This window comes from Sediminibacterium sp. FW305-C-269 (assembly GCF_058231045.1).
Genome location: NZ_JBIQXQ010000005.1, coordinates 57,672 through 115,342, shown reverse-complemented (window position 1 = coordinate 115,342; position 57,671 = coordinate 57,672). Strand labels below are relative to the sequence as shown.

Annotated in this window: 55 protein-coding genes (2 of these 55 cut by a window edge); 25 read left to right on the top strand and 30 right to left on the bottom strand. The window is 47.7% G+C overall.

Annotation, left to right across the window (positions count from 1 at the left end):
* Nucleotides 1-1,881 carry the 3' portion of a heavy metal translocating P-type ATPase gene (locus ACH3Y6_RS15195; RefSeq protein WP_490836479.1) on the top strand. It extends 282 nt beyond the left edge of the window, so the window shows 1,881 of its 2,163 coding nt (coding positions 283-2,163); its start codon lies off the left edge, out of view; the stop codon is at nucleotides 1,879-1,881.
* Nucleotides 1,882-2,017: 136 nt separating this feature from the next.
* A complete protein-coding gene (locus ACH3Y6_RS15190) occupies nucleotides 2,018-3,922 on the top strand; it encodes a RecQ family ATP-dependent DNA helicase (RefSeq protein ID WP_490836478.1) in 1,905 nt (634 codons plus the stop codon).
* A 3-nt stretch (nucleotides 3,923-3,925) separates the two neighbouring features.
* Here ACH3Y6_RS15190 and ACH3Y6_RS15185 read toward each other — a convergent pair whose 3' ends face one another.
* Entirely contained in the window at nucleotides 3,926-5,461 is a 1,536-nt protein-coding gene (locus tag ACH3Y6_RS15185; protein WP_490836477.1) for a helicase HerA-like domain-containing protein, read from the bottom strand.
* A gap of 40 nt (nucleotides 5,462-5,501) precedes the next feature.
* Complete coding sequence (locus tag ACH3Y6_RS15180) at nucleotides 5,502-5,873, bottom strand: co-chaperone GroES (RefSeq protein ID WP_490836476.1); 372 nt, start codon at nucleotides 5,871-5,873, stop codon at nucleotides 5,502-5,504.
* Between the two features lie 63 nt (nucleotides 5,874-5,936).
* On the opposite strand from ACH3Y6_RS15180, the gene ACH3Y6_RS15175 reads away from it, so the two are divergent.
* The 3 genes from ACH3Y6_RS15175 (at nucleotide 5,937) to ACH3Y6_RS15165 (ending at nucleotide 7,204) form a co-directional block, all read left to right on the top strand.
* Nucleotides 5,937-6,182 carry a cytochrome c peroxidase gene (locus ACH3Y6_RS15175; RefSeq protein ID WP_490836475.1) on the top strand — a complete coding sequence of 82 codons (246 nt, stop codon included), beginning with the start codon at nucleotides 5,937-5,939 and terminating at the stop codon, nucleotides 6,180-6,182.
* 4 nt (nucleotides 6,183-6,186) lie between these two features.
* Nucleotides 6,187-6,369: a hypothetical protein gene (locus ACH3Y6_RS15170; protein ID WP_490836474.1), complete on the top strand. Its 183-nt coding sequence runs from the start codon at nucleotides 6,187-6,189 to the stop codon at nucleotides 6,367-6,369.
* Nucleotides 6,370-6,508: 139 nt separating this feature from the next.
* Entirely contained in the window at nucleotides 6,509-7,204 is a 696-nt protein-coding gene (locus tag ACH3Y6_RS15165; protein WP_490836473.1) for a response regulator transcription factor, read from the top strand.
* Nucleotides 7,205-7,255: 51 nt separating this feature from the next.
* Here the strand turns inward: ACH3Y6_RS15165 and ruvB are convergent, their stop codons facing one another.
* Nucleotides 7,256-8,287: a Holliday junction branch migration DNA helicase RuvB gene (ruvB, locus tag ACH3Y6_RS15160; RefSeq protein WP_490836472.1), complete on the bottom strand. Its 1,032-nt coding sequence runs from the start codon at nucleotides 8,285-8,287 to the stop codon at nucleotides 7,256-7,258.
* 116 nt (nucleotides 8,288-8,403) lie between these two features.
* On the opposite strand from ruvB, the gene ACH3Y6_RS15155 reads away from it, so the two are divergent.
* The gene (locus ACH3Y6_RS15155) at nucleotides 8,404-8,694 is read left to right on the top strand and encodes a hypothetical protein (RefSeq protein ID WP_490836471.1); all 291 of its coding nucleotides are present in this window, start codon (nucleotides 8,404-8,406) and stop codon (nucleotides 8,692-8,694) included.
* A 20-nt stretch (nucleotides 8,695-8,714) separates the two neighbouring features.
* Here the strand turns inward: ACH3Y6_RS15155 and ACH3Y6_RS15150 are convergent, their stop codons facing one another.
* From ACH3Y6_RS15150 to leuS, 3 genes are all read right to left on the bottom strand, one after another.
* A complete protein-coding gene (locus ACH3Y6_RS15150; protein WP_490836470.1) occupies nucleotides 8,715-9,416 on the bottom strand; it encodes a peptidoglycan DD-metalloendopeptidase family protein in 702 nt (233 codons plus the stop codon).
* A 94-nt stretch (nucleotides 9,417-9,510) separates the two neighbouring features.
* A complete protein-coding gene (locus ACH3Y6_RS15145) occupies nucleotides 9,511-9,792 on the bottom strand; it encodes a hypothetical protein (protein ID WP_490836469.1) in 282 nt (93 codons plus the stop codon).
* Nucleotides 9,793-9,847: 55 nt separating this feature from the next.
* Nucleotides 9,848-12,652, bottom strand: a complete 2,805-nt coding sequence (leuS, locus tag ACH3Y6_RS15140) for a leucine--tRNA ligase (RefSeq protein WP_490836468.1) — start codon at nucleotides 12,650-12,652, stop codon at nucleotides 9,848-9,850.
* A gap of 285 nt (nucleotides 12,653-12,937) precedes the next feature.
* Here leuS and ACH3Y6_RS15135 point away from each other — a divergent pair, with 285 nt between their 5' ends.
* The 6 genes from ACH3Y6_RS15135 (at nucleotide 12,938) to ACH3Y6_RS15110 (ending at nucleotide 17,814) form a co-directional block, all read left to right on the top strand.
* Nucleotides 12,938-13,813 carry a cell division protein FtsX gene (locus ACH3Y6_RS15135; RefSeq protein WP_490836467.1) on the top strand — a complete coding sequence of 292 codons (876 nt, stop codon included), beginning with the start codon at nucleotides 12,938-12,940 and terminating at the stop codon, nucleotides 13,811-13,813.
* A gap of 74 nt (nucleotides 13,814-13,887) precedes the next feature.
* Nucleotides 13,888-14,136, top strand: coding sequence for a DUF3098 domain-containing protein (locus ACH3Y6_RS15130; protein WP_490836466.1), 249 nt, complete (start codon nucleotides 13,888-13,890; stop codon nucleotides 14,134-14,136).
* Nucleotides 14,137-14,229: 93 nt separating this feature from the next.
* Nucleotides 14,230-15,027 (top strand): undecaprenyl-diphosphate phosphatase, encoded by a 798-nt coding sequence (locus tag ACH3Y6_RS15125; protein WP_490836465.1) that lies wholly within the window; start codon nucleotides 14,230-14,232, stop codon nucleotides 15,025-15,027.
* Nucleotides 15,028-15,158: 131 nt separating this feature from the next.
* Nucleotides 15,159-16,475, top strand: a complete 1,317-nt coding sequence (locus tag ACH3Y6_RS15120) for an MFS transporter (protein ID WP_490836464.1) — start codon at nucleotides 15,159-15,161, stop codon at nucleotides 16,473-16,475.
* A gap of 1 nt (nucleotide 16,476) precedes the next feature.
* A complete protein-coding gene (locus ACH3Y6_RS15115; RefSeq protein ID WP_490836463.1) occupies nucleotides 16,477-17,346 on the top strand; it encodes an MBL fold metallo-hydrolase in 870 nt (289 codons plus the stop codon).
* A 135-nt stretch (nucleotides 17,347-17,481) separates the two neighbouring features.
* A complete protein-coding gene (locus ACH3Y6_RS15110; protein ID WP_490836462.1) occupies nucleotides 17,482-17,814 on the top strand; it encodes a hypothetical protein in 333 nt (110 codons plus the stop codon).
* Between the two features lie 15 nt (nucleotides 17,815-17,829).
* Here the strand turns inward: ACH3Y6_RS15110 and ACH3Y6_RS15105 are convergent, their stop codons facing one another.
* Both ACH3Y6_RS15105 and ACH3Y6_RS15100 read right to left on the bottom strand, forming a co-directional pair.
* Nucleotides 17,830-18,642, bottom strand: a complete 813-nt coding sequence (locus tag ACH3Y6_RS15105; protein WP_490836461.1) for a DUF3108 domain-containing protein — start codon at nucleotides 18,640-18,642, stop codon at nucleotides 17,830-17,832.
* 7 nt (nucleotides 18,643-18,649) lie between these two features.
* A complete protein-coding gene (locus ACH3Y6_RS15100; RefSeq protein ID WP_490836460.1) occupies nucleotides 18,650-19,603 on the bottom strand; it encodes a lysylphosphatidylglycerol synthase domain-containing protein in 954 nt (317 codons plus the stop codon).
* A 239-nt stretch (nucleotides 19,604-19,842) separates the two neighbouring features.
* Here ACH3Y6_RS15100 and ruvC point away from each other — a divergent pair, with 239 nt between their 5' ends.
* Nucleotides 19,843-20,403 (top strand): crossover junction endodeoxyribonuclease RuvC, encoded by a 561-nt coding sequence (gene ruvC / locus ACH3Y6_RS15095; RefSeq protein WP_490836459.1) that lies wholly within the window; start codon nucleotides 19,843-19,845, stop codon nucleotides 20,401-20,403.
* 67 nt (nucleotides 20,404-20,470) lie between these two features.
* Here the strand turns inward: ruvC and ACH3Y6_RS15090 are convergent, their stop codons facing one another.
* The 4 genes from ACH3Y6_RS15090 to rsmA form a co-directional block, all read right to left on the bottom strand.
* Nucleotides 20,471-20,860 (bottom strand): HIT family protein, encoded by a 390-nt coding sequence (locus ACH3Y6_RS15090; RefSeq protein WP_490836458.1) that lies wholly within the window; start codon nucleotides 20,858-20,860, stop codon nucleotides 20,471-20,473.
* Between the two features lie 117 nt (nucleotides 20,861-20,977).
* Nucleotides 20,978-21,454 carry a transcription elongation factor GreA gene (gene greA, locus ACH3Y6_RS15085; RefSeq protein WP_490836457.1) on the bottom strand — a complete coding sequence of 159 codons (477 nt, stop codon included), beginning with the start codon at nucleotides 21,452-21,454 and terminating at the stop codon, nucleotides 20,978-20,980.
* A 186-nt stretch (nucleotides 21,455-21,640) separates the two neighbouring features.
* Entirely contained in the window at nucleotides 21,641-22,567 is a 927-nt protein-coding gene (locus ACH3Y6_RS15080; RefSeq protein ID WP_490836456.1) for an NAD(P)-dependent oxidoreductase, read from the bottom strand.
* A gap of 26 nt (nucleotides 22,568-22,593) precedes the next feature.
* Nucleotides 22,594-23,349 carry a 16S rRNA (adenine(1518)-N(6)/adenine(1519)-N(6))-dimethyltransferase RsmA gene (gene rsmA / locus ACH3Y6_RS15075; RefSeq protein ID WP_490836455.1) on the bottom strand — a complete coding sequence of 252 codons (756 nt, stop codon included), beginning with the start codon at nucleotides 23,347-23,349 and terminating at the stop codon, nucleotides 22,594-22,596.
* A gap of 179 nt (nucleotides 23,350-23,528) precedes the next feature.
* Between rsmA and pdxA the strand changes: the two genes are divergently transcribed.
* Nucleotides 23,529-24,623: a 4-hydroxythreonine-4-phosphate dehydrogenase PdxA gene (pdxA, locus tag ACH3Y6_RS15070; protein WP_490836454.1), complete on the top strand. Its 1,095-nt coding sequence runs from the start codon at nucleotides 23,529-23,531 to the stop codon at nucleotides 24,621-24,623.
* Between the two features lie 12 nt (nucleotides 24,624-24,635).
* Nucleotides 24,636-25,505, top strand: a complete 870-nt coding sequence (locus ACH3Y6_RS15065) for an aldose 1-epimerase family protein (RefSeq protein ID WP_490836453.1) — start codon at nucleotides 24,636-24,638, stop codon at nucleotides 25,503-25,505.
* 60 nt (nucleotides 25,506-25,565) lie between these two features.
* Here ACH3Y6_RS15065 and ACH3Y6_RS15060 read toward each other — a convergent pair whose 3' ends face one another.
* The 10 genes from ACH3Y6_RS15060 to ACH3Y6_RS15015 form a co-directional block, all read right to left on the bottom strand.
* Nucleotides 25,566-26,195: a LolA family protein gene (locus ACH3Y6_RS15060; RefSeq protein ID WP_490836452.1), complete on the bottom strand. Its 630-nt coding sequence runs from the start codon at nucleotides 26,193-26,195 to the stop codon at nucleotides 25,566-25,568.
* A 111-nt stretch (nucleotides 26,196-26,306) separates the two neighbouring features.
* Nucleotides 26,307-27,182, bottom strand: coding sequence for an ABC transporter permease (locus ACH3Y6_RS15055; protein ID WP_490836451.1), 876 nt, complete (start codon nucleotides 27,180-27,182; stop codon nucleotides 26,307-26,309).
* Nucleotides 27,160-28,095, bottom strand: coding sequence for an ABC transporter ATP-binding protein (locus ACH3Y6_RS15050; protein ID WP_490836450.1), 936 nt, complete (start codon nucleotides 28,093-28,095; stop codon nucleotides 27,160-27,162). Before ACH3Y6_RS15050 ends, ACH3Y6_RS15055 begins: the two co-directional genes overlap by 23 nt.
* A gap of 259 nt (nucleotides 28,096-28,354) precedes the next feature.
* Nucleotides 28,355-29,932: a F0F1 ATP synthase subunit alpha gene (atpA, locus tag ACH3Y6_RS15045; protein WP_490836449.1), complete on the bottom strand. Its 1,578-nt coding sequence runs from the start codon at nucleotides 29,930-29,932 to the stop codon at nucleotides 28,355-28,357.
* A 44-nt stretch (nucleotides 29,933-29,976) separates the two neighbouring features.
* Nucleotides 29,977-30,540 (bottom strand): ATP synthase F1 subunit delta, encoded by a 564-nt coding sequence (atpH, locus tag ACH3Y6_RS15040; protein ID WP_490836448.1) that lies wholly within the window; start codon nucleotides 30,538-30,540, stop codon nucleotides 29,977-29,979.
* Nucleotides 30,541-30,657: 117 nt separating this feature from the next.
* A complete protein-coding gene (gene atpF, locus ACH3Y6_RS15035) occupies nucleotides 30,658-31,152 on the bottom strand; it encodes a F0F1 ATP synthase subunit B (protein WP_490836447.1) in 495 nt (164 codons plus the stop codon).
* Nucleotides 31,153-31,237: 85 nt separating this feature from the next.
* Nucleotides 31,238-31,486, bottom strand: a complete 249-nt coding sequence (atpE, locus tag ACH3Y6_RS15030; RefSeq protein WP_295188602.1) for an ATP synthase F0 subunit C — start codon at nucleotides 31,484-31,486, stop codon at nucleotides 31,238-31,240.
* A 26-nt stretch (nucleotides 31,487-31,512) separates the two neighbouring features.
* The gene (gene atpB / locus ACH3Y6_RS15025) at nucleotides 31,513-32,607 is read right to left on the bottom strand and encodes a F0F1 ATP synthase subunit A (RefSeq protein WP_490836446.1); all 1,095 of its coding nucleotides are present in this window, start codon (nucleotides 32,605-32,607) and stop codon (nucleotides 31,513-31,515) included.
* A gap of 80 nt (nucleotides 32,608-32,687) precedes the next feature.
* Nucleotides 32,688-33,182 (bottom strand): nucleotidyltransferase, encoded by a 495-nt coding sequence (locus ACH3Y6_RS15020; protein WP_490836445.1) that lies wholly within the window; start codon nucleotides 33,180-33,182, stop codon nucleotides 32,688-32,690.
* A gap of 209 nt (nucleotides 33,183-33,391) precedes the next feature.
* Nucleotides 33,392-35,209: an ABC transporter ATP-binding protein gene (locus tag ACH3Y6_RS15015; RefSeq protein WP_490836444.1), complete on the bottom strand. Its 1,818-nt coding sequence runs from the start codon at nucleotides 35,207-35,209 to the stop codon at nucleotides 33,392-33,394.
* A gap of 268 nt (nucleotides 35,210-35,477) precedes the next feature.
* Here ACH3Y6_RS15015 and ACH3Y6_RS15010 point away from each other — a divergent pair, with 268 nt between their 5' ends.
* The 4 genes from ACH3Y6_RS15010 to ACH3Y6_RS14995 all read left to right on the top strand — a co-directional run bounded on the left by ACH3Y6_RS15010 (nucleotide 35,478) and on the right by ACH3Y6_RS14995 (nucleotide 40,948).
* Nucleotides 35,478-37,739 carry a RelA/SpoT family protein gene (locus tag ACH3Y6_RS15010; protein ID WP_490836443.1) on the top strand — a complete coding sequence of 754 codons (2,262 nt, stop codon included), beginning with the start codon at nucleotides 35,478-35,480 and terminating at the stop codon, nucleotides 37,737-37,739.
* Nucleotides 37,740-37,843: 104 nt separating this feature from the next.
* Nucleotides 37,844-39,106 carry an adenylosuccinate synthase gene (locus tag ACH3Y6_RS15005; RefSeq protein WP_490836442.1) on the top strand — a complete coding sequence of 421 codons (1,263 nt, stop codon included), beginning with the start codon at nucleotides 37,844-37,846 and terminating at the stop codon, nucleotides 39,104-39,106.
* A gap of 90 nt (nucleotides 39,107-39,196) precedes the next feature.
* Nucleotides 39,197-39,631: a hypothetical protein gene (locus ACH3Y6_RS15000; protein WP_490836441.1), complete on the top strand. Its 435-nt coding sequence runs from the start codon at nucleotides 39,197-39,199 to the stop codon at nucleotides 39,629-39,631.
* A gap of 75 nt (nucleotides 39,632-39,706) precedes the next feature.
* A complete protein-coding gene (locus tag ACH3Y6_RS14995; RefSeq protein ID WP_490836440.1) occupies nucleotides 39,707-40,948 on the top strand; it encodes an anthranilate synthase component I family protein in 1,242 nt (413 codons plus the stop codon).
* Between the two features lie 22 nt (nucleotides 40,949-40,970).
* On the opposite strand, the gene ACH3Y6_RS14990 is transcribed toward ACH3Y6_RS14995, so the two are convergent.
* From ACH3Y6_RS14990 to pheT, 8 genes are all read right to left on the bottom strand, one after another.
* Complete coding sequence (locus ACH3Y6_RS14990; RefSeq protein ID WP_490836439.1) at nucleotides 40,971-42,035, bottom strand: lytic transglycosylase domain-containing protein; 1,065 nt, start codon at nucleotides 42,033-42,035, stop codon at nucleotides 40,971-40,973.
* A gap of 59 nt (nucleotides 42,036-42,094) precedes the next feature.
* Complete coding sequence (gene gatA, locus ACH3Y6_RS14985; RefSeq protein ID WP_490836438.1) at nucleotides 42,095-43,531, bottom strand: Asp-tRNA(Asn)/Glu-tRNA(Gln) amidotransferase subunit GatA; 1,437 nt, start codon at nucleotides 43,529-43,531, stop codon at nucleotides 42,095-42,097.
* A 27-nt stretch (nucleotides 43,532-43,558) separates the two neighbouring features.
* The gene (locus tag ACH3Y6_RS14980; RefSeq protein WP_490836437.1) at nucleotides 43,559-43,756 is read right to left on the bottom strand and encodes a Sec-independent protein translocase subunit TatA/TatB; all 198 of its coding nucleotides are present in this window, start codon (nucleotides 43,754-43,756) and stop codon (nucleotides 43,559-43,561) included.
* Nucleotides 43,757-43,897: 141 nt separating this feature from the next.
* Complete coding sequence (gene rplS / locus ACH3Y6_RS14975) at nucleotides 43,898-44,248, bottom strand: 50S ribosomal protein L19 (protein ID WP_490836436.1); 351 nt, start codon at nucleotides 44,246-44,248, stop codon at nucleotides 43,898-43,900.
* A gap of 73 nt (nucleotides 44,249-44,321) precedes the next feature.
* Nucleotides 44,322-45,887 carry a ribonuclease Y gene (gene rny, locus ACH3Y6_RS14970; protein ID WP_490836435.1) on the bottom strand — a complete coding sequence of 522 codons (1,566 nt, stop codon included), beginning with the start codon at nucleotides 45,885-45,887 and terminating at the stop codon, nucleotides 44,322-44,324.
* Nucleotides 45,888-46,087: 200 nt separating this feature from the next.
* On the bottom strand, nucleotides 46,088-46,387 hold the full coding sequence (locus tag ACH3Y6_RS14965; protein ID WP_490836434.1) for a cell division protein ZapA: 300 nt from the start codon (nucleotides 46,385-46,387) through the stop codon (nucleotides 46,088-46,090).
* Nucleotides 46,388-46,395: 8 nt separating this feature from the next.
* On the bottom strand, nucleotides 46,396-46,683 hold the full coding sequence (locus tag ACH3Y6_RS14960; RefSeq protein WP_490836433.1) for a hypothetical protein: 288 nt from the start codon (nucleotides 46,681-46,683) through the stop codon (nucleotides 46,396-46,398).
* Nucleotides 46,684-46,784: 101 nt separating this feature from the next.
* Nucleotides 46,785-49,202, bottom strand: a complete 2,418-nt coding sequence (pheT, locus tag ACH3Y6_RS14955) for a phenylalanine--tRNA ligase subunit beta (protein WP_490836432.1) — start codon at nucleotides 49,200-49,202, stop codon at nucleotides 46,785-46,787.
* Nucleotides 49,203-49,722: 520 nt separating this feature from the next.
* Between pheT and dnaB the strand changes: the two genes are divergently transcribed.
* The 6 genes from dnaB to ACH3Y6_RS14925 all read left to right on the top strand — a co-directional run.
* Complete coding sequence (gene dnaB / locus ACH3Y6_RS14950; RefSeq protein WP_490836431.1) at nucleotides 49,723-51,294, top strand: replicative DNA helicase; 1,572 nt, start codon at nucleotides 49,723-49,725, stop codon at nucleotides 51,292-51,294.
* A gap of 83 nt (nucleotides 51,295-51,377) precedes the next feature.
* A complete protein-coding gene (locus tag ACH3Y6_RS14945; protein WP_490836430.1) occupies nucleotides 51,378-52,082 on the top strand; it encodes an RsmE family RNA methyltransferase in 705 nt (234 codons plus the stop codon).
* A gap of 57 nt (nucleotides 52,083-52,139) precedes the next feature.
* Complete coding sequence (locus ACH3Y6_RS14940) at nucleotides 52,140-53,738, top strand: L,D-transpeptidase family protein (RefSeq protein WP_490836429.1); 1,599 nt, start codon at nucleotides 52,140-52,142, stop codon at nucleotides 53,736-53,738.
* An 82-nt stretch (nucleotides 53,739-53,820) separates the two neighbouring features.
* The gene (locus ACH3Y6_RS14935) at nucleotides 53,821-54,990 is read left to right on the top strand and encodes a hypothetical protein (RefSeq protein ID WP_490836428.1); all 1,170 of its coding nucleotides are present in this window, start codon (nucleotides 53,821-53,823) and stop codon (nucleotides 54,988-54,990) included.
* A 102-nt stretch (nucleotides 54,991-55,092) separates the two neighbouring features.
* The gene (locus tag ACH3Y6_RS14930) at nucleotides 55,093-56,916 is read left to right on the top strand and encodes a DNA polymerase III subunit gamma/tau (protein ID WP_490836427.1); all 1,824 of its coding nucleotides are present in this window, start codon (nucleotides 55,093-55,095) and stop codon (nucleotides 56,914-56,916) included.
* 490 nt (nucleotides 56,917-57,406) lie between these two features.
* Nucleotides 57,407-57,671 carry the 5' portion of a (4Fe-4S)-binding protein gene (locus tag ACH3Y6_RS14925; RefSeq protein ID WP_490836426.1) on the top strand. Its footprint extends 182 nt past the window's final position, so the window shows 265 of its 447 coding nt (coding positions 1-265); the start codon lies at nucleotides 57,407-57,409; its stop codon lies beyond the right edge, outside the window.

The following is a 57,671-nucleotide window of genomic DNA, read 5'->3' as shown; positions in this document are numbered from 1 at the left end:
GCTCCCCTGATGCTGCACATGATACCCGGTGTACACATTCATGTGCTGATGAATCCTTATGTACAGATCGCACTTACCCTACCCGTGTTCATAGTAGGTATGGATTTTTTTGGCCGCAGCGCCATCAAAAGTGTTCTGAAAGGCATCCCCAACATGAACGTACTGATCGCTCTTGGGGCCGTAGCGGCTTTCGGGTACAGCTTATATGGCACCATCATTGGAGAACCGGAACAATATATGTTCTATGAGACCACTGCCACCATACTTACCCTGGTTTTCCTGGGCAACTGGATGGAAGATAAATCAGTGGAATCTACCCAGGCCGCTTTAAAAAAATTAGCCGTCAGCCAGAAAGTGATGGCCAATATGATCGCTTACGACGACCAGCATAACGAACACGTCTTTCCTGTTGAGAGCAGCCATTTGAAAGTGGGTGATATCCTGCTGATCAAAAATGGCGAAACCGTGCCCATGGATTGTAAGGTACTATGGGGTGAAGCAAGTGTGAACGAGGCCATCATCAGTGGAGAAAGTACACCGGTGGAGAAAAAGATGAACGATAAACTGATCGGCGGTAGCCTGTTGGACAATGGCACCGTAAAAGCCTATGTAACAGCTGTGGGAGAAGATACCATACTGGCCAATATCCTGAAAATGGTAAAAGAGGCGCAAACAGAAAAACCGCCCATACAGCAACTGGCCGATAAAATCAGCACCATATTTGTTCCTACAGTTGTGAGTATTGCGGTGGTCACATTTCTTGTGAACTATTTTTTTGCCGATCAACTTTTCAGCACCAGCTTATTAAGGGCCATCGCCGTATTGGTGATCTCCTGTCCCTGTGCCATGGGGCTGGCCACACCTGCTGCCATAGCCGTTGGACTTGGCCGTGCGGCAAGGAATGGTGTCTTGTTCAAAAATGCAAAAAGCCTGGAGATCTTTAAAAGTATCCAACAGGTGGTCTTCGATAAAACGGGTACACTTACCACAGGCCAGTTCAGCATTGCAGGTTTTGCCGTAAGCAGCGATCAGGCAGCCATACAGGAATTGACAGCTTCCGATCCGTCCCTTTCTGCTCAGGATGCTTTTAAACGCATCGCCTATTCGCTGGAAAAATATGCCAGCCATCCCATTGCCAAAGCCATTGCCAAAGAGTGGAAAATCAAAGATGATATCCGCTGGGCTAAGATCGAAGAGATCAAAGGGATCGGCATGCAGGCTGTGGATAAGGAAGGTAACCGGTTCCAGGCAGGTTCCTACAAAATAGCAGAAACCATCACCAGCGACCGGAACCATAACATCTACATACTGAAGAACGGACAGTTACTAGGCACCATTGACACCATCGATGAGATCAGACCTGAAGCACAGCAAGTGATAACACTGCTGAAAGCAAGGAACATCAAACCCATCTTATTAAGTGGTGACCAGCAGGAGAAATGTCAGCAGGTGGCAGCAGTATTAGGCATCAACGAAGTGTATGCCGAACAAACGCCACAGCAAAAACTGGAGAAGATAGCAGAACTGAACCAGCTTGCTCCTACTGCCATGGTCGGAGATGGTATCAATGATGCACCTGCCCTGGCCAAAGCAACCGTTGGCATATCGTTAAGCGATGCTTCGCAAATAGCCATGCAGAGCGCGCAGGTTGTACTGATGAACCACGGATTGAAACATTTACCCCTTTCGCTCGGACTGGGTAAACATACTTATCTCACCATCAAACAAAACCTGTTCTGGGCATTTGCCTACAATATCGTGGCCATACCCGTTGCTGCATTGGGTTTTCTCAGTCCAACATTCGGAGCATTGATGATGGGATTGAGCGATGTGGTCCTGGCAATCAATTCTGTCAGGTTGAACTTTAAAAAAGTGATCTGAGGTCTCAGGTATTTTTACCTGTTTGTTTTTCAGGATTACCTCTTAATTTCACGCGAGGGCGTAGAGATGCGGTTTCAATTTACGCCTCCGCGACTCTGCGAGAAAATTTCCAGTACGCACAACTGAAGACACCTCAATGACCACCCCTCTTTCCATATTACAGCAGTACTGGAAACACCCGCATTTCCGCCCCATGCAGGAAGAGATTATCCAGTCCCTGCTGGAAGGGAATGATACGCTGGCCTTATTGCCAACGGGAGGTGGCAAATCCATTTGCTACCAGGTTCCTGCCCTGATGATGGATGGGCTATGCCTGGTCATCAGTCCACTGATCGCCCTGATGCAGGACCAGGTGAACAGCCTTGAGCAGAAAGGGATCACTGCCGTTGCCATACACAGCGGCATGGCCTATTACGAGGTAAAAAAAATATTGCAGCAAGCCACGCATGGCGATTTTAGCTTTCTCTACCTGTCGCCCGAACGTCTGGAAACAGCTTTGTTCAAAGAATACCTGCCTGCGATGAATGTTTCGCTGGTGGTAGTGGATGAAGCACACTGCGTATCACAGTGGGGTTATGATTTCCGTCCTCCCTATTTGCGCATCGCTCAGCTCAGGGAAGAATTACCGGGTGTTCCGTTGATAGCCGTTACAGCATCGGCCACACCGGTAGTGCAGGAAGATATCCTGGTACAACTGAAATTGCAGCATCCGAAAGTTTTTCGCCAGTCGTTTGAAAGGCCCAATATTTCTTATAGTTGTTTTTGTGTAGACAGCAAGATCAACAAGTTGCAGGAGATCCTGAACAATGTTCCCGGTAGCAGCATTGTATATTGCGGCAGCCGTAAACAAACCAAGGAACTGGCCTACCTGCTGAACCTTCAAAACATACAGGCAGATTATTATCACGCAGGATTATCGCAGGAACTACGTACGCAGAAACAGGAGGCCTGGATACAGAACCGGGTAAGAGTGATGGTCTGCACCAATGCATTCGGTATGGGCATAGATAAAGCCGATGTGCGCAGTGTGATCCATTATGACATCCCCGACTGCCTTGAAAACTATTACCAGGAAGCAGGCCGCGCAGGCAGAGATGGCAAAAAATCATATGCTGTCCAGATCTACCAACCGGACGGATTAGACAACCTGAGAAATTTGCCCGACAAACGTTTCCCCCCTGTTCCTGAAATAAAACGGGTGTACCAGGCATTGGCCGACTACCTGCAGATACCTGTAGGTGTGGGGGAAGGACAATATTTCGATTTTGACCTGCTGGAATTTGTGAAGAATTTCAAACTGGAAAGCATGCTGGTGATCAATACCCTGAAAGTATTGGAACAGGAGGGACATATCACTTTTTCAGAAAGCATCTTCCTTCCCTCACAGGTAAATTTCAACACCACTCGCGAGGCCATTGAACAGTTTGAATACAGTCACCCGGAAACAGAAAACCTCATCCGATGCCTTCTCCGCACTTATGAAGGCATATTCGATAACCGGGTCTCTGTTCATGAAAAACAACTGGCCTGGCTTTGCCGTTTACCGATAGAGGAGATACAGAAACAATTGCTATTGTTACAATCCTTTGGCATCATCGAATACCTGCCGCAAAAAGATACCCCTCAGATCCATTTTCTGCTGAACCGTGCACCGGCACAGTACCTGCAGATCAACCAGGACCGCTACCTGGAAAGAAAACAACAGTTCACCGAACGGGTAGAGAACATGATCCGGTACATATTATTACCAGAACAATGTCGCAGCAGGTATATCTCGAATTATTTCGGTGACACCGAAAGCAAAGACTGTGGCAACTGCGACAACTGTCTTACCCGGAAAAGAAAAGCCATTTCACCCGAAGAATTCCTGCAGATAGAGCTAGGGATCAAACAAAAAGCGGGATCGGGTATCCCTGTAGGTATCCTGATCAGCCAATTAAGGCAGTTCAGCAAAGAAAAAATTTGGACAGTCCTCGACTTCCTGCAGACGGAAGAGATCATCCGCATCGATGAGCAGGAGATCATTCATCTGAAACCCTGATGATTACCAAAAGTTTCGTTTACGGCTCCTGCCACCCAGTCCCAGTGCACCCAGTAAACTGCGGGTGATCACACTGGCGGCAGTCCTTCCCACCTGCTTCACCACCGGATTATCGAAAAAACTTTCTTCTTTGGCAGCACGTTTCCCAGGCTGCGGGGCTTCTGCAGTTTCTGTACGTTCAGCAGCTTCCTGTAATTTGGCATTCAGTATTTCGTAAGCACTTTCGCTGTCTATTTCTTTGGCATATTTGGATGCCAGTTTACTGGCGGATACAAGCCTCTGGATCTCATCCTCACTCAATACATCCATCCTGCTTCTTGGTGGGCAAAGCAGGGTATGTACCAATGGTGTGGGTATCCCTTTTTCGTTCAGCAGGGTTACCAGTGCTTCACCAATACCCATTTGTGTCAGCAACTCATCTGTTTGATAGAACTCTGTTTCCGGAAAATTCTCTGCCGCCTGTTTGATCGTTTTCCGGTCGGCTGCTGTAAAAGCGCGTAATGCATGCTGCACTTTTAAACCCAGCTGACTCAGGATCGGCGCCGGTATATCCTGCGGGTTCTGTGTACAGAAATAGATACCCACCCCTTTCGAGCGGATGAGTTTGATCACGGTCTCTATCTGTTGCATCAAAGCTTCCGTTGCTTCTTTGAATATGAGATGGGCTTCATCGATAAAGAGGATCAGTTTGGGTTTGTCCAGGTCACCTTCTTCCGGACAGGTAGCATACAATTCAGCCAGCAGCTGCAGCATGAAGGTAGAGAACAGTTTGGGCCTGTCCTGCATATCAGTGACACGGATAATATTGATCATGCCCCTGCCATCATCGCTGATGCGCATAAGGTCTTCCACTTCAAAACTTCTCTCGCCAAAGAACACGTCAGCTCCCTGCTGTTGCAGTTCGATCACTTTACGCAGGATGGTTCCGGTTGAAGTGGTGGATATTTTTCCATAGTTTTTTTCGATCTCCGCTTTCCCTTCGTTACCTACAAACTGCAGTACTCTGACAAAGTCTTTCAGATCTAGCAAAGGCAGCTGGTTGTCATCACAGTATTTGAAGATCATGGATACCAGTCCGGCCTGTGTATCGTTCAATCCAAGTATCTTACTCAGCAACACCGGCCCGAATTCACTTACCGTTGCCCGCAAACGGATGCCTTTCTCATGGCTCAATGTCATCAGCTCGGTTGGAAAAGCAGCCGGTTGCCAGTCTACCTGTATCAGCTGGCAACGTTCTTTGATCTTATCGTTCATGGCACCACTGGCGGCAATACCGCTGAGATCTCCTTTGATATCCATCAGCAATACCGGAACACTGTTATCACTCAGGTGTTCGCTCAGCATCTGCAGGGTCTTGGTTTTACCTGTGCCCGTGGCACCGGCAATCAAGCCATGACGGTTCAGCGTACGCAGGGGAAGAAACACATCCGCCCCGGTAACCACTTCACCGTTGAGCATGGCGCTGCCTATTTTAACACGGTCCCCTTTGAATTGGTAACCAGTGGTCACTGTCTGTATAAAAGAACTTTGGTTTGGCATAGAGTCGATTAAACGGTTTGCAGATTATTCTTACAGGGAATCAGAGATCCTCTTCCCTCTCCAGCAACAAGATCGCACTTTGCGGTACTATGAAATATTTTTCTCCCTCATACATCACTTCCGTAGCGCCACCCAGCAGAAAAATGGCAAGATCACCCTCGCGTGCCTGCAGGGGAACGTATTTCACACTCTCTTCTTCCGAACGCCAGGGTTCATCATCCACGGGCATGGGTATGGCATAACCCGGGCCTGTCTTGATCACATACCCCTGCTGTACTTTTTCCTTTTCCTGTACACCCGGTGGCAGGTACAGGCCACTGGCGGTCTGGGCATCTGCCTTTGAAGGACGTATCAATACCCGATCACCGATCACGATCAGTTTCTTCAGCTTATTGTCCGGCGTCAATAACATGTCTATTCCTTTTATCAATACAAAGTAAAACACAATTTTAGCGAATCTGGTTCTGTTTTACCTTTGCAAAATGAAAAAACAGGGCTGCTTTCCCTTTTATCCATAACTGTTTACCTGCTGGTGGCTTTTTCTTCCCCACCGAAGGTCCTGTCCAAAGCAAAACCGGGCGGGCAGCTGTTCCACGAAAAGATCCTCTCAAAAGATTCTTCCATCAGCTGTGCCAGCTGCCATATTCCCCAATATGGTTTTTCAGACACAGTCGCTTTCAGTATGGGTATCTATGGCAGTAACCGGATCTTATATGCATAACGGCATGTTCCAAACACTGGAAGAAGTGGTGGGGTATTACAATAATCCCGGTGCTTTAGTCTTGAACTCCATTAATATGGACAAAAGGGTGGAAGTACCATTGGGACTCACGCGACAGGAAAAGGCAGATCTGGTAGCTTTCCTGAAAAGTCTTACCGATAAACGTTTCGTGCACCTGCTGAAATAAAATGCTCCGATCGGTTCCCGGCTGTGCAGAAATGTTTAACTTTTCATTCAGAATACCGGTCGTTTTAACAAAAGATTGCGTCAAGCGGAAGTGAATTCGCTTTGTTTTATCTTTATTTCACGTTAAATAATTGATTACCATGGAAGACAGAAAGAACAAAATACTGTTATGCGAAGATGATACCAACCTGGGTATGGTGTTAAAGAACTACCTGGAGCTGAATGAATACGATGTTACCCTGGAAAGGGATGGTCGTTTGGGTCTAGCCGCTTTCCAGCGCGAGAAATTTGATATCTGCCTGCTTGATGTGATGATGCCGAACATGGATGGTTTTACCCTGGCAGAAGAAATACGCGATGTAGACCCTGATATTCCGCTGTTCTTTCTCAGCGCCAAAACCATGAAGGATGATATCATCCAGGGTTATAAACTGGGTGCGGATGACTATATCACCAAACCCTTCGACAGTGAAGTACTCCTGTTAAAGATCAAAGCTATCCTGAAACGGAATGAGGAAGAGAACCGCGTAAGTGATAATGTGGAATTTGATCTGGGTAAATATCATTTCAATCCCAAACTGCGCGAGTTGAAACACGATGGTGTTACACAGACCCTTTCGCCCAAGGAGAATGAACTGCTGAAAATGCTGGCAGAGCATAAGAACGACCTGCTTCCCCGCGAACGCGCCCTGAAAAAGATCTGGGGCAGCGATACGTATTTCAATGGCCGCAGCATGGACGTCTATATTGCCAAACTGCGTAAGTACCTGAAGGAAGACAGCAACATCGAGATCGTGAATATTCACGGCAACGGTTTCCGCCTTGTGGCTCCTTAACCGGTTCTGAAATAATAATGATCAATGCCTCACAAACCGTGGGGCATTTTGTTAGCTGAACAGGTTGGGCTGGTTACCTGTTAATGGAGAACGTCCCAGGTGTTCATAGGCTTTGGCAGTCACTTCGCGGCCACGGGGTGTTCGTTGTAAAAATCCTTCCTGTATCAGGAACGGTTCATATACTTCTTCCAGTGTGCCCGCTTCTTCACCAACAGCCGTGGCGATCGTGGTCAGGCCAACAGGACCACCTTTGAACTTATCAATGATGGCTGCCAGGATCCGGTTATCCATTTCATCCAGTCCATGCTCATCAACGTTCAAGGCTTTCAGTGCATGCTGGGTGATACCCAAATCAATTTTACCATCATTCAACACCTGTGCAAAATCACGAACCCTGCGTAAGAGGCTGTTGGCAATACGGGGTGTACCACGACTACGACGCGAGATCTCGAAAGCGGCATCGGTGGTAATTTTTGTCTGCAGAATGACGGCACTTCTCTCAATGATCTTCTTCAGCGTATCTGCCTGGTAATATTCCAGCCTGGATTTGATACCGAAACGCGACAGCAGCGGTGCCGTAAGCAGTCCGCTTCGGGTGGTGGCTCCCACCAATGTGAACGGATTCAGGTTGATCTGTACGCTGCGCGCATTGGGACCGCTGTCTATCATAATATCGATCCTGAAATCTTCCATAGCGGCATACAGGTATTCTTCCACCACCGTACTTAACCGGTGTATCTCATCAATAAATAATACATCATTGGGTTGCAGGTTGGTAAGCAGTCCTGCCAGGTCACCAGGTTTTTCGATTACCGGACCGGAAGTTTCCTTGATGTTCACGCCGAGTTCATTGGCCACAATGCGGCTCAATGTGGTCTTGCCCAGTCCGGGGGGACCGTGAAACAGGATATGATCCAGTGCTTCACCCCTGATCTTGGCCGCTTTGATGAATATGACCAGGTTCTCGATCAGTTGTGGCTGGCCGGAAAAATCATCGATCTCTTTGGGACGTATCGTATTCTCAAACTCCTTATCCGCAGAACTGAGGTTAGAGGGATCCGTATTCAGGTTGCTGTTGGCCATAGAACTTCAAATCTACAAAATCCGGCAGAGCTTACGAATTCTTAAGTATTCCACTTTGTATATGCGGACTGGGACAGTTGCCAGAAAATCAATCACTGGTTTTCGTAATTTTAACCATGCGTTACCCCGATTTTCTTCATGCAGTATCAGCAGGGCAACTTCCCGAAGGGATCAGTGTGCAGCTGCAAAGTTTGTGGCACGATGCCAGGGGCGACTGGCACAAGGCCCACGACCTGGTCAACGATCTGAACGACCCTTCTTCGGCGCATATCCATGCCTATCTGCACCGAAAAGAAGGCGACCAGGGCAATGCCCGTTACTGGTATAGCAGGGCCGGCAAAGCACCCTGTAGCCTGTCTCTTACAGATGAATGGGAGATGTTGGTGAAATTATATGGGGCCGGCTGAAGTCAATTGACCTCTTACCATTACTTCGCGGGAAAAGCAAAACGCAGCAGATCCAGCACCAGGTCCGGATCGGGGCTGTTAGCAAGATAATTTTCCTTTTCGCTGAACTTACACACGCCGGGATAATCACCTGTATTCTCGCCCATTGCTATTATTAGTTGAAAATGCAGGTGTGGCGGCCAATGGCCATTCTCTGCCGGTTCCCCAAAATGAGCGATCAGTTCGCCCGCCCGAATACTTTTACCTTCAGACAAACCATCCAGGTCCTGAACAGACAAATGTCCGTACAGTGTGTGAAACAGGTACCCTTCCAAACGGTGTTGTAAGATGATCGTGGCGCCATAATCGCCGAACCGGTCATTGAAAGCGAAACTGTGCACCTGTCCATCCAACGGTGCATACACATCCGTTCCAGCTTTGCCCCAGATATCGACCCCCAGGTGTAAGCGCCGCGGTTCCTCACCGGCAGGTGCATCAAAGACTTTGCTTCTGCTGTAAACGGTTCGGTGCTCATTGTAACCGCCAATGCCATAGCGCGCAGCCGCCATTTCCAGTTGCTTTGAAACATAAGCAGAGAATATAGCCGTATCTTCTACTACCTGTGCAGTAAGATCGGTATTGGTCTCAGTAAAATCCAGCAATAATAATCGGTCATTTACCGGATCGAATGGAACAACAGGAGAAAAATCCGGCTGATATTGTTGAAGCAATTGTGATAACATGCCGTAAAGTTACTGTTGCGGCGGCAAGAAAAAGATCCGGGGTCTTTAACGACCACTTTAGGAATGTTACTCCCAAAGCGGTCGTGTTATTTTGTTACTGAAAACTGGCCTGTTTGCTGCCTCTGCGGTCGATGACCAGCTTTTTGGTTCTGGTAGCAGGCGCGGCCTCCTTGATAGCGTTTAACTCGGCCTGTTGTGTACGATCAGATTCACGAAGTATTTTCACCTCGGCCTGTAACTGCTGGATATGTTTTTCCATCAACTCCAGTTTGGTCTTCAGTTGTTGCTGCACAGAATCTTTGTTGTCAGCGGCTTTGGCAATGTTCGCAAAAAGAACCGCACAGAGGATGCCGATCAGTGTAAAATTTCTCTTCATTATACGGAGTTTTTGTTTGCTTTTGAAAAGTTCTAAACCTTTCAAAAGTTTAGAACTAAATGACCACGTTGATCATTTTTCCTTTCACAAAAATGAATTTCTTCAGGGCTTTGCCTTCCATCCATTTCTGCACCAGTTCATTGGCCAGTGTAATTTCCTGAACCTGCTCCGCAGTTGCATCTAAAGCAATGTTAATATTGGTACGCACTTTCCCGTTGATGCTGACAGGATATTCCTTTGACGATTCGATTGTATATTTTTCTTCATATTTAGGAAATGCCGCATCCAGCACAGAATTCTCATTGCCAAGTGCTTTCCAGAGCTCTTCACTGATATGTGGAGCATAAGAAGTGACCATGATCACCAAAGGTTCCAGTATTTCACGCTTATGGCATTTCAGATCTGACAGTTCATTTACACAGATCATAAAAGCACTTACAGCTGTGTTAAAACTGAATCGCTCGGTATCTTCCTCGATCTTGCGGATGGTACGGTGCAACACTTTCAGTTCTTCGGCAGTTGCTTTTTCATCGGTCCATATTTTGCCCTTCACTTCATCAAAGAACAAACGCCAGAGTTTTTTAAGGAAACGATGCACGCCTTCAATACCCTTGGTATCCCAGGGTTTGCTCTGGTCTACCGGACCGAGGAACATCTCGTACATGCGGAACGTATCTGCACCGAATTTCTCAACAAGATCATCCGGGTTTACGGTGTTGAACTTGGACTTGGACATCTTCTCTACCTCTGAGCCACAGATATATTTTCCATCCTCCAAAATAAATTCGGCATTGGCGTACTCTCCATTGCGCCATTTTTTAAACGCTTCCAGGTCAAGCTCAACGCCATCTACAAAGTTCACATCCACACGGATCGGATCCATCTGGTCAAGCTCATAGGTCTTGTTATTGATAAGACCAAGCGATACAAATTGCTGTGTGCCTTTCAAACGATACACAAATCGCGAACTACCCTGGATCATTCCCTGGTTCAACAGTTTCCGGAAGGGTTCATCAAAACCGATATGTCCCAGGTCGAACAGCACTTTGGTCCACATGCGGCTGTACAGCAGGTGTCCCACGGCATGTTCCGTTCCGCCGATATACAGGTCTACCTGGTTCCAGTAATCACTCAGTGTACGGTCGCAGAAAGTTTCGGCATTGAGGGGATCCATATACCGCAGAAAATACCAGCTGCTGCCGGCATAACCGGGCATGGTATTCGTTTCCAGTTCTTTGGCTACCCAGGCCGGGATATTGGCCAGTGGGCCCTCACCTTCCGGTCCCGGACTGTAACTTTCCACGTCCGGAAGCAGCAAGGGCAATTCCGTTTCATTCAGCGGAACGGCCACCCCGTTCTTCCATTGGATCGGGAAAGGTTCACCCCAATAACGCTGGCGGCTGAAAGCGGCATCACGCATCTTGTAATTCACTTTCTTTTTACCGATCCCCATTTCTTCCAGCTTTGCATTCACAATGCCGATGGCATCGCGCATCACCACCCCATTCAGGAACTCACTGTTCTCCAACTGGGCATCTTTGGTAGGGTTGGCATCCACGCCATTATAGTGTTGCCCGATAATATTGGTGATCGGGATATTAAAATGTTTGGCGAACTTATGATCGCGTTCATCACCACAGGGCACTCCCATGATGGCACCGGTTCCATAACCGGCCAGCACATATTCAGAGATCCAGATCGGGATCTGTTTTCCGTTGAACGGATTCACCGCATAAGCGCCGGTAAAACAACCGCTGATCTTTTTCTCGGCCTGTCGCTCGCGGTCGCTGCGGCTTTTTACATAAGTGATGTATTCCTCCACAGCCTGCTTTTGTGCAGGCGTAGTAATACTCTCAATCAGTTCATGCTCGGGCGCAATGACCATGAAATCTACACCAAAAATGGTATCGGGACGGGTGGTGTAGACGGTGAGTGGTGAGTGGTGAGTAGTGAGTGTTGCATTCGCGTCTGAAGACTGGGTAGTCACGATCGCAAAATCGATCTCGGCTCCATACGATTTACCGATCCAGTTGGTCTGCATCTCTTTCATGGCTTCGGAGAACTCGATGGTCTCCAAACCTTCCAGCAAACGATCCGCATATTCAGTGATGCGGAGGTACCATTGGCGCAGTTTCTTTTTCACCACCGGATGTCCGCCACGTTCGCTCACCCCATTTACCACTTCATCATTGGCCAGCACGGTTCCCAGGGCCTCGCACCAGTTCACTTCGCCGTAACCGCAGAATGCCAGGCGGTAGTTCATCAATATATCCTGTTTCTCTTTCTCTGTATACTGCTGCCATTGTTCAGCGGTGAAGCTGATGAAGGCGTCGCCGGGACATGCATGCCCCGCATTGCCGTTCTTGTCAAATTCGGCTGTCAGTTCCGTAATCGGTTCTGCTTTGCGTGTTGCCCGGTTGAAGAAACTATTGAAAAGTTGCAGGAAGATCCATTGTGTCCATTTATAATATCCCGGTTCGCAGGTACGCACTTCACGGTCCCAATCATAACAGAAACCGATATTATCCAACTGTTTGCGGAAGGTATCGATATTCTGCACGGTGCTTTTGGCGGGATGTACACCGTGTTCAATGGCATACTGTTCTGCAGGTAATCCGAATGCATCATACCCCATGGGATGCAACACATTAAACCCTTTCAATCTTTTGTAACGGCTATAGATATCCGAAGCGATATAACCCAGGGGATGTCCCACATGCAAACCAGCGCCACTGGGGTAAGGGAACATATCCAGCACATAACATTTCGGTTTGCTGAAGTCATTCTTTACACGATAGGCACCATTCTTTTTCCATTGTGCCTGCCATTCTTTTTCAATTTTCCTGAAATCGTATTCCATATTCTTTGTCCGTTAACGGGAGTTTTAGGTAGTTGTTTGCTGATTTTGCTGGATATTGAACCGTTTGCCTGCCGGCAGGTACAACAACAGCGGCTGCAAGCACCGGTATCGGGCAGGGGAATCCTAACAATTCTTTAACCCAATTCCGGCAGGAATGCGCTATTTTCCAACAGCAAATTGATCGTTAGGGTGGCTGCAAATGTAAGTCTTTAGGCTTCAAAACCGTACATTTGTCCCGGTACGGTCCCTGTTTCCCGACCCAAACACATTAAATTTTTTATAAGAATGTCAGTTATCGGAAAATCATCCATGAAACGGAGTAAGCCCAATTACCTGTACAGCATTATCGGCGTGGCGCTGGTATTGCTGATCATGGGTATCATGGGTTGGTTTTTTCTCAATATCAACTCAGTAGGAAATGCTTTTAAGGAAGATATCCGCCTGAGCGCTTATCTCCGTACACAGAACAAGGATACGATCGGCCAGATACAGCAATACATAGCCAACCAGTCTTTTGCCAAGAATGTGACCTATGTTGACAAGACCATGGCCCGGCAGATATGGAACAGTGAGAACAATGAGGACTGGGCGCAGATCCTGAAAGACAATCCCCTGCCCGAGAGCATTGATTTTTATGCCAAGGCCGATTACGTGAACAACGATAGCCTGGCCAGGATCTCAGCCAACCTGATGGCCGTGTATGGCAACCAGATCACCGACCTGAAATACCCACAGAAACTGGTGAATAACCTGAATGAAAGGGCATCTAAGATCGGGCTGGTATTCCTGGTGGTGGCGATCATCCTGTGCCTGATCGTGACTTTCAGTATCGATAACACGATCCGACTGGCCATGTTCAGTAATCGCTTCCTGATCAAGACCATGCAGATGGTGGGTGCCACCCGTGGGTTTATCGTAAAACCCTTGAATATCCGGGCGCTGATCAATGGACTGATCAGTTCCGGGATCGCCATCGTGCTGCTGTTCTCGATCATCAGCTGGGCAGAAAGCCAGTTCGAGCCGCTGAAAGCAGTGCGCGACACCAAACTTACCCTCATTCTCTTTGGCGGACTGATCGTTCTGGGCATCGGTATCTCCGTTTACAGCACACACAGGAGTGTGATGAAATACCTGAAAATGAAACTGGACGATTTATATTAGTGGCTGGGATCTATCAATAAATATCTTCCAATCCCCAACTAAAAATCTATCTTACACTCTTACAAAACAATACCATGAGCGAACAAAAGCAAAACGTAAACTCTACCTTATTTACCAAGGACAATTATACCTGGATGCTGATTGGCGGTGCAGTGATTGCTTTGGGCATGTTCCTGATGAGCGGCGGCAAAAGCACTGATCCCAAAGTATTTGATACCAATCAGGTATATGGCACTACCCGTATCACCATTGCTCCTATCCTGATTGTGCTGGGTCTGCTGATAGAGATCTATGCCATTTTCAAGAAACAAAAAAGCGCCTGAACGGCAATAAACTGAATAACCAGCGGTGCGTGCACCGCTTTTTTTATTGATTGCCGGGTTTGATTCGATCCGCCAATCCCAAACCAACCTGTTATGACGATATTTGAAGCGGTAGTAATTGCCATTGTAGAAGGCCTTACCGAGTTCCTGCCCATTTCTTCCACCGGGCATATGATCATTGCCAGTTCTTTCCTGCAGATCTCCAGCGATCCTTTTACCAAGCTGTTTGAAGTGGCCATCCAGTTCGGCGCCATCCTTTCTGTGGTGGTATTGTATTGGAGAAAGTTTTTCCCGCTGAACCGTTTCAAATTCTATTTCAAGCTGATCGTTGCCGTAATACCGGCACTGGCACTGGGTGCTTTTTTCTCGGATAAGATCGACGAACTGCTGGAAAGTCCGTTAACGGTTTCTATTACCATGCTGGCAGGGGGTTTTATCCTGTTGTTCATCGATAAGCTCTTTCAACAGCATACCATTGAAAAAGAAGAAGACATCAGTTTTTTCAAAGCTTTCACGATCGGTATCTGGCAATGTGTGGCCATGATCCCCGGCATCAGCCGCAGTGCTGCCAGTATCATCGGGGGTATGCAGCAGAAACTGACACGCAACCTGGCCGCCGAATTCTCATTTTTCCTGGCGGTACCTACCATGGCAGCCGCTACCGGTTATAAACTATTGAAAGCGTATAAGGATAGTCCCGAACTATTGTTCAACAAACATAACCTGATGACCCTGGCAGTAGGGAATCTGGTGGCGTTTATCGTGGCACTGCTAGCCATCAAGTTCTTCATCGGTTTCCTGCAAAAACACGGCTTCCGCCTGTTTGGCTGGTATCGGGTGATCGTTGGTGCAGTTCTTCTGGCGTTGGTGCTGACAGGATACCTGAAATAAACAGGAATTGAACAATTAAGAATGGATAATGCGGACCAAGCATCCGCCATGTATAGTGATGAACAGGAATACCTGGCACCATATCCGGAATAATTCTTAATTTTTAATTCTTAATTCTCAACTACTGCTATATGAAGACTGCCCCAAAGAAAGTCATCAATGGCTGGGCTATGTACGACTGGGCCAACAGTGTATACAACCTGGTTATCACATCCACCATATTTCCTGCCTACTACGAAGCGGTGACCGGCGATAATAACGATGCAACTTCTAACGATACGGTTCAACTATTCGGGAGGGAGTTTGTGAACACATCCCTGTACCAGTATGCCCTGGGCATCGCTTTTTTGGTGGTCGCTTTTATTTCTCCTTTGCTTTCTTCCATAGCCGATTACAAGGGTAATAAAAAACAGTTCCTTTTCTTTTTCTGCACCATGGGAAGCATTGCCTGCGGTGCCTTGTTCTTCTTTGATTCGCATAATCTCTTTTATGGCTTGGTTTGCCTGATCATCGCCTGTATCGGCTTCTGGGGCAGCCTGGTATTTTATAATTCCTACCTGCCTGAGATCGCCGCACCGGAAGACCAGGACAAGGTAAGTGCCAAAGGATTTGCCATGGGGTATATCGGCAGTGTGATCCTGCAGATCATCTGTTTTGTGTTCGTACTGAAGCCCGACCTGTTTGGCATCACAGTAGGCAAAGCTTCTCAGATCTCTTTCCTGCTGGTAGGTATCTGGTGGTGGGGGTTTGGGCAGTTTGCACTGAACCGTTTACCCAAGGGCACGCCGCTTGCCAAAAAAAGTGACCATGGAAGTATCTTCACCTATGGCTACCGAGAGTTGAACAAAGTATGGAAACAACTGAACCATATGCCCGTACTGAAAAGGTACCTGGGCGCTTTTTTCTTTTACAATATGGGGGTGCAGACAGTTATGCTGGCAGCCACATTGTATGGCAAGAGCGAATTGAACATCCCCACTACCAATCTGATCATTGCCATCCTCATCATTCAGCTGGTGGCTATTCCGGGCGCATATCTGATCGCAAAACTATCTGACACGATCGGTAATTTCCGGGCGTTGATGGTCACGGTATCCCTCTGGATCGTGTTATGTGTGATCGGTTACCTGTTACCCAGGGATGGCATCAATGAATTCTATGGCCTGGCAGTAGTGGTGGGTTTTGTGATGGGAGGTATCCAGTCGCTCAGCCGCAGTACCTATGCCAAATTAATGCCTGAAACACACGATACCACTTCCTTTTTCAGTTTCTATGACGTAACCGAGAAGATCGCGATCGTGATCGGTATGTTCAGCTTCGGCTATATCAACGAGATCAGCGGCTCACAAAGAAATTCAGTGCTGGCGCTGGTGGTTTTCTTTGCCATTGGTCTGGTATTACTGATCTTTGCTTCTGTAAGGAACCACAAACAAGGACAAGTCAACTAACATGCAACTCTATACCATCAATACCGGTTATTTTAAGCTCGATGGCGGCGCCATGTTTGGCGTGGTACCCAAGAGTATCTGGAACAAACTGAATCCATCGGATGAGAACAACATGTGTCCCTGGGCGCTACGTTCTTTACTGATTGAAGACGGCAACCGCCGCATCCTCATAGATAATGGTATGGGCGACAAGCAGGATGCCAAATTCTTCGGACACTATTACCTCCATGGGAACGATACACTGGATACATCACTGGCCAGGCATGGTTTTACCAGGGCCGATATCACGGATGTGATTCTGACCCACCTGCATTTTGACCATTGCGGGGGCAGTATTGTGCGGGAAGGCGACCTGCTGGTACCGGCGTTCCCCAATGCGGTTTACTGGAGCAATGAGAATCACTGGAAATGGGCCACTACGCCCAACGACCGGGAAAAAGCCTCTTTCCTGAAAGAAAATATCCTGCCCATCAAAGAAAGTGGGCAGCTGGAGTTCATAGAGGTCCCGGAAAAGGGCCTGAACGCCAATGGCTTGCTAAGTAGTATCCCTTTTACCGACAACATAGTTATCCGTTTTGTCAATGGCCATACGGACAAAATGATGCTGCCACAGATCAGCTTCGGGGGAAAAACGCTGGTGTATATGGCCGATCTGCTGCCCTCCGTGGGTCATATTCCCCTGCCCTATGTGATGGCCTATGACATGTTCCCGCTAACCACACTGCAGGAGAAAAAAAGCTTCTTACAGGAAGCAGTGGACAAGGACTATATCCTCTTCTTCGAACACGACCCTGTGAACGAATGCTGCACCCTGCATAACACTGAGAAAGGGATCCGGCCAAAGGAAGTATGTAAGCTTTCTGAGCTGTAGTACTACAAGCCGTAGAATTTGTCTACAGCTTTTTTCCGTTATAACACCGGTCAAATTCGGTGATTTTAATTGTTTTTTGAAGAATGGGATCGCTAATTTGGGCTGAGGAATTGTTCTCAACAAAACCGATATCCAATGTCCAAGAACCAGATAGCATGCTGTCCCGGCTGTGGCGGGCGCATACCTTTCAAAAAATTCGTTCAGCTGAATAATTATTCAGTTACCAATTGCAGTACCTGCAATGCCCGTATTGAAATTTCCAACCGAACTGCCAACGCCATCATTGCAGCCATCTCAGGGGTGGTCTCAGCTGCATCAATCATCATGGGTGCCTATATTGGCCAGAAGGATTATGAATCTTTGGTTGGGGGATTACTTTTCGGCACAAGTATTGCCACATTGATCATTATACTGATCTGCCGGTACGCTTACAGACATTCACAGCTAAACCGCATACAACTCGAATAACTCTTTGAGAGGAAATTACCGGAAACTGATCATGGAACTCAGTGGATAACGAAGGTTCCGATATTGCATCATATCTACTTTTACGCTACCCACCACTATCGGGCTTTCAATCCGTAATGGGATGCGGTTGGCGTCATCACTCACCCAAACCGTCATCTTCTCGCCCCCCTCAAACATGGTTCCCTTAACCAGCAAAGGTTTGAATTTGATGGCCCTGAATTTTCCATACTTGGTCTTGATCACTTCCTTACCCAGGTATTTGATGTAGAGATTAAAGACCTCATTATCGAGGAACATGGAGAATGGGATCTTGTCCTCGGGCTTGTATTTGCTGTAATCAATGTTACGTGCGTAATAGATAGAACTCAGCACATCCTGTATACAGGCGGGAATCTTATACACGCCATCTGTGGTTACTGCCGTATTTGCCTGATAATTGAATGTGATGTTCTCGTATTTCTTAAAACCGCCCTCTTCCACATGCCGGATGAATTTCATGGGTTTCAGGTTAGCCGTGTCAATATAACTTTCATAACGATCCCTCACTTTGAAGATCCAGTCATAGCTCGGGTTTGAAGTGCCCGTACCCACAACATGGTAAACGGGCTTATTATTCAGGTATGTCTGTGTAACCGTAAACTGCGCTGTACCGGCATTGATGTAAAGGCCCACTACCGAATAAAATACATTGTACGCAATGTTTTCTGCATCCTGGAATGCCAGATTACGGATACCGCCACAAAATTCTGAAGAGGGGGGAACAGCAGGCGTCGCCGGTTGCCAGCTTACTGCCGGGATCAACAAAAACAGAAGGACAAACTTTTTCAAAGCCATACTATTTATTTCTGAACAATCTGATTCCCAGGATAAACAAACTGCCCGCAATAGCCGGAACAATCAGGTTGATAATCCAGATACCTGCAGCCGTAGCAACAATACCAAGGGTATTGGTACTCAGCAAGCCGAACAACTGCAAACTCACTTTACCCCGGAAGCCCAACTCCGCCAGCGTTATAGAAGGTACAATGGCCAGCACCAGAAACATGACTGCAATCAGACAGACAGCATCCTGCCAGGGAATATGCACCTCGAATACCTGTAACAACAACACATACTGGATGACAAATACAACGTACCTGAACAAAGAAAGAGACAAAATCCTTGTTAATTCTTTCCAGTGAAAATCTTCCAGCTTCTGCACAAAGAACTTATGCCTGGCTATCCAGGGTATTTTTTCAAGCAATTGCACACACCAGGATAACCTGAAATACAACAATATGAAAAGCAGCATACCGATACTAACAACATACAGCAATCCATCCAGCCAGAATACAGAAAGTCCCTCCAACTGACTGCTATGGCCCAATATATATATGCGAAGGTACAGCAGTGCCGATAAACCTGCCACAAAAGTCACGATGATCTGGCTCATATTGCCCACTACCGATAAAAGGATGCCCCGCAGACGGTTTCCCTCGTCCAGGTACAGCACCCTGCCGGCAGTTTCGCCCACCCGGTTCACCGTATTGAAGCCCACCGCCTGTCCGGCAAATACCGCCCGGAATGCACGACCCAGCGATACTTTCTGTACTCCTTGTACCAATAATTGCCATTTTCGGGCTTCGATTCCCCAGTTCAGGAACATCAGGACGATTACCACTACCAGCTTTGCCAGCTGGGGGCCATAGAAAGCGGCCTGTATCAGGTGCCAAGACTGCTGAACATCGCCCTGTTGCTGTATCTGACGGTAAATGGAATAAGATAACCAGATAAAGAGCACCGGCCCCACAAAATAGTTCAGGAATATTTTCGTTCGTCTGTTCAGGAGATACGGTATTGGTTATGTGTTGCAAAGAACGGTGATCAGTAGCAGATAGAAAAGTCGGGGATAATTGTGAGTAGTGAATCGTCAGTGGTGAGTCGTCAGTGGTGAGCAAAGATCCTACCTACCTACTCACGACTCACCACTGACGATTACCAACTGCCTCATTGCCCATTCCCTCCAACACCGTATTTTCACCTGTGAGAATGAAAAAGACCGATATCATATTAGGCATTGACCCGGGTACACAACTGATGGGCTATGCCTTGTTACGCATCCAGAACGGGCAGCCGCAGGTTTTATTGATGGACGTATTAAAGCTGACCAAAGAGAAAGACATTTATGCCCGTTTAGGAATGATACACAGTAAGGTCTGCGAACTGATCAAATTATACCAGCCCTCCAGTTTTGCCATTGAAGCACCCTTTTTTGGCAAGAACGTACAGAGTATGCTGAAACTGGGAAGGGCCCAGGGAGTGGCGATTGCTGCCGCCATGCAGGCCAGCATCCTGGTAACGGAATATTCTCCCAAAAAAGTCAAACAATCCATCACCGGCAATGGCAATGCCGATAAGGAACAGGTGTGGCGCATGCTGCAGCGCATCCTCAATATTGAGGAAAAACCCCAGTATTTTGATGCCACCGACGCACTTGCCGTAGCCCTCTGCCATTACTACCAAAGCACATCAGTACTGGGCAAAGCCGTAAAAGGCCTGAAAGGGTGGGATGATTTTATCGCCAGAAACCCGGATAGAGTGAAGAAATAACCCATATTCAACACATAGCCGGAATGGCCGCAAGTATTGCTGCGAAGAATTTATAACATCTAAAACGCTATAAGGCGGCTAACAGCTTCGCCTGAACTGCCTGCAGCTCTTCAGCAGACAATTTCAGTTTGGGCCTGTTAAAATTCAGATCGTCTGCACTGTTAATGGGGATCAGGTGCATATGGGCATGGGGCACTTCCAGTCCTACCACGCTGATACCACAACGGTTACAGGGAAAAGCCCGTTCAATGGCGTGGGCAATGGGTTTAGCGAACAGGAGCCATTTGGCCAGGTAATCATCGGCCACATCAAAGAACTTATCTGTTTCGGTTTTGGGTACAACCAGCACATGGCCTTCTACCAGAGGAAAAATATCGAGGAAGGCAAAGAATTGCTCATTCTCAGCGATCTTATAAGAAGGGATCTCACCCGCAATGATCTTTGAAAAAATGGTCATATCAGAAAGGACTTTGAAACAGGGAAATTGAGAAATTTTGACCGGACTGCAAAAAGAAAGCGCCAACAAAACTGTTGGCGCCTGAATCAATTGGTAGTAAGTGATATTGCTGCCTTACTACACGGTTATGTCTTCTACTTTAAATTTCATGATACCATTCGGCGCCTGAATTTCGGCGATCTCACCTTTTACCTTGCCCATTAAACCCTTACCAATAGGCGATCCTGCTGATATCTTACCCTGTTTCAGGTCGGCTTCTTTTTCACCTACAATCTGGTAGGTCACCGTTTTTTTGGTAGCCATATTGGTGATGGTAACCTTGGTCAGGATGGTTACTTTACTGGTATCGATTGAACTGGTGTCTACGATCTTCGCATTGGCAATCGCTCCTTCCAGTTGCTTGATTTTGGCCTCAAGCATGCCTTGCGCCTCTTTGGCCGCATCGTATTCAGCGTTTTCCTTCAGGTCGCCTTTTTCGCGGGCTTCCGCAATGGCGCGGGAAGAGGCCGGACGGTCGACAGTTTTCATTTTTTGCAACTCTTCGCGCATCTTGTCAAACGTCTCCTTGGTCACATACATGGTAGCTTCACTCATAGTCTTACTGTTTAAGTAGAGTCAAAAAAAATACAACGCCACATTTGACTGCGGCGTTGCATAATATCAAAAATAAGAATTTCGGTCAAGATTTACCCGAAAAAGCGATTTTTTAACGATTTAAAGTCTGTATAAACAGGCAAAAAGCAGAAAAAAGCCAGGGATCTGCCTGTTTAGCCCCACAACTCAGATAGCCAGCTTGTCTACCACCACTTTTGCCATCTTATAAAAAGCCTCTTCACTGTAACCGGCAATATGGGGAGTGATGATCACATTGGGCTGACTAAGCAGCCAATCCAGATCGGCCTGTTCATCAGCAGTATAGGTTTCCAGTTTTTCATTCTCCAGCACATCCAGTCCCGCCCCCCTGATCTTTCCCTGTTTCAGTGCCCGGATCAGGGCTTTGGTATCAACTACTTTACCACGCGATGTATTCAGGAAATAGGGTTTCTGCTCCAGTGAATCAAAAAAAACATCATTGGCCAGGTGCCTGGTTTCTTCGGTCAGGGGTAAATGCAGGCTTACCACATCTGCATACCTGGCTACCTGTTCCAGACCCGCTTCACGGATATGGTCTTTGGCAAAACCGGACCTGTACCGGTCATTGGCCAAAACAGTCACTTCAAATGAGGATAACAGTTTAGCAAAAGCGCTGCCGGTATTTCCACAACCGATAATGCCCACCGTTTTACCCGAAAGTTCTTCCCCGCGATTGGCATCGCGGATCCATTTGCCCGATTTTATTGCAAGATTACTGCTGTTAATCCGGTTCATCAGGCTTAGCAACATACCCAATGCATGTTCGGCCACCGCATTGCGGTTCCCTTCCGGACTGCTTACGCAACGTATGCCGCGGCTTTCCGCAAACGCCGTGTCAATCAGTTCCATGCCACTGCCCAAACGGCCAATCCATTGCAGCTGATCGGCTTTTTCCAGGAGGTTACGATCAATCACCAGGCGGGTGGTTACAAACAAACCACTTATTGTACCTATCTGCATCAGCAACTCATCATACGTAATGGCAGGCTGATGGATCACCTCATACCCTTTGTCGGCAAGCGTTTGCAAAAGCCAGGGATGCACATTAGCGGTTATCAGGACTTTGGGTTTCATGTTTCTGTTTTATACAGGGGTTACTTTTACCGCATGTGAAAAGTCAATTCGGCAAACTGTTCTATGCTCAGCTGTTCTGCTCTTTTATCAAATAAGGGGTCTTTCAGGAATGCTTCTTCAAACAAACTCTTCAGGGAATTCCGCAGCATTTTACGGCGCTGGTTAAACGCAGCTTTTACCAGTGTAAATAAAGCCCTTTCGCTCTTCATCGGTACCAGATTCGATTTTCGTTTTAACCGGATCACACCACTCATCACTTTGGGCGGGGGATTGAAACTTTCAGGCGGCACATCAAACAGGTATTCCACTTCGTAAAAAGCCTGAATCAGTACACTGAGTATGCCATACACTTTACTGCCGGGTTTGGACACCACCCTTTCCGCCACTTCTTTCTGGAACATACCGATCATTACCGGTACCTGCTCTTTCCAGTCAAGCACTTTAAAGAGTATTTGTGATGAGATATTGTACGGGAAATTACCCACCACCGTAAAAGTACCTTCAAAAGGAGCTTCTATATCGAGTATGCTCTGGTGAATGATCTTACCCTGGATGGCAGGATAGGTTTTTTCGAGATACGCCACTTTCTCATCATCCAGCTCCACCGCACGGAAACTGATATCCGGTAGCGGCAGCAGGTACTTCGTCAAAGCTCCGCCACCAGGCCCTACTTCCAATAGTTGGGTGAATCCATCCTGTTCCAGGGCGGCTACGATCTGTTTACAGACCGACTCATCCTTCAGGAAATGCTGGCCCAGTGATTTCTTTAACGTGTACTGCATCGGAGCAAATTTAGGGCATTTGCCGTGAGTGGTGAGTAGTGAGTAGTGAGTGGGGGGCTTGATTTACAATTACGCACTCACGACTGACGACTCACCACTCACGATTCACTACCCACAATTCTCCCACCCCCCACTTTTCCTCCACTATTCTTCTTATTTTTACCCCACAAACAACTGACATGAGCAACGAACAGCAAAAACCAGTTATCGGCTTCACCTGTGGCGATCTGAACGGGATAGGGATGGAACTGATCATCAAAACCCTTGCAGACCATCGCCTGCTCGATATCTGTACGCCGGTAGTTTTTGCCAGTAATAAAAGCCTTAATTTTTATAAGAAAAGTCTGCCTGAACATACATTTAACTATGCCAATGCCCGTGAACTCAACCGCCTGAACCCCAAACAGGTGAATGTAGTGAACTGCTGGGAAGAAGAAGTGGCCATTACACCGGGCCAGTTGAATGAAACAGGTGGTAAATATGCGCTGATCTCCCTGCAGCAGGCCACACAGGCACTAAAAGATGGGTTTATCCAGGGATTGGTCACAGCCCCCATTCATAAAAAGAATATCCAGTCAGAGGCGTTCCAGTACAGTGGTCATACCCCTTACCTGAAAGCTATGTTCAATGTTCCCGACGTGGTGATGCTGATGACCGCCGAAAATATGCGGGTGGGACTGGTCACCGAACACGTACCCCTGAACGAGATCGCCAAACATATTACACGTGAGAATATCCTGAGCAAACTCAGGATCATCCACAGCAGCTTGCAGAAAGATTTTGGTATTGACAAACCACGTATCGCCGTACTGGGATTGAACCCGCATGCAGGTGATGAAGGATTGATCGGCAACGAGGAAGAGACCATCATCAAACCTGCCATCAAAGAAGCCAAACACAATATGCTGGTCTTCGGACCCTATAGCTCGGATGCCTTTTTTGCCCGCGGACAGTTTGAACGTTTTGATGCCGTTCTGGCCATGTATCACGACCAGGGACTGATCCCCTTCAAATCACTGGCATTGGGTGAGGGTACCAATTACACGGCGGGTTTACCGGTGGTGAGGACCAGTCCGGACCATGGAACCGCTTTTGATATTGCCGGAAAAGGAAAAGCGGATCACAGCTCCTTCCTGGCTGCGGTGTTCGAATGCATAGAAATCATCCGGATGCGCCTCGGATACGCAGATATGCGCCGTAACCCGCTGAAAAAGATCAGTGCCCGCATGATCGCCAATGCAGTGGATGAACGAATTGAAGAGAACGAAGGATAAGAACCGTCGACCATGTACCAGATCTCCAACGATCAGTTAACCATCAGTATCAGTGCCAGGGGTGCAGAGCTGCAGGGTATTTACCACAGAGATACGCATCAGGAATATTTGTGGAGCGGGGATCCTGCCTTCTGGGGCAAAAAAAGTCCTGTATTATTTCCCATCGTAGGCGGCTTAAAAAACGGCAGTTACACCTTTGAAGGCAATACCTACCTGATGGGACGCCATGGTTTTGCCCGTGAAAAAGATTTCACCGTTACCGAGCAAACAGCCCATCATATCCGTTTCACCCTGTATGCAGATGAGGCAACCAAAGCCATCTATCCTTTTGATTTTTGTTTTTCGATCCTGTACTCATTGAAAGAGAATACGCTTACAGTGAGCTATGAGGTAGATAACACGGGAGACAAACCATTGTGGTTCTCAGTGGGTGCGCATCCGGCTTTTGCGGTGCCCCTGGTAAAAGGCACTGAATTCTATGATCACTACCTCGAGTTTGGCGAAAAAGAGACTACCGGAATCTGGCCCCTCTCACCCGAAGGACTGATCAAAACAGAACCCGAACCCTACCTGGAGGATACAGATCACCTGCCATTGCAAAAAGAGTTATTCTATAAGGATGCACTTGTTTTCAAATCGCTGCGTTCAAATACCATCGCCATCCGAAACCTGGTAAATGATCACGGTATCAAATTACAGTTCGATGGTTTCCCCTACATGGGAATCTGGAGTGCGAGAAATGCTGATTTTGTCTGTATTGAACCCTGGTGCGGTATTGCAGACACCGTAAATGCTTCCGGAGATATCACCCAAAAAGAAGGTATCCATTCTTTGGAGCCCGGCTACAGCTTTCAACGCAGCTGGCACGTAAAAATATTCTGATCCTGTTAACGGTCTTTGGTTGCGTTATGCAGAGGGAAAGACCAGCATGATCCGTCTGTCTTATTTGAAAACCGCATCCGGAACACCCTTGTTCACCACATAATTAGCATAACTGATCTCAACCCTGCCTTTTTTATTCCTGATCTTTTCGGCTTCTGTCAGTTGCTTTTCCGTATCATCAAACTCGAGTGTGATGCCCTTGGGTAACTTATAGTCTTTGGTATTGAAGCTGAAGACCACTTTATCCGGAAGCCCGTAATTGCTGAATTGTCCATAACTCATCTCTATCTCATAGGTTCCGTTCTCTTTGGTGGTGGTGACCGCTTTTCTTACCAACAGGTTCGCCTCATCAATATACATGGTAGTGAGAACGATATCGCTGCTTTCATTTGCAGGCAGCAGTTTTACCACTTTCGTCTTTGTACCTCCTACATTTGCCTCACCTGCGGCCAGTGCAATGAAATCTGCAGTTGCGATGATCGAATTCATATTCACCGACACACCACCCCTGGGCAACAGCGAGATGCCTCCATCTTTTTTCAGGCGAAACTTATTGGGTTTCTTATAATACACTTTCACTTTGCCTACCGGCGCCTTGATAAACGCAACATCTGTTTTCATCCGGCCATCTGCTTCATAATCGTTGACCTGGTCAAGTTTGGCCTTCACCTTGTTAATCAGTCCTGTCATATCCTGCGCCTGTGCGGATACCCTTAATGAAAAAAGTAGAATAAGGAGAAAATATTTTATCAATCGAAACATATACATATCCTTTAGATGGTTACAGCCATTATTGAATCACTAACTCAGAATATCCTTTTTACGGAACACCCAGATGGCCGCTGTTACAAAGCCTACAATATGTACCACCAGCACAATGGCCGAACGCAGGATCCTGTCCGGGTTTTGTATGCTGCCTACGATGGCTTCGTTGGCTTCGTTCACCCTGATATCAAAAAATTCCTTCCACCCGATCATATGTGTAGTGAAAAGAAATGGTTTTACGGCATTGAATACCGGAATATTAAGCGTACTCAGAATGGTGAAGAAAATGATCACACTCATGGTTGCCACAATGGGTCCGATGGAATTTTCTGCGAATAGTGAAAAAAGAAAACCCAGCGATGCAACTGTGGTCATGGCCAGTGCTGCAAAACCGAACGCCCATACATAACGCCAGAAAATATCATTCTCCTTCAGAAGTACCACGTATTGTGATTTCATCAGGAACAGATCGTCTGTACCAAAGATGAGCATGTTCACGAACAAAGCCATCACAGCCAGCCAGACCAGCAACAATAAAGTATATGCCACAGTGGCCAGGAACTTGGCCAGCAGGAAACGGGTACGGCTGATGGGTTTGGTAAGCATCAGGCGGAGTGTACCCATATTGGCTTCGCCTGAAATCATATCTGCTGCTACCAGTGCAATCAACAAGGGTACGTGTACCAGCAGTATCTGTAAAACGATGTAACAAACCTGGTAACCATTCAGGATTTTTCCCTCTACGGTGATAGACGAATTGATATCCCGCATCATAAATTCCACATAGGATTCCCCATCCAGTTTCAGGCCAAACTGGATGATCCCGATGAGTGCCGTGATCGCCGCAAATGCGATATAGGTCCGGGGCCTGCGGAAAATCTTGAATAACTCAATCTGTATAAGTGTCCACATGTTGGTTGCCCGATGTTACTTGTAAAAAATAATCTTCCAGTGAATGCCTGGGTTCCAGGGATACCAGTTCAATATCCATGGCTACCAGATCCCGGTGAAACTGTGGGATCTGGTTACGGTCCAGCTTCAGCAAAATGACTGTCCCCCTTTGCTGCTGCAGGTTTTCAGACCATCTGCTGTTCTGCAGTTTTTCCAATGTATCCGCATGATTCAGCGTTTGTAATGCCACAAGGGTCTGTGATGGATCGAACAGTTCCAGCGCAGTTCCTTCCACGATCTTTCTTCCCTTGTCGATGATCAGCACGCGTGTAGCCACTTGCTCTATCTCACTTAACAGGTGCGAGGACACAATCACCGTCTTTTTCAGATCACGGCTCAGGTGAAGGATAAGATTCCGGATATCGGCAATGCCCTGCGGATCCAGGCCGTTGGTAGGTTCATCCAGTATGATCAGTTTCGGATCATGCACCAGCGCTATGGCAATACCCAAGCGCTGTTTCATGCCCTGCGAGAAAGTCTTAACCGTATCTTTTGCACGACTGGCCAGTCCTACCTGTTCCAGCTGCTCCATCATACGGGTTTCAGTTGCCCTGATCCCACTGAGTTTTGCAAACAGTTTCAGGTTCTCATAGGCCGACAGGTATTTATAGACATCCGGTTTCTCAATAACCGCTCCCACCTGTGTCAATATCTCATTCCGGTAATGCTGCAGGTCCCGGCCAAATATCTCGATCTTCCCGCTGCCAGGCCTGATCAGGCTCAACAGCATACGGATGGTGGTACTCTTACCTGCCCCATTTTGTCCCAGGAAACCGTATACATCCCCTTCATATACTGAAAAGGAAAGGTCCTGAACAGCGGTCAGGCTGTTGAATTGTTTGGTAAGCCCGGTTACGTTTACAATGGGTTTCATGAGATAGTATAACACCAAAGGTAGACAAGAGGTTCAGAAAAGAAAGCCTAATGTGTTCTCGTGAGTGGTGAGTAGTGAGTAGTGAGTGGGGAGTTGGTGTGCCCATTCACAATTCACAATTGCCCATTCACTCCCTATTCGCCACTCACCACTCACGCCTCCTGAAAATATTATCGGCCAGAGGCCAGCTGATGCAAAAAGCCCCGGCTTTACCGGGGCTTTTGTTATGATTACCTTACACATGTAAGGATATGATCACTTATTTGTACTGAGGCATCAGACCTTTGGCAAGGTTCACCATTTTGGCCAGGCTCTCATCATTCAATTGTCCTTTCTTGAATTCAGCCAGTACATCAGGCAGTTTGTTCTCCATATCGGTGAGGAAATGGGATTCGAACTCTTTCACCTTGCTTACTGCTACTTCCTTCAGCAGACCCTGTGTACCCAGGTAAATGATCGCTACCTGTTTTTCCACGGTCATGGGTGAATACTGCGCCTGTTTCAGCACTTCCACGTTACGGGCACCTTTATCGATCACGTTCTTGGTAGCAGCATCCAGGTCACCACCGAATTTAGAGAACGCTTCCAGCTCACGGTACAGGGCCTGGTCAAGTTTCAGGGTACCTGCCACTTTTTTCATGGATTTGATCTGCGCGTTACCACCCACACGGCTTACAGAGATACCCACGTTGATCGCCGGACGGATACCAGCGTTGAACAGGTTACCTTCCAGGAAGATCTGACCGTCGGTGATCGAGATCACGTTGGTTGGGATATAGGCAGATACGTCACCCGCCTGTGTTTCAATGATCGGCAATGCGGTCAGTGATCCACCACCTTTTACCAGGTGTTTGATGGATGCAGGCAGATCGTTCATATTCTTAGCCACGTCATCATTCGCAATCACTTTCGCAGCTCTTTCCAGCAAACGGCTGTGCAGGTAGAATACGTCACCAGGATAGGCTTCACGTCCCGGAGGCCTTCTCAGCAACAGGGAAACCTCACGGTAAGCCACCGCCTGCTTAGACAGGTCATCATAGATGATCAGTGCAGGACGACCGGTATCGCGGAAGAACTCCCCGATAGCAGCACCGGCGAAAGGAGCATAGAACTGCAGCGGAGCAGGATCAGAGGCAGAAGCAGATACAATAGTGGTATATGCCATTGCACCGTTGTCGGCTAAGGTCTTCATCACACCGGCAACAGTAGATGCTTTCTGACCTACGGCTACATAAATACAGTATACAGGATTCCCTGCATCATAAAATTCTTTCTGGTTGATGATGGTATCCACACAGATAGCGGTTTTACCGGTCTGACGGTCGCCGATCACCAGCTCACGCTGACCGCGGCCCACAGGGATCATCGCATCGATCGCTTTGATACCGGTCTGCAGCGGCTCTTTTACCGGCTCACGGTAGATAACACCCGGTGCTTTACGCTCCAGCGGCATCTCATACAGCTCACCAGTCAAAGGACCTTTACCATCGATGGGTTCACCCAGTGTGTTGATCACACGGCCAACCACCCCTTCGCCCACTTTGATAGAAGCGATCTGTCCGGTTCTTTTTACTTTGGCGCCTTCTTTGATCTCACCGCCTTCACCCATCAATACCACACCCACATTGTCTTCTTCCAGGTTCAGAGCAATGGCTTTTACACCATTCTCAAATTCTACCAGCTCACCACTGCGTACGCCGTTCAGGCCATACACACGGGCGATACCGTCACCCACCTGCAATACGGTACCCACTTCTTCCAATTCAGCGGAGGCATTGAAGTTGCTGAGCTGCTGCCTCAGTATCGCTGATATTTCGTCGGGTTTAATGTCTACCATGATTCTATCTGCTTTTAAATGTTATCGTGAATTAAATATATCGCTTATCGAATATTCTGTACGAACAGGTTCTTCGAGAATTGCTTCTTAATGTCCTTCAGGTCGCGGAGGATGCTCGCATCTACCAGCCTGTTATTGAACTCCAGTACAAAACCGCCGATCAGTTTCTCGTCCACGGCTGTTTCCAGTTCAACGGTTCCAAGTCCCTGGGCCGATTGCACTTTTTGTTCAATGGTCTTTTTCAGGTCATCGCCCACGGCAACGGCAGTGGTCAGTTTAACCCTGTGTATGCCTTTGAGCTCGTTGTACTGGTCAACAAAGGCAAACGCAATCTCAGGAAGGTCGCTTTCACGTCCTTTTTTTACCAGCAGCGTATTAAAAGCTGCGGTAAGCTCGCTCACTTTACCCTTGGTCACCGCAGTAACGATGCTGTTCTTCTGATCGTTCTTGATGATCGGACTTTTCAGCAGGGCAACAAACTCCTTGCTGGCTTTACACACAGCCTGTAAATATTTCATATCCGCATACACCTGTTCCAGCTGACCTTTTTCTGTGGCAAGATCAATCAGGCTTTTGGCGTAACGGGCGGCTAAACGTGGATTGGGCATTTATTTTCAATTTGAAAATGTGTCAATTTGAAAATTTGAAAATGGAGAGAACCTGATCAATTTGAATTTGCCTGTTGGAACTGCATTTTCAAATTTTCAAATTCCCAAATTCTCAAATCAATTTAGTTTTACTACTTCGGCCAGGTCATTGATGTATTTCTCCTGCTCAGCCTTATTGCTCAGTTCCCTGCGCAGCACTTTCTCACTCACTTCAATGACCAATGCACCTACCTGGTTCTTTACGTCGGTCAGAGCGGCATTCTTCTGCTGGGTAATAGCAACCTGTGCATCGGCAACAATACGGTCATATTCCGCCTTGGCCTTGTCTTTCGCCTCACTGATCATTTTAGCAGCCTGTTCTTTGGCTTCTTTGATCATCACTGCGCGCTCTTCACGTGCCTGGTTCATCATGGCTTCGTTCTCATTTTTCAGAGCAGCCATTTCAGACCTTACCTTATCTGCAGTGGCGATAGCGTCTGCAATACCGGTTTCCCGCTCTTTCAGAGAGGAAAGGATCGGTTTCCAGGCAAAAGCCTTCAGCAGAAAAAATACGACCACAAATGCGATCAGAGTCCAAAACAACAAACCTAACCCGGGTAATAACAATTCCATAAATTATATTTTGTTCTAGGTAAAGTTGATAAAGATTACTGCACCGTTTGCCCTTTGCGCACAGTGCAGTAATGATTTTGTGCTACTAGGCTTTCAATACAGCCAGGATACCTGCGATAACCGCGAACAGGGCAACACCCTCTACGAAAGCGGCAGTCAGGATCATGTTCGCACGGATGTCGTTAGAAGCTTCCGGCTGACGGGCGATGCTTTCTACAGCACCTTTACCGATCTGACCGATACCGATACCGGCACCAATTGCAGCTAAACCTGCACCGATAGCTCCACCCAAATGGCTCATGCTAACATCCAACAACGTGTTAATTACTGACATACTGTTTGTTTTAATGAATAAAAAAATTAATGATGCGCTTCCTCATGGTGCGCACCTTCCCTAGACTGACCGATGAACACGGCTGTCAGGTTTGTGAAGATGAACGCCTGTATGAACGCAACCAATATCTCGATGAAATAGATGAAAATGGTGAATGCCAGTGACACCGGCGTGAAACCGATACCAGCCACTTTGCTCATTGCGCCGAAGATGAATATCAGCATGATGAAACAGGTAATGATGATGTGACCCGCCACCATGTTGGCAAAAAGACGGACGATCAATGCAAAGGGTTTGGTAAAGATCCCGATGAACTCAACCGGAACCAGGATGAACTTCACTGGGAAGGGCACCGGCGGGTTGAAGATATGTCCCCAGAAATGTTTGTTGGTACTGAACAGGATCACCAGGAAACTGATGAAACCCAGGATCACGGTGAATGCGATATTACCCGTTACGTTGGCCGTTCCGGGGATCAGACCGATCAGGTTATTGATCAGGATAAAGAAGAAAACCGTCAGCAGGTAAGGCATGTATTTTTCATAAGCATGACCCAGGTTGGGTTTGCCCACTTCATCCCTTACGAAAGTGATCACAGGCTCAACAGCATTCTGGAATCCGCTGGGGGCCACTTTGGCACCGTTCTTCTTATACTTATTGGCCACACCCACCATCAGCCAAACCAGCAGTAACAGGGCCAGGAACATCTGTACCACATTACGGGTAAGACTGAAATCATATACCTGAACCGCTTCGTCCACTTCGCCGGCAGCATTCACCGCCACGATCTTGCCTTCTTCGGATTTATAACCCTCGTATACTTCATGCCCATGGTGAAAACGGCCATAGGAGAACACAGAAACACCTCTTTGCGGCGAATACAGGATAACAGGCAGGGGAATGCTGATATGTTTTTCGCCCAGGGAGAAAAAATGAAACTCATGGGCATCCATGATGTGCTCCATGATCAGTTTTGCCGGATCGAAAGCGGCTTCCGAATGCGCACCCGCCGTCTCCCCCTCTTTCTGGGGTGTTTCATTGGCGAAAACCACCGTAGAAAAAAGTATCGCGATTGTGCTGAAAGTCGCTACCAGTAAAGATTTTATGCGTCTACGAGCCATACCTGTTCCGAAATTTGCGGCAAAGATAGGGGGTAAGGGCTGAAAACCGGGCAGGAAGGGGTAGAAAATGGAGAAAAATATCAAGTCGTTCCGTCGACCCCATTTTCCAGTAATTCTTTAATTTTTTCCAGATAAATAACATCTATCTGGTCTTTGGGCCGATTGGCTGCTTTCTTGGAGGCAATCAAATGATTTATATGTAAAAATCTAACCAAAATACCGTCAATTTCTCCTAATGCGGCCATTTCCATACATTCATTAAAAGTATATTGTTCCAACCCCTTAACACCCACCATTACATCCAGACGTAATCCGTTATTCAGGTGAAAATCGGTCCATCCGGGGATAAATTCAAGCGTTGCCAGCATAGGAAAATCACCCAACCCGTATGTATTAAAAGCCTTTCTTAGCATTTCTCTGTTTTCCAGGCTATCTTCAATCCAGATGTCCATATCACCTGTAAATCGTTGATAACCATGCATATTTGTAGCGAATCCCCCTATCATGATATACTTTACATTTTCATTCTGGAGTGCTTTCCAGAATAGAAGAATCTCTTCATCAAAAATGTCCATGGTAGTGCGGCTATTTAGCTACAGAATAAGGTTTATGTGTAATTCTGGCTTTCTTGAGGGTCTGTTGAATTTTGTATAAAGTAGTTGTCATTAAAAAACGTTCTTTCAGACTTCGGTTTAAGCCAGCGCGTAATAAGTCTATTTCAGCCTTTTCATAAAGGGCATCCTGGTCTTCTTCTTTTAATAGGTGCTTATTGTCTGACATCATTTTATACCAATACAGCCCGCTTTTTATCAAACTGCATCTCATGCAATTTAGCATAAAATCCGCCCATATTCAATAGCTCTTCATGGGTACCCATTTCTTTAACTTCTCCTTTATCCAGTACAATAATTTTATCTGCCTTACGGATGGTGGATAACCGGTGCGCGATCACGATGGAAGTGCGACCTGAGATCAGCGCCTCGGTGGCTTTTTCGATCAGCATCTCACTTTCCGTATCTATGGAGGATGTGGCTTCGTCCAGGATCAGGATGGCCGGATCGTAGAGCAGGGCCCGGATGAACGATAATAACTGCCGCTGGCCCAGGCTCAGGGTACTACCCCGCTCCATCACATTATAATCGTACCCGCCTGGCAGTTGCCTGATAAACTCGTCCACACCGATCATTTTGGCCGCTTCGATCACCTGTTCACGGGAGATCTCAGGGTTCCGGAGCGTAATATTATCCATCACCGACCCCGAAAACAGGAATACATCCTGCAATACCACCCCGATATTCTTCCGAAGGCTATCCAGCTGATACTGCTCAATATTGACCCCGTCTATCCGGATCTCCCCTTTCTGGATATGGTACAACCGGTTCAGCAGACTGATGATTGAGGTCTTGCCACTGCCCGTATGCCCTACCAGCGCCACCGTTTCGCCGGCTTTCACCGAGAAATGGATGTCTTTGAGCACATAATTGGGTTCGGCATAGGCAAAAGAAACATGATCGAAATCAATATGGCCCTCCATTTGGGTGGGATAATAGGCATCTGCCGGCGATTCGGGTGTAACATCCGGGTTATCCAGCACTTTCAGTACCCTTTCTGCGGCGATCATGCCCATCTGCAGCACATTGAACTTATCTGCAATCACCCGCAACGGGCGGAAGATCTGGTTCAGATATAGGATGAACGCTACCAGCAGACCCGCATCCAGCGACTGACCGGCGATCCACCAAACCAGTAAACCGGTACTCACCGCCAACACCACTTCTACCACCGGGAAGAATACCGAATAGGCAAAAATGGCTTTGATATTGGCATTCCGGTGTTCTGCATTGATCTTCTGAAACTTATTGAACTCACGGCCCTCGGCCGCAAATGCCTGCACCACCTGCATACCCGTTATATGCTCCTGCACAAATGCGTTCAATGCCGCTACCGCATTGCGTACACGGATAAAACTCTTGTTCACACTCTCCTTAAAATAATACGTGGCAATGATCATCACCGGGAAAGGCACCAGGCTGATCAGCGTCAGGCGCCAGTCGATCCAGAACATCGTAGCCAGCGTAATGATGATCGTGAGCAGGTCGGCAATGATGGGGATCAATCCATCCGAAAAAATATCGTTGATGCTTTCAATATCATTGATTGTACGGGTGGTGAGGGTGCCGATCGGCGTCTTATCGAACTGCCCGAGATTCAGGCTTAGTATTTTCTTGTACACTGCATTACGCATATCCTTTACCACACTCTGCCCCATCCAGGCGGTCGCAAAACTGAACAGGAAACGGATAGCGGTCTCAATGAACAGGAAGATGACCTGGAAAATGCTTACCGCAATGATGAACTGGGTAGCATCCGAAAGATCAGCCCGGAACAGGAAGTTTTCCAGCCAGCCCGGAACCGTTACGCTTTTACCCGTAGCCTTATCCAGCGTCAACTGTATGAGAAAAGGACGGATGGGCGCAAATGCCGCCATCACAATAGCCAGCAGCAGGCTGACATAAAAAATTGAGCGGTATGGCTTCACAAAATGGAAGACACGGCCTAACAACGAAAAATCGAATATCTTCTTTTTGGGCGTATCACTCATGGTAAGGTACAAAGGTAAGGGGTCTGACTACAGGGTATTAGCCGATTATGGAAAAATCACGGGTGGTCAGGCCTGAGTCGGCAGTCGTGAGTGGTGAGTGGTGAGTAGTGAGTCGGGGGTATCCCCGTGCACATCTCACCACTCGCGTCAATGGGCAATTGTTAATGGTGAATGGTCAGCAGGTTGACCCGCCATTACCCATTGCCAGCTCCCTACTCACGGCTCACGACTCACAGCTCACCTTCCTTTCGTATCTTTGTTACAGACTATGGAGCAGGTACCGGAAACCATTACAGAACCAGTTGTACCCAAATACAACCTCAATCCCGAGCAGGAAAAGAACGAGATCGTAAGGCATTACCGTGCCCTGTTACGAGGGCTGCGCCCCAAGCTCAAGAAAGGCGATAAGGAACTGGTGCGCCAGGCATTTGAGATGGCTGCCAATGCACACAAAACCATGCGCCGGAAAAGCGGCGAACCCTATATCCTCCATCCCATTGCCGTAGCTATGATCTGCGTAGAGGAGATTGGCCTGGGCGTACGCAGTACCATCTGTGCCCTGCTGCACGATACCGTGGAAGATACCGATATCCACCTGGAAGATATACAACGGGAATTCGGAAGCGAGATCGCCAAAATCGTTGACGGATTGACCAAGATCTCTAGTGTAATGGACACCAATACCAGCCAGCAGGCCGAAAACTTTAAAAAAATCCTGCTCACACTGACCGATGATCCCAGGGTAATTCTCATCAAACTGGCCGACCGTTTGCACAATATGCGCACGCTCGACAGTATGAAACGCGAAAAACAGCTGAAGATCGCCTCAGAAACGGTTTGGGTATATGCTCCACTGGCACACCGGATGGGTTTGTACAATATCAAGACCGAACTGGAAGACCTCTCCATGAAATACATGGAGCCCGAAGCCTACCGGGAGATCGCACGCAAACTCTCTGAGACCAAACGGGAACGTACCCGCTACATCAACGAGTTTATCCGCCCGTTAAAAGAAAAACTCAGCCAGGGAGGATTTAATTTCGAGATCTACGGACGCCCCAAAAGCATCCACTCCATCTGGAACAAGATCAAGAAAAAATCTGTGGCATTTGAAGAAGTGTATGACCTCTTTGCCATCCGCGTGATCCTGGATTCTCCGCCCGAAAAAGAAAAGGAAGATTGCTGGAAAGTATATTCCATGATCACCGACGAATATACCCCTTCCCCGGAGCGACTGCGTGACTGGCTCAGCAATCCGAAAAACAATGGTTACGAGGCTTTGCACACCACCGTAATGGGGCCGCAGGGAAAATGGGTGGAAGTGCAGATCCGTACCAAAAGGATGAATGAAATCGCCGAAAAAGGACTGGCAGCCCATTACAAATACAAAGAAGGCAGCAGCGACGAAGACCGTTTTGATAAATGGTTTGGACAGATCCGCGAAGTACTGAGCACACAGGATACAGACGGCGTGGATTTCCTGCAGGATTTCAAAACCTCCTTCCTGGCAGAAGAGATCTATGTGTACACACCCAAAGGAGAAGTGAAAATGCTGCCCACCGGCAGTACCGCGCTGGATTTTGCTTTTTCCATCCACTCGGCCATCGGCACCAAGTGTATCGGGGCCAAAGTCCACCACCGGCTGGTTCCCATCAGCCACAAACTGCGCAGCGGCGACCAGGTGGAGATCATCACCAGCAATAAGCAAAAACCATCTGAAGACTGGCTCGGCATTGTGGTCACCGCCAAAGCCAAAAATAAGATCAAAGATGCCCTGCGCGAAGAGAAAAGGAAAATAGCGGAAGATGGTAAATACACCCTGCAAAGAAAAATGGAAAGTATGGGTGCCGCCTATTCGCAGAACAATATTGATGAATTGGTGCAATTCTACAAACTGCCTTCACCGTTAGATCTGCACTACAAAATCGCCACCAAAGCCATTGACCTGCGCGAGTTGAAAGAGTTCCAGGTGCTGGGCGACAAACTGGAAGCACCCAAACCCAAACCCGTTGTTCACGAAGTGAATCCGGAACAGCTGCAGGCAAAACAACTGAAACCCAAGGATTCCGAACTGATCATCTTCGGCGAAAGCAGCGATAAGATCATGTACACGCTGGCCAAATGCTGTCACCCCATCCCTGGCGATGACGTATTCGGTTTTGTGAGTACGGGTAAAGGACTCATCATTCACCGCACCAACTGCCCCAATGCCGCACAACTGATGGCCAATTACGGACACAGGGTAGTAAAGACCAAATGGGCCAAGAACAAGGAGATCTCCTTCCTGACCGGTCTGAAGATCGTGGGACTGGATGATGTGGGTGTCATCAACAAGATCACGAATGTGATCAGCGGTGACCTACGCATCAATATCGCCGGTCTTACCATCGAATCACGCGAGGGACTGTTCGAGGGAACGATCAAGGTATTCGTTCACGATAAGGAAGAGCTGGAAGAACTCGTACTCCGGCTGAAAGAACTGAATGGCATACAAACGGTTGATCGTTTTGAAATGGAAAATATTTCCTGACCCTTTTTACACAATGCTTTTACCGGCCGCTAAGATTTAATGTTGCGTTATTAGGATTTACTGATAGGCTTGGCTTATTTTTGCCACTGATTCAAAATCATTTTATGGTTGACGTTATTTTAGGTTTACAATGGGGAGATGAGGGAAAAGGTAAGATCGTGGATTACTTCGCCCCCCAATACGACATCATTGCCCGTTTCCAGGGCGGCCCCAATGCCGGGCACACTTTGTATGTGGAAGGAAAGAAAATGGTATTACACCAGATCCCATCGGGTATTTTTCACCAGAACAAAGTGAATGTGATCGGTAACGGCGTGGTGCTGGACCCCATCATCCTGAAAAAAGAATGTGAAGCGGTTGCCGCACATGGTGTGGATGTAAGAAAAAACCTGTTCATTTCAGAAAGGACCAATATCATCATCCCTACCCACAGGGCTTTGGACAAAGCATCTGAGTTATCAAAAGGCGAGGGTAAGATCGGATCTACCCTGAAAGGTATCGGACCTGCCTATATGGATAAAACAGGCCGTAATGCCCTGCGCGTTGGCGATATCCTGAACCCGAACTTCAAGGAACAATACAACGAACTGCGTGCAAAACACCAGGTATTGCTGAACAATTTTCATTTTACCGAAGATATTTCCAGCTGGGAAGAGGAATTCTTTGAAGCCCTCGAATTCCTGAAAACACTGAATGTGATCAACTGTGAATACTTCCTCAACGACCAGATCAGCAAAGGCAAAAAAGTACTGGCCGAAGGTGCCCAGGGAAGTATGCTGGATATCGATTTCGGAACCTTCCCCTTCGTCACTTCCTCCAATACCATTTCTGCCGGTGTTTGTACCGGACTGGGTGTGTCACCTAAACAGATCAATGAAGTGATGGGTGTTACAAAAGCCTATTGCACACGCGTGGGCGGCGGACCGTTCCCCACCGAACTGGAAGATGCTACCGGCGAAGAACTGAGAAAGATCGGTAATGAATTCGGCGCCACCACCGGCAGACCCCGCCGCTGCGGATGGATTGACCTGGTAGCCCTTCGTTATGCCTGCATGATCAATGGCGTTACCCAGGTCATCATGACCAAGGCCGATGTGCTGGATGCATTCGCAGAATTGCAGGTTTGTACCGCCTACAGTATCAATGGAAAACAAACCAAAGAAGTTCCTTTCCAGATGTCGAAGGTCACCATCGAGCCTGTACTGCAGTCTTTTGAAGGCTGGAACACCGATACCACACAGATCAAGGAAGCAGCTGCCTTACCCGGCACAATGGGTAATTATATTAACTTTATCAACAGCGAAATCGGTGCACCGGTAAAATACGTTTCCAACGGACCCGGACGCGACCAGATCGTTCCTTTATAAGGTTAATTGGCATTTCATTTGATACGGAAAAATTTTTTTGGTTAATATTAAATTGCGTTGAAATTTTACGCACATAATCTTATTAGAAATATGGCAGCGAAATCTGATAAGGATCCCAAATCCAAAGCAAAGAGTGCACCGGCAAAAAATGCCGAGGCGAAGCCTTCTCCCAAAAGTAAAAAACAACTGGAAGAGGATGATGATGATTTAGACGAAGAGGAGGAGGACAGCAAACCTTCCAAAAAGACTGCGTCAAAAGCTACCGGTAAAAAAGCCGCAAGCGATGATGATGACGACGAGGACCTGGATGAGGTAGACGACGATTGGGACAAGCCAGAAGAAGAAGACGAATGGGATCCCGACTTCGATGAATTTGACATCCCTAAAAGCAAAGGCAAAAAAGCCGGTGGCAAGAAAAAAGGGGATGAAGAGGATGATTTTAAACTGGACGAAGACTTCAAGGAGTTCGACCTGTTTAACGATAAAACCGGTGGATTTGATGATGATGAAGAGGATGATTTCTGATCATCGCCCCTTACAACGGTGAAAAGAATAACCGCATCTTTCCCTGTACAGAATCTGGATACTTGTAAACAACAAATGTTGAGCTGGGTTAACCGGTTCAACATTTGTTGTTTTCTGGATAACCACCAATATGGCTCCCTCCACACTTCAGTAGAATGCCTGGCCGCTGCAGGTGCCGTGGAATGGTTTTCGCCAGAACAATCCATCCTGGCCCGTTTACAAGAACGTTATGCTGAAAACCGCGACTGGCTTTTTGGTCACCTGGCTTATGACCTGAAGAATGCACTTGCACCGCTGCAATCACAGCACCCCGATCCCATCGGTTTTCCCGATATTGGTTTCTTCCGGCCCGAAACAGTGTTACAGTTGCAGGAGGACCGGTTAACCATCTCTTCCCTTACCCAGGATCCCAAAACCATCTTCCACGAAATCCAGGCCTGCGGATCAGACACCGGGAAGCAAGGATCGCGTGCCGTTCACATCAAACCCCGTATCACCAAAGAAGCCTATATCCGGATGATCGAAACTATCCGGAAACATATACAACGGGGTGACTGTTATGAGCTCAATTTCTGCCAGGAATTTTATGCAGAAGAGACACAGGTTGATCCACTTACGGTTTACCGCAGGTTAACAGAACTATCACCCAATCCATTTTCCTGTTTTTACAAACTGGAAGACAAATACCTGTTATGTGCCAGCCCGGAAAGATACCTGCAGAAAAAAGGGAACCGCCTGTTATCACAACCCATCAAGGGAACCTTGCAACGGAACCTGGCAGATAACGCTGCTGACGAAGCTTTAAAGCAGGCTTTGCACCAAAGTGAAAAAGACAGGAGTGAGAATGTGATGGTGGTAGATCTGGTGCGCAACGACCTGAGCCAGGTATGTAAAGAAGGATCGGTAACAGTAGATGAGTTGTTCGGCATCTACAGTTTTCCGCAGGTACACCAGATGATCTCTACGGTTTCGGGCGAATTAAAAGAAAATACAGGACTTGCAGAAATCTTTCAGGCCAGCTTTCCCATGGGTAGCATGACCGGTGCTCCCAAACGCCGGGTAATGGAATTGATTGAACAATACGAAAGCACCCGTCGCGGCATCTATTCCGGCGCGGTAGGATATATCAGCCCGGAAAACGATTTTGATTTCAATGTGGTCATCAGGAGTATTTTATACAATGCCTCCCAACAGTACCTGAGTTACCTGGTTGGCGGAGGTATTACTTTTTACAGCGAGCCGGAAAAAGAATACGAAGAATGTTTACTGAAAGCCACTGCCATCAAAAAAGTGTTGGAAACATTATCAGACCGGTAATATCGGCGATATTGACAGCCGCTTACCTGGATGCGGTACTTCTTCCCTCCAGCAAAGCACGAACAGATTCCATCAGCAGACTGTTTTTGCGGGCCTCAAATACGGGTACCGTTTCTTTGGGTAAACGCATGGGGTATTTTTTACCTTCCGACAAGGTTTTGTCGAAACCGGGATTCCATTTATTAAACCGGGTAATATCCAGCGCCAGGGCGTTGGCGATGATGACGGAATTGTAACGGCCACCTATTTCCACAACCGCAGTACTGGCCAGTTCATCGGAAGAAAGCTGCACTTCCTGCGGTTTGGCTGCCAATGCTTTCTGTACCTGTGTCTCACTGGCCGTCATAGTGGTCCAGCCGCCACTTCCTTCAAATACGAAATGGGTGCCAATGAATTTTTTTACGTGGTTACGGGTTTCTTCCGGTAAGTAATATTGCAGATCCCAGAAATCCCGGCTACCGGCTCGGCGGATCGCCTGCCTGACCCTTCCGGGACCTCCGTTATAAGCCGCCACAACCAGTAACCAGTCTCCAAACTCCCCGTACAATTCCTTCATCAAGCGGGCGGCCACATGGGTGCTTTTATAATAGTCGGTGCGTTCATCCACACCCCGTGTTTGCAAACCAAAACGGCGGGCTTCATAATCCATCAGCTGCCAGGGTCCTACGGCACCTGCCCAGGATACGAGCCCGGAATTCAGGTGACTTTCTATCACGCTCAGGTATTTCATCTCCCGGGGAATACCGTACAGGCTCAGCACGTTATCGTACAGGTCAAAATAAGGTTTACCCCAGAATTTCATCCTTTCCAGTTCCTTACCCTGTTTCCGGATATATTCCTGTACAAAAGACACGGCCCTCGGATTCAGCTGCGCCACATAAGGGCGGGAAGCATCGAAATGGCTGCTGCTGAAAAGGCTTTTAAAACCCGTTTTACCATCATTGAGCGTAGAGTCAGCCGTCTGATCCTGGCTATCGTACTCAGTAAACGACATAGTACCCAGGCTGCCTGCCACAAAAGCAAAACCTACCAGGGTTAACTTGGCGATAGAGAGATGCGAACTGATACTGATTCCAAACCACTGCATGTACAAAGGATTATTTGAAGGGATCACTTCTACGGTTATACCGTAAGCCGTTTTCCCACCTACCCGGGGATAGCGGTAAGCTGCCGGGAAAGGCGCAGCAAAGATACCTCATCAAAATGAGAAGTCATTACCTGCAGGCCAAAGGGCAGGCCATTGGGGTGTTTGAACAGGGGAAGGGAGATCCCGGGAATACCCACCAGGTTGGCAAATACGGTATAGATATCCGCCAGGAACATTTCAACAGGGTCATTGCTCTTCTCTCCGATCCGGAAAGCCGTAGCCGGAACCGTGGGGGAAATGATGGCATCGTATTCTGCAAAAATGGACTGGGTACGCTGGTGTAGAATTTGTCTAACTTGTTGAGCTTTAGTAAAATATGCATCAAAATAGCCCGCACTCAATACAAAGGTCCCCAGCATGATGCGGCGTTGGACCTCTTTACCAAAACCCTCGCTCCGGGAAGCTTTATACAGCTCGGTAAGATCCCCACCGGCTATATCGGCGCGATAGCCATATCTGACCCCGTCGAAGCGGGAAAGATTGCTGGAAGCTTCCGCAGTGGTCAAAACATAGTAAGTTGGAACAACATACTCAAGTAGCTCAAAATCAATGGCTGTAACGGTATGACCCTGATCTGTTAATTTTTTGATAAACGCTTCCACTGATTCCCGGATAGCAGGGTCAAGGCCGGGATGTTCCAGGGCTTCCTTAAAATAGGCGATCTTATATGTTTTATCCGGTGTCGCCAGTTCCTGACTGTATGCAGGCACTTCGCGGGGGGAGACGGTACTGTCAAAATCATCTGCGCCGGCAATCACTTCCAATGCCAGGGCGGCATCGTCTACTGATCCGGCAAAGATTCCGATCTGGTCAAAAGAAGAAGCATAGGCAATGAGTCCGTAACGGGATACCCGGCCATAAGTAGGTTTTAATCCCACTACCCCACAAAAATCGGCGGGTTGCCGCACAGAACCGCCGGTATCACTACCCAGGCTGATCATACAAAGTCCGGCCTGAACGGCTACCGCAGACCCACCGGATGAACCACCGGGAACGCGGCTTTCGTCGATGGCATTTCTTACCGGACCAAAAGCGGAATTCTCATTACTGCTGCCCATCGCAAATTCATCACAGTTCTGCCTGCCGATAATGATGGCACCTGCTGCCAGTAATTTTTCAACAGCAGTGGCATTGTATACAGCGGTAAAATTTCCGAGAATGCGTGATGCCGCGGAAACAGCATGGCTTTTATAGCTGATCACATCTTTCAGGCCTACGACCACACCATGCAGTTTGCCCAGAGCTTTCCCCTGCTGGCGCTCCTGGTCCAGTGAAGCGGCCCTTTCCAGGGCTTCTGTTTCATAAACTTCCAGAAAAGCATTCAGCTGCGGGCGCTCCCTGATCAACTCCAAATAACAACGAACGGCCTCCACGCAGGTGGTTTGGCCGTTCTGTAATGTTGTATGATAGTCTTTGATTGTACTGAAGCGAAACAAAGCCTATAATGCTTTTGGTGGGAATAATTACGGTTGCGTAGTGGTGGTCTGATCTTTCTCTTTCATGCCCTCTTCTAATTCTTTCTTCACGTTGTTCTTTGCATCATTGAACTCACGGATACCTTTACCCAGTCCTCTCATAAACTCGGGTATCTTTCTTCCCCCGAATAAAACGAGAACCACCACTGCGATCAGTAAAATTTCCTGAAAACCTAAATTGCCCATAAAAATTGTTTTAAGAGTTGTAAAGTTAAGGTAAAACAAATGTCACACAACTATAAATAATTCTCTGCTCAGACGGCATAAAAAAGCGGAAGTTTAGTGTAGCCTAAACTTCCGCCTGAATTTATTACACAGAAAAACAGCTTAGAAGCGTTTTTCCTTGATACGGGCACTTTTACCGCTGCGCTCACGCAGGTAGTACAGTTTGGCGCGGCGTACTTTACCTGACTTGTTCAATACGATGGAATCGATATTGGGAGACAGGATCGGAAACAGACGCTCTACACCAACACCATCAGAGATCTTACGCACTGTGAAAGATGCAGTTGCACCATTTCCCTGCTGCTTGATAACATCTCCACGGAAACTCTGGATACGCTCTTTACCACCTTCTACAATCTTGTAGTTAACGGTAATATTGTCACCAGCTTTGAAAGCCGGATGGGTCTTTTTAGTTGTCAACTGATCGTGAACAAACTGAACTGCTGCGTTCATAACTTTTCTTTTTTGCGGACGGCAAAGGTAAGGGGAAAAATTAATAATTAGGAATTAGTAATTAGTAATTTTTTTACCTGGCTATGTTAATGGCTCTTTTTTCACGGATTACGGTTACTTTGATCTGCCCCGGATAGGTCATTTCGGTCTGGATCTTCTGGGCAATTTCGAAGCTGAGCTTGTCGCTGTCAACATCCGTTACCTTATCGGCTTCTACAATCACCCGCAGCTCACGGCCGGCCTGGATGGCATAGGCTTTTTCCACACCGGTATAGTTAAGTGCCAGATTCTCAAGGTCTTTGATACGCTGCAGGTACTGCTGCATGATCTCACGGCGGGCTCCCGGACGGGCGCCACTGATGGCATCGCAGGCCTGGATAATGGGAGAAATCACATATTGCATCTCCATTTCATCGTGGTGGGCGCCAATGGCATTCACCACGGCAGGATTTTCACCGTATTTCTCCGCCAGTTTGGCTCCCAGCAGTGCGTGGGTCAGTTCGGTCTCCTCATCGGGCACTTTACCAATATCGTGCAGCAAACCGGCACGTTTGGCCAATTTGGGGTTCATGCCCAGTTCGGCAGCCATGATGGCGCAGAGATTGGCGGTTTCGCGGCTATGCATCAACAGGTTCTGTCCATAGGAAGAACGGAAGCGCATTTTACCTACGATACGCACCAGTTCCTTGTGCAGGCCATGGATACCCATTTCAATAACCGTTCTCTCACCGATCTCAATGATCTGCTCTTCCAGCTGGCGACGGGTCTTTTCCACCACTTCCTCAATACGGGCCGGGTGAATACGACCGTCGGATACCAGGCGCTGCAGGCTCAAACGGGCCACTTCCCTTCTGAGGGGGTCAAATGAGGACAGGATGATAGCTTCCGGAGTATCGTCAACAATCAGGTCAACACCGGTGGCTGCTTCAATGGCACGGATATTACGTCCCTCGCGACCGATGATCTGGCCTTTGATCTCATCTGTTTCCAGGTTGAACACGGTAACGGTATTCTCGATAGTCACTTCCGCTGCGGTACGCTGGATGGATTGGATGACGATCTTACGGGCTTCCTTATTGGCTTTGAGTTTGGCGTCTTCGATGATCTCCTGCTGCAGGGTGAGGGCCTGAGAATTGGCTTCTGCTCTCAGGCTTTCCACCAACTGGGCCTTGGCTTCTTCGGCACTCAATCCGGCAATTTTCTCCAGGCGGCGGATATGCTCTTCCTGGTGTTTTTCCAGCTCGGTACGTTTATGGTTCACCACCTCTATCTGGCGATTGAGGTTCTCTTTGATAGCTTCGTTTTCTTTGATCTGTTTGTCGAGGGCTGCTTCTTTCTGGTTGATGCTGATATCCTTCTGTTTGGCCCTGTTCTCCAGTTCACCCAGTTTCCGGTTCCTTTCCAGCACTTCGCGGTCGTACTCGGATTTCAGCTGTACAAACTTCTCTTTGGCCTCCAGTTGTTTCTCCTTTTTAATGGTTTCGGCCCGGAGTTCAGCCTCTTTCAGGATATTTTGAGCCTGTTGCTCTGCTTCCTCGATCTGTTTTTTCGTGTTTTTAGCGAAAAGGAATTTACCCGCTATAAGCCCTACAATTAGTGTGCTGGCACCAATTATTATAAAGACTACTGTCTGGTCCATGTTGTTGGCAAGTTTTAAAATAGTTCACAATATAACGTTGTTCACATCTCATTTTCCTATAATAAGTAAATGATACCAGACGAAGATACTTAAATAAGTACGAAGTACGAGCGGGGAACTGGGAACTTATGCGGAAAAGCAGATCCAAAATGCTGGTTTACGATTTGCGGGAGCCCCGATATATCTACAGCCGGGCAAGGTCACAAAGGGTTTTCTGTCAAAGCCTTATCAACCATTTTTTCGAGCGAAGCCAGTTTTTCGGAAGCTTCCTCCCATTTTACCTGGTCAATACCGGATCGGTTCTGCTCTGTGGCGAACCAGAGTAACACCATCGAAACATAATCCTGCATATCCTTACCGGCAAACTGGGTCTTGAACTCAGTGACCTTATCATTGATGAGGGCAGCGGTCTTACGCACCATTTCCTCATCAGCTGCCTCTATTTTCAGGCGGTAGGTCCGGTCGGCGATCAGGATATTAACGGGAATGAGTTCAGCCATGGGTCAGGTTAAGTGTTTAACAGTGCCAGGCACTGGTCAATTTCTTTCAGGTATCCGTCGATCCGTTTACTGAGGGCCGCTTTTTCTGCTTCATTCAGTGAGCCCGAGCCCAGTTTTACGGCATCCACCTGCTGCTGCAACGATACCACCAGGTTTTGTTTCTCTTCGTTCAAAGCCGTGGCTTTCTCCAGTTCCTTCTTCAATTGCTGGTTCTCCTTTTGCAGCAAAACCTGTTGCTTCAGCAACTGCTGAAGTTTATCCTGGATGCTTTTTATCTGTTGATCAAGGTTAACCATCTGATTAAAGATAAGGTCAATGCAGAAGAGTTATGCAATTTTACTACACTTATTATTCACTTGGCTTCTGACAATTAGGTACTTGTAAAAATACAAGCCGTTTATTTCCGGATTTCTGCCGCCAGATCTTTCTCAAAACCCTGAACCAGTTTGGCAATCATGGTATCTACTTCCTTGTCCGTAAGGGTTTTTTCCTCATCGGCAAAAAGGAAACTGATGGCCATGGATTTTTTATCGGCACCCAGTTTTTCGCTTTCAAACACATCAAAAAGACGCATTTCCTGTAAACGGGGAAGTTTTAGTTTTTTTACCGTCTGCTCTATCTGGTCAAAACTGATGCCACGACTCACCACCATGGCCAGGTCGCGCTGCATGACCGGGAATTTGTTCACTTCCCTGTAGCGGATCTTGTTCTGACTGACCAGTTCCAGCAAACTGCCGAATTCGATATCCAGTACACATACGGGTTGTTTGATATCGAATGCCTGTAATTTTCCAGCCGGCACCTGCCTCAGTTTTCCCATCTGTTTTTTGCCGCTGACCAGGTTCAGCACCAGGCCATCTCCCTCTGCTTTTTCAAATTGCAGGTTTCCGATGCCGGATAATTGGAACAAGGCAGTGGCCAGTCCTTTCAACCGGTAAAAATCATTGGATTTGCCTTTTTCACGCCAGCTGTCTTCGTGATCGTTACCGGTTATGTACAGGCAGAGGTGTTCTTCTTCCACATATTCCCCCACTGCACGGGTAAAATACGTTTTCCCGATCTCAAAAAAGCGGAGGTTCTGGTTACGCCGGTTCAGGTTATATGCAATGGACTCCAGGCCTGTTTCCAGCATGGATGGACGGAGTACATTCAGCTCCTCACTCAGGTTATTGATCATCTTCACCGTTACGGCCAGTACTTCTTCGTCAAAATATTTGCTATTGGTGATGGAGTTGGTCAGTATCTCCGTAAAACCCTGGCCCACCAGGTAAGTGGCGATCTTATCCTTCAAAGCTTCTTTTTGCCCCAGCGCCTCTACTGCCGGACTGATGGTGATGGTAGCGGGGATCTCGATATTGTCCAGCCCGTCGATACGCAGGATCTCTTCCACAATATCGGCCGGTATGCTGATATCCGGTTTGCTGTAAGGCACAGCCACACGCAATTCATCCAGCCCTTCCCGCACGATCTCGAAACCGAGACTAACGAGGATGCGTTTGATGGCATCGGCATGGTAATTCTTACCGCTCAGTTTTTTGAGGTAATGGTTTTTGAGCGATACTTCCGCCTTTGGCCTGGGATCAGGATATACATCCACGATCTCACTGGCAATGGTTCCACCGGCAATTTCTTTGATCAGCAGTGCCGCGCGCTTCAGTACATTAACGGTATTGGAAATGTCTACCCCTTTTTCAAAACGGGTAGCCGCATCTGTACGCAGTTCATGGCGGACCGATGTTTTACGGATACTTACGGGATGGAACCAGGCGCTTTCCAGGAAAATATGCTTTGTAGCAGCCGTCACGCCACTTTTCAACCCGCCAAATACACCGGCAATACACATGCCTTCTTTGGCATTACAGATCATCAGGTCTTCGGCATCCAGTTTTCTTTCTTTTTCGTCAAGTGTTATAAATGGCGTACCGGAAGCCAGGTTCTTTACAATCACTTCTCCACCGATGATGGCATCCGCATCAAAAGCATGCAGCGGCTGACCGGTCTCATGCAGGATGAAATTGGTGATATCGACAATATTGTTGATAGAACGCAGTCCAATGGCCACCAGCCGGTCTTTCAGCCATTTGGGCGATTCACCAACAGTTACGCCGCTGATGCTGACACCGGCATAACGCGGGCAGGCTTCTGTATTCTCGATCTTGACCTTGATCGGCAAGGAAGTATTGTCTACGGAGAATCCATTGGTAAAAGGCGTTTTTACCTTGGCCTCTGCGATATGATGTGTGAGATAGGCGCAAACATCCCTGGCAACACCATAATGGCTCATGGCATCCATCCGGTTGGGGGTAAGACCGATCTCGTAGATCCAGTCTGAATATGGTTTGAAGTAATCTGCTGCAGGTGAGCCTACTACTGCGTCTGCGGGCATAACAAGGATTCCTTCGTGACTGGTACCCACACCAATCTCATCTTCGGCACAGATCATACCCTGGCTTTCCACACTTCGGATCTTGGCCAGTTTCATGGTCATGGGATCACCGGTAACAGGATAGATCGTGGTTCCGATAGTGGCTACCACCACTTTTTGTCCGGCGGCCACATTGGCTGCCCCACAAACAATCTGCAGAGGTTCTGTAGCACCAATAGTCACTTTGGTCAGTTTTAATTTATCGGCATTGGGATGCTGGCTGGTTTCCAATACCTCACCGATCACCAGTCCTGCCAATCCACCCCTGATGCTCTCATATTTTTCAAGACTTTCCACTTCCAGGCCGATGGAGGTCAGGATCTTCGATAATTTCTCTGGCTCAATGGCTTCCGGCAGGTAATCACATAACCAATTGTAACTGATCGTCATATTTGCTTGCTCTTTACGGGCATCAAAAGTAAGCGATAAAGTTCAGTGAGGCGCGAATCGGGAGTGGTGAGTGGTGAGTAATCAGCCAAAAACCTCTTATTCACCACAGTCAGGGCCTGGGATCACCTGCAGATCCCGGGGAATAGCCAGTCAACCTCTCCCTACTCCCTACTCACCACTCCCGATCCCTGCTTATCAGTTACATCTTTTCCCCTGAAAGCCCCCATTTTTTCTAAGAATTCTTTCTGCACAGGACCCTGTGCATTACCGGGTAGAGATAGCGGAAAACTTTTGATTTTAGTGGATAAGCTTAGTAATTTGTGTGGATAGAGGGCAGCTAACTGTGGATAGCCTTGGGATTGACTGTGGATGAAAATTGCCCGAAAAAATTTTCTGAGGCCCCTTTCTAACCCATATATTCGCTCCCCTTTACTTCCCGGATAACAATTCCTTAACATGGAAACCGTTCCTGGGAAGAATGGAAAAAAAGTTTACTAACTCTTTAAAGAACTGAAGATACATGGATCTCACCAGCCTGAACAAAGACCGGAAAAGAAGGAAGACTTCGATAGATATGAGCACCATGCTGTATGGCAAAGTACCGCCACAGGCAAAAGAACTGGAGGAAGCGGTACTGGGTGCCGTAATGCTGGAAAAAAGCGCTTTTGATACCATCTCCGAGATCATCAAACCAGAATGTTTTTACGTTGAGGCCAATCAGCTGATATACAAAGCCATGCAGGGCCTGCAGCAGAAAAGTATGCCCATCGATATCCTGACCGTGGTGGAAGAACTGAAAATGCGCGAACAGCTGGATGCAGTAGGTGGCCCTTATTACGTTACCAAACTCACCAACTCGGTGGTATCTACCGCCAATATTGAAGCGCATGCCCGTATCGTACTGCAGAAATTCATCCAGCGCGAACTGATCCGCATCAGTGGCGAGATCATTGGCGACGCTTATGAGGACAGTACGGACGTTTTCGATCTGCTGGATGAGAGTGAGACCAAGATGTTCAACATCACCAACAATTACCTGAAGAAGAACTTTGAAGATATTCAGAACGTACTGGCCAAGACCATCAACCGTATTGATGAGCTGCGTACCAAGACCGAAGATATTTCGGGGGTACCCAGCGGTTTCCCTACGCTGGACCGTATCACATACGGCTGGCAGCCTACGGACCTGATCATCCTGGCAGCACGTCCTTCCGTGGGTAAAACCGCCTTCGCGCTGAACCTGGCCCGGAACTCGGCCCTGCACCCTACCAAACCGGTGCCGGTGGGTTTCTTTTCGCTGGAGATGAGCGCCTCACAGCTGGTACAGCGTATCCTGAGTGCAGAGAGTGAGATCAAGATGGAAAAGATCAGCCGGGGTAAACTGGAGAACTACGAATATGAACAATTGCTGAGCAAGGGTATCAAAAAGCTGGAAGTAGCCCCAATTTTCATCGATGATACCGCCGCACTGAATATTTTCGAATTCCGCGCCAAAGCCAGAAGGCTGGTGAACAAACACAATGTAGGTATCATCATCATCGACTACCTGCAGCTCATGAGCGGCAGCGGCGACCGGAACAGCAACCGGGAGCAGGAGATCAGCAATATTTCCCGTAACCTGAAAGCGCTCGCTAAAGAACTGAACGTACCCATCATTGCATTGAGCCAGTTAAGCCGTGCGGTTGAAACCCGTAAGGAAAGTAAGATGCCGCAGCTGAGTGACCTCCGTGAATCGGGAGCCATTGAACAGGATGCCGATATGGTCATGTTCATTTACCGTCCGGAATACTATGAAGTGATGAACAATGAACACGGCGAGAGCACCCATGGTGAAACGCATATACGCATCGCCAAACACCGGAATGGTTCACTTGAAACCGTGAAGCTCCGTGCCAAACTGGAGATCCAGAAATTTGAAGAGTGGGACGATAACGGCGGAATGCCCGGCCTGGGCAGCAGCTGGAAACCGGTTGGCCCATCAGTGCCCCCGGCAGCCGGTGGTGCCAGCGACAGCAAACTCTTTATCCAGAAAGGCAGCAGGATGAATGGTGGCGATTTTGATGAAGGCTTCGACAACGACGCACCCTTCTAGGAAGTCCAACCAAGGTACGGTACAGGAACCCGTACCTTTGCAGAAATCCCATTCCGTACTGCTAACCCTGTACTTTTCTGATCATGTCATCGCTCCCTTTTTTCTACGAACAGGCCATACCAGGCATACATGCTCAGGTTACCCTGAGTGAGGAGACCAGTAAACACTGCACACAGGTATTACGGATGCAGGCAGGTGCCAAACTCCAACTGACAGATGGGCGGGGAAACCTGTACAAAGCCAGCATCATCAGTGCAGACAAAAAAAGAACGGTGGCGCTGATTGAAGAGCACAGTACACAACCCGCTTCCTCCCCAAAAACAAGTATCGCCATTTCCCTGCTGAAAAATGCCAGTCGCTTTGAGTGGTTCCTGGAGAAAGCAACGGAGATTGGTGTTACTGACATACAACCACTGCTTTGTCAGCGAACAGAGCATAGCCGATTTCGCCACGACAGATTGAACGGCATACTGATCGCCGCCATGCTGCAAAGTCAGCAATCCTGGTTACCCATACTGCACGAGCCTGTATCCCTTACCGATCATGTTACCAGATCCGGCGGGCAACAGAAACTGGTGGCGCATTGCGAAGAAAGCACCAAACAGCTGATCAAAGACCTGCCCGTTTTTCCGGAGACAGAGATCCTGATCGGTCCGGAAGGCGATTTTACCCCCGCAGAGATCAAAATGGCATTGGAGCATGGTTATAAACCTGTCAGTTTGGGAGATACCCGCCTTCGAGCCGAAACAGCCGGGGTTGTGGCATCTGCTTTGCTGGTGAACAGGTAACAACCATACCCCAAAGGCCCGGTAAAGGAAAAGTTCATTTAGTATATTCATAACACCATGAGACGCATTTTTTTGGGTATCACTTTCTTATTGCTGGTATTTTGCTCCTGCAAATATTTCACACCCAACCATGCGGTGGCCAGAGATACGACCGTTACTCCCGCCAATTCCTTTAACCCGGTATTCCTGGATAGTGCAACTGTAGACAGCTTCCTGGCAAAACATCCCGAATTTGCTGATTTCACCACGCAGTTCCGGAACTTCTACCATCAACGCAATTATGAATATGCCTGGTTCGATACAACCGGTCTTGCCGAGCAGGCGCATAACTTCCTTAACCTGCAAAACAGTTATATCACGGATTTTTCGGACAGCTCTTTCTACAACAAACTTTTAGAGGAGCTTTTTGAAGACATGCATATCCGGAAAGCAAAACCCAGTATGGGCGAGCCCAAAGTATTGCAGGCAGAACTATTGCTGACAGGCCAGTTTTTCCGTTATGCGGCCAAAGTGTTTAAGGGAAGCGACCTTGATGCCAGACAACTGGGTTGGTATATCCCCAAAAAAAAGATCAACCTTACGGCCTTACTGGATTCTTCACTCAAAACAGCCCAGGCAGAAGGTGCGCAATTTGTCATCGTAAACCCACAGTATCATAAATTACAGGAGCAGTTGGGGAAATACCTGGCATTGGAAAAACAATATCCGAAAGACAGTATTACCCCCCTAAAAAAACCACTGAAGACCGGCGACACCGCTTATCGCATCACCCAGATCAAACAAAGGCTGCAGTTACTGGGCGATATGCCTGCAGGCAATACCAGCCATCTCTTCGACAGCTCACTGACAGCAGCGGTAAAAATATTCCAGCAAAGAATGGGGCTTGCCACGGACGGTGTGATCGGCAGCAGGATGATCGCCGAACTGAATGTTTCTCTTTCAGACCGCATCAGGCAGATCCTGGTAAATATTGAAAGGGTCAGGTGGATGCCTGCTGAAAGGGGCAGCAATTTTGTACTGGTGAATATTCCCGAATTCAAACTGCATGTGATAGATAGCGGCCGGCAGGTAATGGAGATGAATGTGATTGTGGGAAAAGCGGCGAATAATACGGTGATCTTTACCAGCAACCTGAAATACGTGGTGTTCAGTCCCTACTGGAATGTGCCGCCCAGCATCACCCGCAACGAAATATTACCCGCCATCCGCAGAAACAGCCATTACCTGGCAAGGAACAATATGGAGATCACATCCTACAGTGGCGGATTACCCGAGATCAGGCAGCGGCCGGGGCCTACGAATGCATTGGGACTGGTAAAATTCCTCTTCCCCAACAATTATAATATCTACTTGCATGATACGCCCAATAAGGAACTGTTCTCCATGGCCAACCGGAGCTTCAGTCATGGCTGTATCCGCATCAGTGAACCCAGGAAATTTGCGGAATACCTGCTGCGTGATGATCCCAGTTGGACCAGCGAGAAGATCGACAGCGCCATGCATTTATCAAAAGAAAAATGGGTGAACATCAACAAACCCATACCCGTTTATGTTGTGTATTTCACTGCCTGGGTTGATGCGGAAGGAAAACTGAACTTCCGCAACGACCTCTACAAACACGACGAAAAAATGGCCGAGAAATTATTCGTTAAATGATCCGGACAGATACCGGGAAGCCAGCTACGGAGTTTTCGTGAAGATATATCCAAACAGTACATTTGTAAAAACAGGGTCCGCTATGCAACTGGTAGAAGTAACCAACACAAAAACCGCCAGGGAATTTCTGGAAGTGAACGCACTGATGAACCGGGAAAACCCCGTATACATCCGTTCGTTAGATAATGAGGTGAACGATGTGTTCGACACTGCCAAGAACAAACATTACAAATATGGAGATACCAAACGGTGGGTCCTGAAAGACGATAACGGCCAACTGATCGGCCGTATCGCAGCTTTCACCAATTCCAAATACATCAATAAGGGAACCGATTTCCCAACCGGTGGTATCGGTTTTTTTGACTGTATCAACGACCAGGAAGCAGCCAACCTCCTGTTTGATACCGCCAAAGAATGGTTACAGAGCAAGGGCATGCAGGCCATGGATGGGCCGATCAACTTTGGCGATCGTGATAAATGGTGGGGACTGATGGTGGAAGGATTTGACAGCGAGCCCATGTATGGCATGTCATTCAATCCCGCGTACTACGAGAAACTGTTTGAGCAATACGGTTTTCAGAAATATTATAACCAGTATTACTACTACATGAACGTGGACGATCCACTGCCGCAACGTTTTGAAGAAAGACATGCCAAGTTCAAAGCCAAACCGGGTTACGAGGCCCGGCATGTGAAACTGAGTGCGCTGGAAAAATATGCGGGTGATTTTGCCACCGTGTACAACGCCGCCTGGGCACAGCATGGAGAAAACAAAGAGATCACCAAAGAGCAGGTGATGAAACTGTTCTCAAAAATGAAACCCATTATGGATGAGCGGGCTGTATGGTTTGCCTATTACCGTGAGGAACCCATCGCCATGTTCATCAACATACCCGACCTGAACCAGTACTTCAAACATTTTAACGGTAAACTGGGTATCCTTGAGAAACTGCGTTTGTTATGGATGAAAAGAACAGGATATAACAAACGGCTTACCGGCCTGGCCTTCGGGGTGGTACCCAAGTACCAGGCGTTGGGCATCGACAGTTTTATGATCTACGAATGCGCCCTGCTGTTACAGGGCAAGGGCTGGTATACCCAATATGAAATGGGCTGGGCAGGCGACTGGAACCCGAAAATGATCAATATCTATAAAAGCCTGGGAGGCAGGCAGAGCCGCCGTATGGTCACTTTCCGCTATCTGTTCAACCGGGAGCAAATCTTTGAACGTCACCCGGAAATGGAATATTGAACCCGTGCAGGCGGGCCGGCTTCTGAAAATTGTTCACATTGACCAGAAGCCTGTTGCCAACCGCCTGTAGCTGACAGCTAATCTGTATCTTGCAAGCTCGCTATGGAGAATAAGTTTATTGTTTCGGCACGAAAATACAGGCCACAGAATTTTAATACGGTGGTAGGGCAGTCGCATATCACTACCACATTAAAAAATGCGATCCGCAATAACCAGCTGGCGCATGCCTTCCTGTTTTGCGGTCCGCGTGGCGTAGGTAAGACCACCTGTGCCCGTATCCTTGCCAAGACCATCAACTGCACCAACCCAACACCCGATGGCGAAGCCTGTAACACTTGCAACAGCTGCGTATCGTTCGATGCGGGCACCTCGCTCAATATTCACGAGCTGGATGCCGCCAGCAACAACTCGGTGGACGATATCCGTACGCTGGTAGAACAGGTTCGGTTTGCACCACAGGCGGGTAAGTACAAGGTATATATCGTGGATGAGGTGCACATGCTGAGTGCCAGTGCCTTCAATGCCTTCCTGAAAACGCTGGAAGAACCTCCTTCCTATGCCATTTTCATCCTGGCCACCACTGAGAAACATAAGATCCTGCCAACGATCCTGAGCCGTTGCCAGATCTTCGATTTCAAACGCATCACCAATAACGATACAGTAGACCACCTGCAGGAGATCGTTGATAAGGAAGAGATCAAGGCCGAGAAAGCCGCACTCCAGGTGATCGCCCAGAAAAGTGAAGGTTGCATGCGCGACTCATTGAGTATCCTCGATAAGATCGTCAGCTTCACCAACGGAACGGTCACTTACCAGAATACGCTGGAACACCTGAATATCCTGGACGAAGATTATTATTTCAAATTACTGGAAGCCATGCAGCAGCAGGATATGGCAGCCGCTATGTTACTGTTCGATGAGATCAACCGAAAGGGTTTTGAAGGCGACCTGGTATTGAATGGTTTTGCCGAATTCATCCGTAACCTGCTGGTATGCAAGGATCCTAAATCCGCTGCCTTACTCGAAGTGGTGGAAGGCATGCGCGACAAATATGTGGCCACTGCTTCCAATACAAGCATGTCTTACCTGGTCAGCGCATTGAATATCCTGAACGAATCTGAGATCAACTATAAGATGGCCCGCAACAAAAGGTTGCATGTGGAGCTGACACTGATCAAGCTCAATTTCCTGCAGCAGGCCATCGACCTCTCCGTAGAAAACGGGCAGGTGGTTAAAAAAAAACGACTTGACGGACCGGTAGCGTTCCGTACCAAACCCGTTACCCCGGTTCAGTTCAAACCGGCCGGTATCGCCGTACCAGCCACCGAAGCCCGTTTATACATAGAGCAAAGACCGGCACCGCAGGCCACAACAGCTGCGACTCAAAAAACAGCAGCACCGGTTCAGGCTGCTCCTCAACCAACCGCACCCAAACCAGCACCTCGTAATATGCCACCTGCAACCGGTGGTATTAAGAAGAATTTACTGGACACTTTGCGCGAAAAATATGGGGATCAGTATGCCATTGAAGAAGTAAAGGAGGCCGAGACACTGAATATGGAGAAACTGCGCGAATGCTGGGACAGCTACACCACACAGCTGGAAAAACAACAGAAACACTCTTCTGCCGGCACCTTCAGATCGGCAAGGCTGACAATAGAGAATGATATCCGTTTTACCATTACCGTTTCCGCACTCACCTCCCAGAAATTTGTGGAACAGGAACGGATGATGCTGACAGACCACCTGCAAACCAGTTTCAATAACCGCACCATTACCTTCGATGTATTGGTTGAAGCTTCCGAAAGAGAGGACATACCCGTACACATGCGCCTCAACAGCAAGCAGAAATTTGAACACATTGCAGAACAATACCCCCTGGTGAAGGAACTGAAAGAAAGATTGAAACTGGAGATAGATTATTAAAGATCTCTCTTAGACCACACCTCACGATCAGTATTACCTGATACACCAGTAAAAAATCACCCGATCAGCCAATGGTCACGATCGCCCGTATTCATAACCCTGCCTGACCAACGACCTTCCCATTTTACCTACGTTCCTGCTGTCCCGTCTTTTCGGATCCGATGGTATCTTATTTATCCGATATACTGCCTATGAACTACAGATAACCTGCTTATGATTCGTCTCTTTAAAGAGGCGGGTTATCTGCGGGTCATAGGCGGGTTATCTGCGGGTTATCTGCAGGTCATCTTTGAATAAAGAACGGATAATCAATAGATTACAATGAGTTAAACTAGCGATCGAATATAAATCACTGATTATCAATGGCCGTTCTCTAGAGAACTGATGGATTACAAGGGGACACAAATACACGCAGCACCCAAGTCTGGAGGTGAGGTTATCAACAATACAACACATAAGTATGCTTATATTTAAGTGGTAATTACCCCGTATGCCTGTTAAAACCTTGAAATACACCAATGGCGAAGTGACGGTTGTCTGGAAGCCGGACGCCTGCATACACAGCCGTATCTGCTGGACCGGTCTGAGAGAAGTATTCGATCCGTCCAAACGGCCCTGGGTGAATATGCAGGGCGGTACTACCGAACAGATTATTGAACAGGTGCGGAAATGTCCGAGTGGTGCGCTGAGTTATTTCTTAAACGACCCGGAGGCTGCCAATGAGCCACAAACAGCGATTGTTAGTGAAGCTGCAG

Coding starts and splice junctions, on each gene's coding strand:
- rny (WP_490836435.1), bottom strand. CDS start 45,887: ATGGACCAGACAGTAGTCTTTATAATAATTGGTGCCAGCACACTAATT.
- ACH3Y6_RS15010 (WP_490836443.1), top strand. CDS start 35,478: ATGGAGCAGGTACCGGAAACCATTACAGAACCAGTTGTACCCAAATAC.
- ACH3Y6_RS15020 (WP_490836445.1), bottom strand. CDS start 33,182: ATGGACATTTTTGATGAAGAGATTCTTCTATTCTGGAAAGCACTCCAG.
- rsmA (WP_490836455.1), bottom strand. CDS start 23,349: ATGCAGTACACGTTAAAGAAATCACTGGGCCAGCATTTCCTGAAGGAT.
- ACH3Y6_RS15055 (WP_490836451.1), bottom strand. CDS start 27,182: ATGTGGACACTTATACAGATTGAGTTATTCAAGATTTTCCGCAGGCCC.
- ACH3Y6_RS15090 (WP_490836458.1), bottom strand. CDS start 20,860: ATGACCATTTTTTCAAAGATCATTGCGGGTGAGATCCCTTCTTATAAG.
- ACH3Y6_RS14940 (WP_490836429.1), top strand. CDS start 52,140: ATGAGACGCATTTTTTTGGGTATCACTTTCTTATTGCTGGTATTTTGC.
- ACH3Y6_RS15015 (WP_490836444.1), bottom strand. CDS start 35,209: ATGAGTGATACGCCCAAAAAGAAGATATTCGATTTTTCGTTGTTAGGC.
- atpF (WP_490836447.1), bottom strand. CDS start 31,152: ATGGAATTGTTATTACCCGGGTTAGGTTTGTTGTTTTGGACTCTGATC.
- ruvC (WP_490836459.1), top strand. CDS start 19,843: ATGAAAAAGACCGATATCATATTAGGCATTGACCCGGGTACACAACTG.
- ACH3Y6_RS15190 (WP_490836478.1), top strand. CDS start 2,018: ATGACCACCCCTCTTTCCATATTACAGCAGTACTGGAAACACCCGCAT.
- ACH3Y6_RS15165 (WP_490836473.1), top strand. CDS start 6,509: ATGGAAGACAGAAAGAACAAAATACTGTTATGCGAAGATGATACCAAC.
- ACH3Y6_RS15155 (WP_490836471.1), top strand. CDS start 8,404: ATGCGTTACCCCGATTTTCTTCATGCAGTATCAGCAGGGCAACTTCCC.
- ACH3Y6_RS15115 (WP_490836463.1), top strand. CDS start 16,477: ATGCAACTCTATACCATCAATACCGGTTATTTTAAGCTCGATGGCGGC.
- leuS (WP_490836468.1), bottom strand. CDS start 12,652: ATGGAATACGATTTCAGGAAAATTGAAAAAGAATGGCAGGCACAATGG.
- ACH3Y6_RS15050 (WP_490836450.1), bottom strand. CDS start 28,095: ATGAAACCCATTGTAAACGTAACCGGGCTTACCAAACAATTCAACAGC.
- ACH3Y6_RS15125 (WP_490836465.1), top strand. CDS start 14,230: ATGACGATATTTGAAGCGGTAGTAATTGCCATTGTAGAAGGCCTTACC.
- ruvB (WP_490836472.1), bottom strand. CDS start 8,287: ATGGCCAACAGCAACCTGAATACGGATCCCTCTAACCTCAGTTCTGCG.
- ACH3Y6_RS15080 (WP_490836456.1), bottom strand. CDS start 22,567: ATGAAACCCAAAGTCCTGATAACCGCTAATGTGCATCCCTGGCTTTTG.
- ACH3Y6_RS15145 (WP_490836469.1), bottom strand. CDS start 9,792: ATGAAGAGAAATTTTACACTGATCGGCATCCTCTGTGCGGTTCTTTTT.
- ACH3Y6_RS14995 (WP_490836440.1), top strand. CDS start 39,707: ATGTTGAGCTGGGTTAACCGGTTCAACATTTGTTGTTTTCTGGATAAC.
- atpH (WP_490836448.1), bottom strand. CDS start 30,540: ATGCCCAATCCACGTTTAGCCGCCCGTTACGCCAAAAGCCTGATTGAT.
- ACH3Y6_RS14945 (WP_490836430.1), top strand. CDS start 51,378: ATGTCATCGCTCCCTTTTTTCTACGAACAGGCCATACCAGGCATACAT.
- dnaB (WP_490836431.1), top strand. CDS start 49,723: ATGGATCTCACCAGCCTGAACAAAGACCGGAAAAGAAGGAAGACTTCG.
- ACH3Y6_RS15170 (WP_490836474.1), top strand. CDS start 6,187: ATGTTCCAAACACTGGAAGAAGTGGTGGGGTATTACAATAATCCCGGT.
- ACH3Y6_RS15180 (WP_490836476.1), bottom strand. CDS start 5,873: ATGTTATTGACGCCGGACAATAAGCTGAAGAAACTGATCGTGATCGGT.
- ACH3Y6_RS15065 (WP_490836453.1), top strand. CDS start 24,636: ATGTACCAGATCTCCAACGATCAGTTAACCATCAGTATCAGTGCCAGG.
- ACH3Y6_RS14935 (WP_490836428.1), top strand. CDS start 53,821: ATGCAACTGGTAGAAGTAACCAACACAAAAACCGCCAGGGAATTTCTG.
- ACH3Y6_RS15135 (WP_490836467.1), top strand. CDS start 12,938: ATGTCAGTTATCGGAAAATCATCCATGAAACGGAGTAAGCCCAATTAC.
- greA (WP_490836457.1), bottom strand. CDS start 21,454: ATGAGTGAAGCTACCATGTATGTGACCAAGGAGACGTTTGACAAGATG.
- atpA (WP_490836449.1), bottom strand. CDS start 29,932: ATGGTAGACATTAAACCCGACGAAATATCAGCGATACTGAGGCAGCAG.
- rplS (WP_490836436.1), bottom strand. CDS start 44,248: ATGAACGCAGCAGTTCAGTTTGTTCACGATCAGTTGACAACTAAAAAG.
- ACH3Y6_RS15005 (WP_490836442.1), top strand. CDS start 37,844: ATGGTTGACGTTATTTTAGGTTTACAATGGGGAGATGAGGGAAAAGGT.
- ACH3Y6_RS15000 (WP_490836441.1), top strand. CDS start 39,197: ATGGCAGCGAAATCTGATAAGGATCCCAAATCCAAAGCAAAGAGTGCA.
- ACH3Y6_RS15120 (WP_490836464.1), top strand. CDS start 15,159: ATGAAGACTGCCCCAAAGAAAGTCATCAATGGCTGGGCTATGTACGAC.
- ACH3Y6_RS14980 (WP_490836437.1), bottom strand. CDS start 43,756: ATGGGCAATTTAGGTTTTCAGGAAATTTTACTGATCGCAGTGGTGGTT.
- ACH3Y6_RS15130 (WP_490836466.1), top strand. CDS start 13,888: ATGAGCGAACAAAAGCAAAACGTAAACTCTACCTTATTTACCAAGGAC.
- ACH3Y6_RS15185 (WP_490836477.1), bottom strand. CDS start 5,461: ATGCCAAACCAAAGTTCTTTTATACAGACAGTGACCACTGGTTACCAA.
- ACH3Y6_RS14960 (WP_490836433.1), bottom strand. CDS start 46,683: ATGGTTAACCTTGATCAACAGATAAAAAGCATCCAGGATAAACTTCAG.
- ACH3Y6_RS15110 (WP_490836462.1), top strand. CDS start 17,482: ATGTCCAAGAACCAGATAGCATGCTGTCCCGGCTGTGGCGGGCGCATA.
- pheT (WP_490836432.1), bottom strand. CDS start 49,202: ATGACGATCAGTTACAATTGGTTATGTGATTACCTGCCGGAAGCCATT.
- ACH3Y6_RS14930 (WP_490836427.1), top strand. CDS start 55,093: ATGGAGAATAAGTTTATTGTTTCGGCACGAAAATACAGGCCACAGAAT.
- atpE (WP_295188602.1), bottom strand. CDS start 31,486: ATGTCAGTAATTAACACGTTGTTGGATGTTAGCATGAGCCATTTGGGT.
- pdxA (WP_490836454.1), top strand. CDS start 23,529: ATGAGCAACGAACAGCAAAAACCAGTTATCGGCTTCACCTGTGGCGAT.
- ACH3Y6_RS14965 (WP_490836434.1), bottom strand. CDS start 46,387: ATGGCTGAACTCATTCCCGTTAATATCCTGATCGCCGACCGGACCTAC.
- ACH3Y6_RS15060 (WP_490836452.1), bottom strand. CDS start 26,195: ATGACAGGACTGATTAACAAGGTGAAGGCCAAACTTGACCAGGTCAAC.
- ACH3Y6_RS15150 (WP_490836470.1), bottom strand. CDS start 9,416: ATGTTATCACAATTGCTTCAACAATATCAGCCGGATTTTTCTCCTGTT.
- atpB (WP_490836446.1), bottom strand. CDS start 32,607: ATGGCTCGTAGACGCATAAAATCTTTACTGGTAGCGACTTTCAGCACA.
- ACH3Y6_RS14990 (WP_490836439.1), bottom strand. CDS start 42,035: ATGCAGTGGTTTGGAATCAGTATCAGTTCGCATCTCTCTATCGCCAAG.